This window comes from Colwellia demingiae, from assembly GCF_007954275.1.
Classification (GTDB): Bacteria; Pseudomonadota; Gammaproteobacteria; order Enterobacterales; family Alteromonadaceae; genus Colwellia; species Colwellia demingiae.
The window spans coordinates 461,371-519,041 of record NZ_VOLT01000004.1 but is presented as its reverse complement, the minus strand read 5'-3'; the positions used below and the strand labels follow the sequence as shown (position 1 = coordinate 519,041).

General features: G+C 37.3%; 55 protein-coding genes and 3 tRNA genes (1 of these 58 running past the window's edge). 23 read left to right on the top strand and 35 right to left on the bottom strand.

What is annotated here, in order from left to right; all coding sequences use genetic code 11:
- The first annotated feature begins 88 nt into the window (after nucleotides 1-88).
- Both srmB and ESZ36_RS10340 read left to right on the top strand, forming a co-directional pair.
- Nucleotides 89-1,342 carry an ATP-dependent RNA helicase SrmB gene (gene srmB, locus ESZ36_RS10345; protein WP_146787410.1) on the top strand — a complete coding sequence of 418 codons (1,254 nt, stop codon included), beginning with the start codon at nucleotides 89-91 and terminating at the stop codon, nucleotides 1,340-1,342.
- 310 nt (nucleotides 1,343-1,652) lie between these two features.
- Nucleotides 1,653-2,882, top strand: coding sequence for a porin (locus ESZ36_RS10340; RefSeq protein ID WP_146787243.1), 1,230 nt, complete (start codon nucleotides 1,653-1,655; stop codon nucleotides 2,880-2,882).
- 95 nt (nucleotides 2,883-2,977) lie between these two features.
- Here the strand turns inward: ESZ36_RS10340 and aqpZ are convergent, their stop codons facing one another.
- The 5 genes from aqpZ to yaaA form a co-directional block, all read right to left on the bottom strand.
- On the bottom strand, nucleotides 2,978-3,676 hold the full coding sequence (gene aqpZ / locus ESZ36_RS10335; protein ID WP_146787240.1) for an aquaporin Z: 699 nt from the start codon (nucleotides 3,674-3,676) through the stop codon (nucleotides 2,978-2,980).
- A gap of 109 nt (nucleotides 3,677-3,785) precedes the next feature.
- Complete coding sequence (locus ESZ36_RS22880; RefSeq protein WP_246129055.1) at nucleotides 3,786-4,421, bottom strand: hypothetical protein; 636 nt, start codon at nucleotides 4,419-4,421, stop codon at nucleotides 3,786-3,788.
- Between the two features lie 75 nt (nucleotides 4,422-4,496).
- Entirely contained in the window at nucleotides 4,497-5,585 is a 1,089-nt protein-coding gene (locus ESZ36_RS22875; protein WP_246129054.1) for a TIGR03545 family protein, read from the bottom strand.
- On the bottom strand, nucleotides 5,585-6,118 hold the full coding sequence (locus ESZ36_RS10325; protein WP_146787237.1) for a DUF2062 domain-containing protein: 534 nt from the start codon (nucleotides 6,116-6,118) through the stop codon (nucleotides 5,585-5,587). Before ESZ36_RS10325 ends, ESZ36_RS22875 begins: the two co-directional genes overlap by 1 nt.
- 78 nt (nucleotides 6,119-6,196) lie before the next feature.
- Nucleotides 6,197-6,970 (bottom strand): peroxide stress protein YaaA, encoded by a 774-nt coding sequence (gene yaaA, locus ESZ36_RS10320; protein WP_146787234.1) that lies wholly within the window; start codon nucleotides 6,968-6,970, stop codon nucleotides 6,197-6,199.
- A 267-nt stretch (nucleotides 6,971-7,237) separates the two neighbouring features.
- On the opposite strand from yaaA, the gene tal reads away from it, so the two are divergent.
- Both tal and ESZ36_RS10310 read left to right on the top strand, forming a co-directional pair.
- Nucleotides 7,238-8,200, top strand: coding sequence for a transaldolase (gene tal / locus ESZ36_RS10315; protein ID WP_146787231.1), 963 nt, complete (start codon nucleotides 7,238-7,240; stop codon nucleotides 8,198-8,200).
- 386 nt (nucleotides 8,201-8,586) lie between these two features.
- Complete coding sequence (locus ESZ36_RS10310; protein WP_146787228.1) at nucleotides 8,587-9,390, top strand: alpha/beta fold hydrolase; 804 nt, start codon at nucleotides 8,587-8,589, stop codon at nucleotides 9,388-9,390.
- Nucleotides 9,391-9,593: 203 nt separating this feature from the next.
- On the opposite strand, the gene eno is transcribed toward ESZ36_RS10310, so the two are convergent.
- Complete coding sequence (gene eno / locus ESZ36_RS10305) at nucleotides 9,594-10,892, bottom strand: phosphopyruvate hydratase (protein ID WP_146787225.1); 1,299 nt, start codon at nucleotides 10,890-10,892, stop codon at nucleotides 9,594-9,596.
- Between the two features lie 162 nt (nucleotides 10,893-11,054).
- On the bottom strand, nucleotides 11,055-12,683 hold the full coding sequence (locus ESZ36_RS10300) for a CTP synthase (protein ID WP_146787221.1): 1,629 nt from the start codon (nucleotides 12,681-12,683) through the stop codon (nucleotides 11,055-11,057).
- Nucleotides 12,684-13,036: 353 nt separating this feature from the next.
- Between ESZ36_RS10300 and ESZ36_RS10295 the strand changes: the two genes are divergently transcribed.
- Nucleotides 13,037-13,633, top strand: a complete 597-nt coding sequence (locus tag ESZ36_RS10295) for a DUF4202 domain-containing protein (RefSeq protein WP_146787218.1) — start codon at nucleotides 13,037-13,039, stop codon at nucleotides 13,631-13,633.
- A 116-nt stretch (nucleotides 13,634-13,749) separates the two neighbouring features.
- Here the strand turns inward: ESZ36_RS10295 and ESZ36_RS10290 are convergent, their stop codons facing one another.
- The 5 genes from ESZ36_RS10290 to rlmD form a co-directional block, all read right to left on the bottom strand.
- Nucleotides 13,750-14,154 carry a YbaN family protein gene (locus ESZ36_RS10290; protein ID WP_246129053.1) on the bottom strand — a complete coding sequence of 135 codons (405 nt, stop codon included), beginning with the start codon at nucleotides 14,152-14,154 and terminating at the stop codon, nucleotides 13,750-13,752.
- Between the two features lie 76 nt (nucleotides 14,155-14,230).
- A complete protein-coding gene (locus ESZ36_RS10285; protein ID WP_146787216.1) occupies nucleotides 14,231-14,827 on the bottom strand; it encodes an RNA methyltransferase in 597 nt (198 codons plus the stop codon).
- A gap of 44 nt (nucleotides 14,828-14,871) precedes the next feature.
- Nucleotides 14,872-15,708, bottom strand: a complete 837-nt coding sequence (gene mazG / locus ESZ36_RS10280; RefSeq protein WP_146787213.1) for a nucleoside triphosphate pyrophosphohydrolase — start codon at nucleotides 15,706-15,708, stop codon at nucleotides 14,872-14,874.
- An 85-nt stretch (nucleotides 15,709-15,793) separates the two neighbouring features.
- On the bottom strand, nucleotides 15,794-18,007 hold the full coding sequence (gene relA / locus ESZ36_RS10275) for a GTP diphosphokinase (RefSeq protein WP_146787210.1): 2,214 nt from the start codon (nucleotides 18,005-18,007) through the stop codon (nucleotides 15,794-15,796).
- A 66-nt stretch (nucleotides 18,008-18,073) separates the two neighbouring features.
- On the bottom strand, nucleotides 18,074-19,483 hold the full coding sequence (gene rlmD / locus ESZ36_RS10270; RefSeq protein WP_146787207.1) for a 23S rRNA (uracil(1939)-C(5))-methyltransferase RlmD: 1,410 nt from the start codon (nucleotides 19,481-19,483) through the stop codon (nucleotides 18,074-18,076).
- Nucleotides 19,484-19,670: 187 nt separating this feature from the next.
- Between rlmD and barA the strand changes: the two genes are divergently transcribed.
- Nucleotides 19,671-22,517, top strand: coding sequence for a two-component sensor histidine kinase BarA (barA, locus tag ESZ36_RS10265; RefSeq protein ID WP_146787205.1), 2,847 nt, complete (start codon nucleotides 19,671-19,673; stop codon nucleotides 22,515-22,517).
- A gap of 92 nt (nucleotides 22,518-22,609) precedes the next feature.
- Here barA and ESZ36_RS10260 read toward each other — a convergent pair whose 3' ends face one another.
- From ESZ36_RS10260 to rpoE, 11 genes are all read right to left on the bottom strand, one after another.
- Nucleotides 22,610-22,858: a hypothetical protein gene (locus ESZ36_RS10260; RefSeq protein WP_146787202.1), complete on the bottom strand. Its 249-nt coding sequence runs from the start codon at nucleotides 22,856-22,858 to the stop codon at nucleotides 22,610-22,612.
- Nucleotides 22,859-22,999: 141 nt separating this feature from the next.
- The gene (pdxJ, locus tag ESZ36_RS10255) at nucleotides 23,000-23,740 is read right to left on the bottom strand and encodes a pyridoxine 5'-phosphate synthase (protein ID WP_146787199.1); all 741 of its coding nucleotides are present in this window, start codon (nucleotides 23,738-23,740) and stop codon (nucleotides 23,000-23,002) included.
- 51 nt (nucleotides 23,741-23,791) lie between these two features.
- Nucleotides 23,792-24,547 (bottom strand): DNA repair protein RecO, encoded by a 756-nt coding sequence (gene recO / locus ESZ36_RS10250; RefSeq protein ID WP_146787196.1) that lies wholly within the window; start codon nucleotides 24,545-24,547, stop codon nucleotides 23,792-23,794.
- Nucleotides 24,548-24,561: 14 nt separating this feature from the next.
- Entirely contained in the window at nucleotides 24,562-25,479 is a 918-nt protein-coding gene (gene era / locus ESZ36_RS10245; protein ID WP_146787193.1) for a GTPase Era, read from the bottom strand.
- A 3-nt stretch (nucleotides 25,480-25,482) separates the two neighbouring features.
- Nucleotides 25,483-26,277, bottom strand: a complete 795-nt coding sequence (gene rnc / locus ESZ36_RS10240) for a ribonuclease III (protein ID WP_146787404.1) — start codon at nucleotides 26,275-26,277, stop codon at nucleotides 25,483-25,485.
- 44 nt (nucleotides 26,278-26,321) lie between these two features.
- Complete coding sequence (lepB, locus tag ESZ36_RS10235) at nucleotides 26,322-27,254, bottom strand: signal peptidase I (protein ID WP_146787190.1); 933 nt, start codon at nucleotides 27,252-27,254, stop codon at nucleotides 26,322-26,324.
- Nucleotides 27,255-27,346: 92 nt separating this feature from the next.
- Nucleotides 27,347-29,137: a translation elongation factor 4 gene (gene lepA / locus ESZ36_RS10230; RefSeq protein WP_146787187.1), complete on the bottom strand. Its 1,791-nt coding sequence runs from the start codon at nucleotides 29,135-29,137 to the stop codon at nucleotides 27,347-27,349.
- 123 nt (nucleotides 29,138-29,260) lie between these two features.
- Nucleotides 29,261-29,737, bottom strand: a complete 477-nt coding sequence (locus ESZ36_RS10225) for a SoxR reducing system RseC family protein (RefSeq protein ID WP_146787184.1) — start codon at nucleotides 29,735-29,737, stop codon at nucleotides 29,261-29,263.
- Nucleotides 29,730-30,743 carry a MucB/RseB C-terminal domain-containing protein gene (locus tag ESZ36_RS10220; protein WP_146787181.1) on the bottom strand — a complete coding sequence of 338 codons (1,014 nt, stop codon included), beginning with the start codon at nucleotides 30,741-30,743 and terminating at the stop codon, nucleotides 29,730-29,732. The genes ESZ36_RS10225 and ESZ36_RS10220 overlap by 8 nt, the downstream gene beginning before the upstream one ends.
- Nucleotides 30,744-30,800: 57 nt before the next feature.
- Nucleotides 30,801-31,502 (bottom strand): sigma-E factor negative regulatory protein, encoded by a 702-nt coding sequence (locus ESZ36_RS10215; RefSeq protein ID WP_146787178.1) that lies wholly within the window; start codon nucleotides 31,500-31,502, stop codon nucleotides 30,801-30,803.
- Nucleotides 31,503-31,548: 46 nt separating this feature from the next.
- A complete protein-coding gene (gene rpoE / locus ESZ36_RS10210) occupies nucleotides 31,549-32,175 on the bottom strand; it encodes an RNA polymerase sigma factor RpoE (protein ID WP_011044865.1) in 627 nt (208 codons plus the stop codon).
- A gap of 246 nt (nucleotides 32,176-32,421) precedes the next feature.
- On the opposite strand from rpoE, the gene nadB reads away from it, so the two are divergent.
- Nucleotides 32,422-34,023, top strand: coding sequence for an L-aspartate oxidase (gene nadB, locus ESZ36_RS10205; RefSeq protein ID WP_146787175.1), 1,602 nt, complete (start codon nucleotides 32,422-32,424; stop codon nucleotides 34,021-34,023).
- Between the two features lie 26 nt (nucleotides 34,024-34,049).
- Here nadB and ESZ36_RS23125 read toward each other — a convergent pair whose 3' ends face one another.
- Together ESZ36_RS23125 and ESZ36_RS10195 are read right to left on the bottom strand one after the other, a co-directional pair.
- Nucleotides 34,050-34,541, bottom strand: coding sequence for a protein YgfX (locus tag ESZ36_RS23125; RefSeq protein ID WP_342779726.1), 492 nt, complete (start codon nucleotides 34,539-34,541; stop codon nucleotides 34,050-34,052).
- On the bottom strand, nucleotides 34,474-34,779 hold the full coding sequence (locus tag ESZ36_RS10195; protein ID WP_146787401.1) for an FAD assembly factor SdhE: 306 nt from the start codon (nucleotides 34,777-34,779) through the stop codon (nucleotides 34,474-34,476). The genes ESZ36_RS23125 and ESZ36_RS10195 overlap by 68 nt, the downstream gene beginning before the upstream one ends.
- A gap of 240 nt (nucleotides 34,780-35,019) precedes the next feature.
- Between ESZ36_RS10195 and ygfZ the strand changes: the two genes are divergently transcribed.
- Complete coding sequence (ygfZ, locus tag ESZ36_RS10190) at nucleotides 35,020-35,994, top strand: tRNA-modifying protein YgfZ (RefSeq protein WP_146787169.1); 975 nt, start codon at nucleotides 35,020-35,022, stop codon at nucleotides 35,992-35,994.
- Between the two features lie 30 nt (nucleotides 35,995-36,024).
- Nucleotides 36,025-36,516, top strand: coding sequence for an FKBP-type peptidyl-prolyl cis-trans isomerase (locus tag ESZ36_RS10185; RefSeq protein WP_146787166.1), 492 nt, complete (start codon nucleotides 36,025-36,027; stop codon nucleotides 36,514-36,516).
- Nucleotides 36,517-36,649: 133 nt separating this feature from the next.
- Here ESZ36_RS10185 and recA read toward each other — a convergent pair whose 3' ends face one another.
- Nucleotides 36,650-37,687 carry a recombinase RecA gene (recA, locus tag ESZ36_RS10180; protein ID WP_146787163.1) on the bottom strand — a complete coding sequence of 346 codons (1,038 nt, stop codon included), beginning with the start codon at nucleotides 37,685-37,687 and terminating at the stop codon, nucleotides 36,650-36,652.
- A 273-nt stretch (nucleotides 37,688-37,960) separates the two neighbouring features.
- Nucleotides 37,961-38,857, bottom strand: a complete 897-nt coding sequence (locus tag ESZ36_RS10175; protein WP_146787160.1) for an ArgP/LysG family DNA-binding transcriptional regulator — start codon at nucleotides 38,855-38,857, stop codon at nucleotides 37,961-37,963.
- A 121-nt stretch (nucleotides 38,858-38,978) separates the two neighbouring features.
- Between ESZ36_RS10175 and ESZ36_RS10170 the strand changes: the two genes are divergently transcribed.
- A complete protein-coding gene (locus ESZ36_RS10170; protein WP_146787157.1) occupies nucleotides 38,979-39,599 on the top strand; it encodes a LysE/ArgO family amino acid transporter in 621 nt (206 codons plus the stop codon).
- 135 nt (nucleotides 39,600-39,734) lie between these two features.
- Nucleotides 39,735-42,368, top strand: a complete 2,634-nt coding sequence (gene mutS / locus ESZ36_RS10165) for a DNA mismatch repair protein MutS (RefSeq protein WP_146787154.1) — start codon at nucleotides 39,735-39,737, stop codon at nucleotides 42,366-42,368.
- 166 nt (nucleotides 42,369-42,534) lie between these two features.
- Here mutS and ESZ36_RS10160 read toward each other — a convergent pair.
- The 5 genes from ESZ36_RS10160 to ESZ36_RS10140 form a co-directional block, all read right to left on the bottom strand.
- Nucleotides 42,535-42,610, bottom strand: a tRNA-Phe gene (locus tag ESZ36_RS10160).
- Nucleotides 42,611-42,778: 168 nt separating this feature from the next.
- On the bottom strand, nucleotides 42,779-43,099 hold the full coding sequence (locus tag ESZ36_RS10155) for a DUF1289 domain-containing protein (RefSeq protein ID WP_146787152.1): 321 nt from the start codon (nucleotides 43,097-43,099) through the stop codon (nucleotides 42,779-42,781).
- 281 nt (nucleotides 43,100-43,380) lie between these two features.
- Nucleotides 43,381-44,910 carry a SulP family inorganic anion transporter gene (locus ESZ36_RS10150; protein ID WP_146787149.1) on the bottom strand — a complete coding sequence of 510 codons (1,530 nt, stop codon included), beginning with the start codon at nucleotides 44,908-44,910 and terminating at the stop codon, nucleotides 43,381-43,383.
- A gap of 243 nt (nucleotides 44,911-45,153) precedes the next feature.
- Nucleotides 45,154-45,822 (bottom strand): GntR family transcriptional regulator, encoded by a 669-nt coding sequence (locus ESZ36_RS10145; RefSeq protein WP_011044877.1) that lies wholly within the window; start codon nucleotides 45,820-45,822, stop codon nucleotides 45,154-45,156.
- A 161-nt stretch (nucleotides 45,823-45,983) separates the two neighbouring features.
- Nucleotides 45,984-47,033: a S1C family serine protease gene (locus ESZ36_RS10140; RefSeq protein WP_146787146.1), complete on the bottom strand. Its 1,050-nt coding sequence runs from the start codon at nucleotides 47,031-47,033 to the stop codon at nucleotides 45,984-45,986.
- A 403-nt stretch (nucleotides 47,034-47,436) separates the two neighbouring features.
- On the opposite strand from ESZ36_RS10140, the gene ESZ36_RS10130 reads away from it, so the two are divergent.
- Complete coding sequence (locus ESZ36_RS10130; protein WP_146787143.1) at nucleotides 47,437-47,799, top strand: hypothetical protein; 363 nt, start codon at nucleotides 47,437-47,439, stop codon at nucleotides 47,797-47,799.
- Between the two features lie 45 nt (nucleotides 47,800-47,844).
- Here ESZ36_RS10130 and trmB read toward each other — a convergent pair whose 3' ends face one another.
- A complete protein-coding gene (gene trmB, locus ESZ36_RS10125) occupies nucleotides 47,845-48,579 on the bottom strand; it encodes a tRNA (guanosine(46)-N7)-methyltransferase TrmB (RefSeq protein ID WP_146787140.1) in 735 nt (244 codons plus the stop codon).
- A gap of 155 nt (nucleotides 48,580-48,734) precedes the next feature.
- On the bottom strand, nucleotides 48,735-49,073 hold the full coding sequence (locus ESZ36_RS10120) for a YggL family protein (protein ID WP_011044882.1): 339 nt from the start codon (nucleotides 49,071-49,073) through the stop codon (nucleotides 48,735-48,737).
- Between the two features lie 138 nt (nucleotides 49,074-49,211).
- On the opposite strand from ESZ36_RS10120, the gene mutY reads away from it, so the two are divergent.
- From mutY to ESZ36_RS10065, 11 genes are all read left to right on the top strand, one after another.
- The gene (gene mutY, locus ESZ36_RS10115) at nucleotides 49,212-50,273 is read left to right on the top strand and encodes an A/G-specific adenine glycosylase (RefSeq protein WP_146787137.1); all 1,062 of its coding nucleotides are present in this window, start codon (nucleotides 49,212-49,214) and stop codon (nucleotides 50,271-50,273) included.
- 93 nt (nucleotides 50,274-50,366) lie between these two features.
- Nucleotides 50,367-50,639, top strand: a complete 273-nt coding sequence (locus ESZ36_RS10110; RefSeq protein WP_146787135.1) for an oxidative damage protection protein — start codon at nucleotides 50,367-50,369, stop codon at nucleotides 50,637-50,639.
- Nucleotides 50,640-50,853: 214 nt separating this feature from the next.
- Nucleotides 50,854-50,929 (top strand) — tRNA-Phe (locus ESZ36_RS10105).
- Nucleotides 50,930-51,030: 101 nt separating this feature from the next.
- A tRNA-Thr gene (locus tag ESZ36_RS10100) sits at nucleotides 51,031-51,106 on the top strand.
- 339 nt (nucleotides 51,107-51,445) lie between these two features.
- Nucleotides 51,446-51,997 carry a DUF4136 domain-containing protein gene (locus ESZ36_RS10095; protein ID WP_146787132.1) on the top strand — a complete coding sequence of 184 codons (552 nt, stop codon included), beginning with the start codon at nucleotides 51,446-51,448 and terminating at the stop codon, nucleotides 51,995-51,997.
- A gap of 477 nt (nucleotides 51,998-52,474) precedes the next feature.
- Nucleotides 52,475-53,296, top strand: coding sequence for an SDR family oxidoreductase (locus ESZ36_RS10090; protein ID WP_146787129.1), 822 nt, complete (start codon nucleotides 52,475-52,477; stop codon nucleotides 53,294-53,296).
- Nucleotides 53,247-54,215 carry a helix-turn-helix transcriptional regulator gene (locus ESZ36_RS10085; protein WP_246129052.1) on the top strand — a complete coding sequence of 323 codons (969 nt, stop codon included), beginning with the start codon at nucleotides 53,247-53,249 and terminating at the stop codon, nucleotides 54,213-54,215. The genes ESZ36_RS10090 and ESZ36_RS10085 overlap by 50 nt, the downstream gene beginning before the upstream one ends.
- 140 nt (nucleotides 54,216-54,355) lie before the next feature.
- A complete protein-coding gene (locus ESZ36_RS10080) occupies nucleotides 54,356-55,174 on the top strand; it encodes an SDR family oxidoreductase (RefSeq protein ID WP_246129051.1) in 819 nt (272 codons plus the stop codon).
- A 100-nt stretch (nucleotides 55,175-55,274) separates the two neighbouring features.
- Nucleotides 55,275-55,895: a cytochrome c oxidase subunit 3 family protein gene (locus ESZ36_RS10075; RefSeq protein WP_246129050.1), complete on the top strand. Its 621-nt coding sequence runs from the start codon at nucleotides 55,275-55,277 to the stop codon at nucleotides 55,893-55,895.
- 9 nt (nucleotides 55,896-55,904) lie between these two features.
- Complete coding sequence (locus tag ESZ36_RS10070) at nucleotides 55,905-56,159, top strand: cytochrome C oxidase subunit IV family protein (RefSeq protein ID WP_146787123.1); 255 nt, start codon at nucleotides 55,905-55,907, stop codon at nucleotides 56,157-56,159.
- Between the two features lie 238 nt (nucleotides 56,160-56,397).
- Nucleotides 56,398-56,874 (top strand): hypothetical protein, encoded by a 477-nt coding sequence (locus tag ESZ36_RS10065; protein WP_146787120.1) that lies wholly within the window; start codon nucleotides 56,398-56,400, stop codon nucleotides 56,872-56,874.
- Nucleotides 56,875-56,931: 57 nt separating this feature from the next.
- Here ESZ36_RS10065 and ESZ36_RS10060 read toward each other — a convergent pair whose 3' ends face one another.
- Nucleotides 56,932-57,671 carry the 3' portion of a DUF2955 domain-containing protein gene (locus tag ESZ36_RS10060; RefSeq protein ID WP_246129049.1) on the bottom strand. 337 nt of this gene lie beyond the right edge of the window, so the window shows 740 of its 1,077 coding nt (coding positions 338-1,077); its start codon lies beyond the right edge, outside the window; the stop codon is at nucleotides 56,932-56,934.

The following is a 57,671-nucleotide window of genomic DNA, read 5'->3' as shown; positions in this document are numbered from 1 at the left end:
GTCTTGTATTTGGCAATTTTCTCTACGTATAAAGTAGGTCAATTATTTAATGAAATGGGTATTATTAACTCTTAGTGAATTATCCCCTATGTTTGAGCAATTCGATTTAGACTCAGAATTATTAGCCAGTATCAATAAAATTGGTTACACCAAGCCTACCTCAATTCAAGAACTTGTCATCCCTCAAGCGATGGTTGGCAAAGACGTATTGGCATCAGCGCCTACTGGCACAGGTAAAACTGCCGCATTTTTATTACCCATTGCTCAGCATTTATTAGATTATCCACGTACCAAACCTGGTTTCCCTCGTGTGCTAATTTTAACGCCGACTCGTGAGTTAGCGATACAAATAGGTGAAGACAGTGAACAGCTTACCGAGTTAACAAAAATAAAAACCGGCGTTATTACTGGTGGTGTTAACTATGGTAGTCATGCTGACATTTTAACGAGCACAACCGATATTTTAGTCGCCACACCAGGTAGATTATTAGAATATATCGAAAATGAACAATTTGATGCCCGTGAAATTGAGATATTAGTGCTAGATGAAGCAGATCGCATGCTCGACCTTGGCTTTAGTGAAACCATTAATCGCATTGTTGCTGAAGCACGCTGGCGTAAGCAGACCATGTTATTTTCAGCGACTCTTGAAAGTCCAGGCGTACAACTTTTTGCCGAAGAAGTGCTTAATGAGCCAGTTTTCTTAGAATCAAAACCATCACGTAAAGAAAAAGCCGTAATTCATCAGTGGGTTCATTTAGCCGATGATGCTAACCATAAGTTAAACCTGCTGGTAAATACCTTAAAACAAGAAGGTGTAGAACGTACCGTTGTTTTTGCTAACAAGCGTGAAACCGTGCAATATCTTTCAGGTAAGCTTTATGCTGAAGAGTTACCTTGTGTTTGGTTAGAAGGAAAAATGCCACAGGATAAACGTAACAAGGAAATAGAACGTTTTAAAAAGGGCGAGGTTAAAGTGTTAGTGGCAACAGATGTTGCAGCCCGTGGTCTTGATATAGATGATATCAGCCATGTTATTAATTTTGATATGCCACGTAAAGTAGATATTTATATTCACCGTATTGGCCGTACTGGTCGTGCGGGTAAAAAGGGTACGGCTATTTCCTTAGTTGAAGCTCATGATATGGCTGTTATTGGTAAAATAGAACGCTATACCAAAGAACGCTTGTCACGCCGTTTTATTGCAGACTTACGACCGAAAAACAAAGAATCTCGCGTGGTCAATAAAAAGGCAAAAGTTAAGCTTACTACCTCTCAGAAAAAAGCCAAAACTAAAAAACAAGTGAAGAAAAAAGCTAAGCGAGCAAAGGCAGCTAAGTAACCCTTTACCGAGTTATACCCAAGCAATTTCATCTTGTTTGGGTATATCACTGCCATTCAAGAGTTACATTATTGTGACACTTTTATTGCACTTAAGTCTCGGTATGTAATATTTCTGTCATAAAGCAATGCTGTAATAGCGGCGCATTCACTTTATGGATGAAGTTATACCAAACGCATTAAATAACAGCCCTATATTAACTTGTGATTTAATCTGTTTAGTAATGAATAGTCCGACATTTATGGGGGTTTTGCTCAAACTACGAGCAAACCTTAATAATTGGGTCTTCAACTTTATGATAGTAATTAATATGAAAAACCAGCCATTAACTAATAAAAAATCCCCACGAGTTAAAACAATCATCGCACTTGCGGTGGCAACGTCACTTAGTATTTCATTTGCTCATGCAAAATCGAATATAGAAAGTGAAAGCCATGAAATAAACACCAAAGCAAACCAAGACACTGAAGTAAATAAACGTACTGAAAGCAGTTTTGAAGACGCTTGGGATTTTGCTGACTTATATGACAATGAACAAGGTGATTACCTTAAATTGTCTGGTCGTTTGCAATTAGACTCTACTTGGGTGGATAGCGACCAGGGCGATTTTAACGACACCTTATGGCGTCGTTTTCGCTTCGGCTTTAAAGGCAAGTACGGTGAGTTTAAAGTTGCTTTAGAAGCAGATATAAATTTAAACGATTCATTAGGTGATGCTTATAACCGATTAACGGATGCCAATGTTAGTTGGTCATTAGATAAAGACACCGAACTAAAATTTTTGAAACAATCGACAGGTTTTACTTTAGATGGTAAAACTTCGTCGAAAAAACTACTAACACCACAGCGTAACAACCTAACAAATAATTTATGGTTCACCTCAGAGTATTTTACCGGGGTAAGCGTTAAAACTAAGCTCACTGATGATTGGTCGTATAAAACAGGCATATTTTCTAGTGACGGCTCTGATGAAATATCGATTAGCGATGCTAGTTATTTCGCCATGTTTTCAACCAGTAAAAAGTTAGCAAAAAATAACCTTTGGGATAAAGCTGAAGTGAGCTTTGATTATGTCTATAACGACACCCATGAAGACGGTAACACCCGTGACTTCTCTCAAGTTATGAGTACTTCAAGTAAGTTTAAACAAAACGACTGGGGTTTACAGAGTGATATATCTTGGGGTAAAGGAGACTTAGGCCAGAGTGATCTCTTTGGTGTGGTCGTGATGCCAACCTATCAACAAAGTGAAAAAATTCAATGGGTTGCTCGTTACACTTACCTGAATAGTTCAGAAGATAATGGCGTTCGTTTAGGCCGTTATGATAGCAAAGTAGTTGATGAATATGGTCAAAGCAGCGTAGATGGTGAGCGCGGTGACAAATACCAAGAAGTATATGCTGGTGTTAACTGGTTTATAAACGACCATAAATTAAAACTTCAAGCTGGCTTACAGTATGCAAAAATGGATGATAATGCTAATGATGGCGGTGCATATGATGGCTGGAGTTTTACCGTTGCAATGCGTAGTTACTGGTAACATTATAAAAACATAAGAATATAAAAAAGACCGATTTGCTGATAGCAACCCGGTCTTTTTTTATGTTTATACTCAAGCTACTTTAAAGTGCTGGGCTAGCTATCATCTTGTTCTTCTTTAGCAACTAAGCGATATAACTTAGCACCAACAAAACCACCAACAATAGGCGCAACCCAGAACAACCATAATTGCGCTACAGCCCAATCACCAACAAACAATGCAACACCGGTACTACGTGCAGGGTTTACTGACGTATTGGTCACCGGAATACTGATCAAATGAATTAAAGTTAAACACAGACCAATCGCGATAGGTGCTAAACCTGCAGGGGCACGTTTGTCCGTTGCTCCCATAATGACAAAAATAAACATCATAGTTAATATAACTTCAGCGACAAGCGCTGCTGTCATAGAGTATCCACCGGGCGAATGTGCGCCATAACCATTTGACGCAAAACCCGCTGATAAATCAAAACTTGGTTGGCCACTCGCTATAAGGTATAAAGCGCCAGCACCAAGAATCGCGCCAATGACTTGGGCAATGATATAAGGCATCAATTCATTAGCAGGAAAGCGTCCTCCAGCCCAAAGACCTACCGATACTGACGGATTTAAATGACAACCCGAGATATGCCCTATCGCATAAGCCATCGTTAGCACCGTTAAACCAAAGGCGAATGATACACCCAATAAACCAATGCCAACATCAGGAAATCCAGCAGCTAGTACTGCACTGCCACACCCACCCAGAACCAACCAAAAGGTACCAATACATTCTGCTATATATTTATTCATTTTCATTCCCTTACCAGTTAATAAATTTATATTTTAAGACCTGTGATAATTAATAAATAAGCAGTAGCGTAGAATGCCCTTTCATTGATCGCTTTAGCGAATAGCTACTTTAACCAAATAGATCACCAAGTTTATCTTTTAATTTATCTTTAGCTTTATTTTTAACTTTGTCTTCTAGCTTTTTCTGTTGCTGTTTGACAATATCTGAGTTCTTTAAGTCAGCTAACGCTTTATCTGAATCAGTTAATAGTGCTTCAAGGTCAAGCAACTCTGCAGATTGACTATTACCTAGTTTCAAGGCATTGGTTAATTTTTCATTTAAGCCTTTATTAACTTTCTTTTTAAAGTCATCCAATTTAGCAGAAACCTGCTGTTTGAAAGCACCAGTTAGTGCATCATTTAATGACGAAGCAATAGTAAAGCTTGGCTTGCTAAGCTCGCCATTCACGCCAACATCAACAGTCAAACTATCTAATGATTTAATGGTATCAAGTAATAGCTTGGTAATTTTTGACTCTGCCTCACCTTGATAGCTCGCTTGTTTAAGTGAGAACTGATTAGTTGCCTCAACTTCCCCATTAATTACGTTAAAGCTACCTATGCCATCAAGTTTCCCTGCACTTAGTGATAAAGTTAACGCTTTGCTTTGTGTTAACTCAGTATTGGATAATGTTCTGTTATTAACAAGCCAGTCACCGTTCGCACTAAAATCACCTGATTGCGTTAACTTAAAATTACTACTCAATTTAAGCTCACCATTATCAATTGAATTAATATTGATAAGGCTATCTTTACCTCTAATCCAATGTTGATGCGTAAGCTAACTGCCAGTGATTTTGACTTCACCCTGTTCAAGTTTAATTGAGAACAATGCCTTTTTAATTAATATAGCGGGTAATGGAGAATCTTCTTTAAAAAAGATAAAACGTCCGTTAGCGTGAGATTTCACTTCACTGGTTGTGCCATCACCTTTCATATCAGTCATAAGGGGTGCTATTTGTTCATAGGCCCATTGTGCTTTTTGTACGTAGTCTCTAGCTTTTTCACCAAAGAGAATATGAGCAAAATCTTCCGTATCAATACTATCTAACTGGTATGTTTTTTCTATTTGTTGCCAATCCTTTGTCGGCGCATTTTTTAACTCATTAATTTGCTGAGCTAATAAATCTTTGCTATCTAACACTTGCTGTTTAGCTTTTTTAATCAGTGCTTGATCTGCCTTAAATTCAGCTTTAATTTTATCAAATTCAGTTTTTATTTTTTCAATATCAGCGAGTGAACTAACTTTCATTTTACCTAACGCTTCTACTTTATCTTGGTAAGACTTCAATTTAGCTTTGCTGGGTAATTGTGTTTTCAACGCTATAAGCTTAGCTTGCTCAACTTTATAGCTGTTTTTTAATTCATTACTGGCTTTAACCGTTAACAAGTTACTGTCATCAAGTAGGGCTTTAATATCAGGTAATTGCATATCCACTTCTGGCAGCATTGCTTTCGCTTGATCTGATAAACTTTCTTCTGCTTGATCACTTACTTCATCAACATAAACTTTACCCGCTTGAGATCTAACACCAGAAAATGCTAACTGGCTTACTTCGAGTTCATCAATAATAATTTTACCAAATAGGTATTGCCAAACATCAACACCCGCAGTAGCGCGCTCAAAGCTAAATAAGTTCTGTGTGGGGGAATCTTTATCGGTAACTTGCAAACCTAAAACACTTAATTGTAAAGGCGAATATCCAAGCTGTACTTCTGCCACATTCACTTCAGCACCAAAAGCACTTTCTGCAGAACTAACGATAGCGCTTTTGACTAAGCTTTCAGCAAATAGATACAACAAACCAGCAACTAATGCAGTTAATAGAACAAAGGCAACCATTCCTTGCCAACGAATAAACCGTGCCATTACAGGCCTCCTTTAGTTAAGCTAGATTCACCTGTAAAACTGGTATACAAACCATAAAACTTAGATGCTTTTAATGCCTTAACAATTCTAAATTTCTCAAAAAACGTCATAATATGCACTCGATACTTCTCAATAATAAACTTACTGATAAAGTATATAGGTGCGCATAAAACAGCGCCTAAAACAAACGCACCTAAAACATAGGTGTGATGCCAGTGAGCTAATTTAAACAAGCTGAGTTGGTATAATGAAGTAAAGAAACCAGTCAAACTTGGCTGTGTTAATAGGGATTCACCCACTTGAACAATGGCGGGAGATAATAAATAACTCAGACCAGAGAAGAAACCGGCCGCGAGGATGAAACTACCTAAATGCACTCGGATGATTAATACAAAAAATATTATAACAATATTATGCAAGGTTAATATTGGCGATAAACCAACGATAAAACCTAACGCTATTGCTAAGGCTATTTGCCTAATGGAACTATCACTGTTTAAGGCATGTAGTAGCTTTGCTAGTAAAGTTAACATGTCACCTCCTGTTAAAATGTTTAAAATTTATCATAATCAATACCAGTAAACTGAGTTGGTTACTGGCTAAGTTGATTATCAGCTTTCTTTACGAGTAAATACCCAATCATTGTCTTTAGACATAGCTTCGTTATATTGATAACCCGCTAAATCAAAGGTCTTAATTTGCTCTACGGATGTTAACTTATTCTGAATGATGTAACGCGCCATCAGTCCGCGTGCTTTTTTAGCAAAAAAACTGATTATCTTATACTGACCATTTTTCCAATCTTTAAATGTTGGTGTAATGATGGTAGCGTTTAACGATTTTTTCTTTACTGATTTAAAGTATTCGGTTGAGGCAAGGTTAATAAGCACATCATCACCTAACTCATTTAAGGCTTTATTCAGTTCATCGGTAATGATCTCGCCCCAAAACTGGTATAAATTATCACCTCGACTATTACCAAGCTTACACCCCATTTCTAAACGGTAGGCTTGCATTAAATCAAGCGGCTTTAATAAGCCATATAAACCTGACAGGATTCTGAAATTTGTCTGGGCAAAATCAAAGTCTTCATCACTAAAAGATTGCGCGTCAAGTCCAGTGTAAACATCACCATTAAAGCTCAATATAGCTTGTCTTGCGTTATCTTGAGTAAAAGGTGTTGACCATTGCCCAAAACGTGCAGCATTTAAGCCAGCAAGTTTATCACTCAATTTCATCAAGCTTGCGATTTCACTTGGTGAAAGTTTAATGCAGTCATCTATTAATAATTGGCTTTGTTCAAGCAAGCCAGGTTGACTAAATTTTTCTGTAGCCAGAGGAGATTCAAAATCTAATTTTTTCGCAGGTGAAACAACAAGTAACATAGTTTTAAGCCAATTTCAGGGAGTACTTAATTAAGCATAATATATCATAAGCTTTAACTATGTTAATAGCGTTTAATCAATGACACTATTTGCGTTATTTTTCATGTTTGGCGTAACTTACAAACATAAATGTAATATCTTGTTAAAAATAGCGCAATAAAGGGTGCTTTTTTATTTTTATGTTGTAATATTTCACCAGCTACATTCAATATCGAATTTAGAGATACTTAGCAATCAAATTTCCGGAACACTATTTAAGGTAACGCCATGACAAATTCTTCTTCACAGCTTGCACAATTAAAACAAATGACCACTGTTGTGGCTGACACGGGTGATATTGAGGCTATTGCAAAGTTTCAACCTCAAGATGCGACAACAAATCCATCGCTTTTATTAAAAGCCGCTTCTTTACCTAATTATCAAGGGCTAGTTAAAGACGCTGTTGTTTGGGCTAAAACACAATCTGACAGTGCAGAACAACAAGTTATAGATGCTGCAGATAAACTTTCAGTGTTAATTGGTCTGGAAATTTTAAAAATTGTCCCTGGCCGTATATCTACTGAAGTGGATGCTCGATTATCTTTTGATACATCTGCATCTATTACTAAAGCCCACAAACTGATTGCCATGTATAACGAAGCAGGCATTAGTAACGATAGAATTTTAATTAAACTTGCCTCTACTTGGGAAGGTATTAAAGCAGCAGAACAACTTGAGCAAGAAGGTATTAACTGTAACCTAACCTTGTTATTTAGCTTTGCACAAGCACGCGCATGTGCTGAAGCAGGCGCTTATTTAATCTCTCCCTTTGTTGGTCGTATTTTAGATTGGTATAAAAAAGATACCGGTAGAAATGACTATGCAAGTAATGAAGATCCTGGTGTTGTTTCTGTTACCAGTATTTTTAATTATTACAAACAACAAGGTTTTAACACCGTAGTAATGGGTGCAAGCTTTAGAAATATCGGCGAGATTCTTGAATTAGCCGGCTGTGATCGTTTAACAATCAGCCCACAGTTAATGGAAGAACTAGCAAACAGCACTGACACGGTAATCCAAAAATTAACGGCTTGTGAAGCTACGGCAGAAAAAGAAGCCGCTTTAAGCCAAGCAGAGTTCCGCTGGCAGATGAATGAAGACCCAATGGCAACAGAGAAACTTGCTGAAGGTATTCGTAACTTCACTATTGATCAGGTCAAGCTTGAAAAGCAATTAACAGATTTACTTTAAACGGTAGTTAATTACTTTACCGACATAAATTAGTTATTTTAAGGGCATATTTTATTATAAATATGCCCTTTTTAATTTCAAAATATAAAGTTCCTAGTGAGAAACTTGGTAAGTTACCTTGGTAATATCAATCATTAAAAGAAAGTATCGTTAGAAGATCTTGTTATAAGAAATTTAGCTAAAAAGATCTATCTACATTTGCATACTCGCTTGAGCAGTTGTAAGAAGCGTAAAAACCAAGTGAATAGATAAGCAAGACCAGCAAGATACAATCAGCTGAACTGATATATATCAATGAAGTTTTATAGCTGAAAAATAAGAACTTGTTGACAAAATTGAAACACCCGTTTAAATTTTGTGTTCACCTTTATCATCAAATAAACTCAATGCCAAAAAATGTTATAAATTTTGCCCACGCTAATGGGTTCCCTGCAGGTAGTTATCAAACATTATTTAATTACCTCCCTGAAAGTACACACGTTATCGCATTAGATAAGTATGGTCATGATCCTAAAATGCCCATTAACCATAACTGGCAGGCTCAAGTTGAAGAGTTAATAAATCATGTTGAATCGCAACAAGTTGATGGCAATAAAGTCATTTGTCTTGGCCACTCATTTGGCGGTGTGATTTCTTTTATTGCTTGCTGTCAAAGACCCGATTTATTTAAAGGGCTTATCATGTTAGATCCTCCTGCATTAAGCGGGGCTGGCGCACTTGCTGCTAGGTTGTTGAAGAAGACTAAATGGATAGATAAATTTAGCCCTGCAGGTCGTGCTAAAAACCGTCGTAGTCAATGGCCATTAGGGTCTGATATTGGTGCGTTATTTTCTGGAAGGAAACTATTTAAAGCATTCGATAGTCGCTGTTTAGCTGATTATATAACGCATGGTATTTGTGAACGTAATAATCAATTGGTATTGAGCTTTGATGCACAAGTTGAAGCAAATATTTTTAGGAATATCCCTTCGAATTTATCCAGTTATAAAAATAAATTAACCGTACCTGCAACCTTGGTATACGGTGACACTACCGATGTTTTCCCTCATCACATTTTTAGTCGCTTTGTGAAACTTAATAAGCACATAAAACTTAAAACGGTTACAGGCGGACATATGTTTCCTCTTGAAAGTCCTGAACAAACAGCTTTGTTAATCACTGAGATTATAAAAGATTTTCCTGATACTTAAATATTAAGGTTTAAAACTGTAAGCATAAAAAAACGCGACCTAAGTCGCGTTTTTAATATCTAATATTCATCTATTCAAATAGCATTCATAATGATTAATACTGAAGCTAGTAGTTAAAAGAACTAGGCGCTTGCACGGAGCTGACGATAGTCAGTGAGTACATGCTACGAAGTAATTTTATTCACTGGCAAAAGTATTGAGCATTATTGGCCTTTAACTTCTGACAAACCGTTAAATATAGCTTTATCACCTAAGTACTCTTCAATACGTAATAATTGATTGTACTTAGAAACACGGTCAGAACGACATAAAGAACCTGTCTTGATTTGACCTGCTGCTGTACCTACCGCTAAATCAGCAATAGTTGCATCTTCAGTTTCACCTGAACGATGAGAGATAACAGCAGTAAAGCCAGCATCTTTAGCCATTTTGATAGCAGCTAACGTTTCAGTTAATGTACCAATTTGGTTAAATTTGATTAAGATAGAGTTACCAATACCGTTTTCAATACCACGCGCTAAAATCTTAGTGTTTGTAACGAATAAATCATCACCAACGATTTGAACTTTATCACCTAATAAATCAGTTTGGTATTTGAAACCATCCCAATCTGACTCGTCTAAACCATCTTCAATTGAAACGATAGGGTATTCTTTACAAAGCTCGCCTAAGAAGTCAGAAAATTCGTTAGCCGTAAATTGCTTGCCTTCACCAGTAAGGTCGTAAATACCTTTGTCCGCATCGTAAAACTCAGAAGCAGCACAATCCATCGCTAACGTTACGTCTTTACCTAATTCGTAACCAGCAGCTTCAACAGCCACTTTGATTACTGCTAATGCATCGGCATTAGATTCTAAGTTAGGAGCAAAACCACCTTCATCACCAACAGAAGTACTCATACCTTTTGAAGATAATACTTTTTTAAGTGCGTGGAAAATTTCAGCACCCATACGTAAAGCTTCACGGAAACTTTTAGCGCCAACAGGTTGAACCATAAATTCTTGGATATCAACATTGTTATCAGCATGCTCACCACCATTGATGATATTCATCATTGGTAATGGTAATGAGTAAACACCTGGCGTGCCATTTAAGTCAGCGATGTGTTCGAATAATTGAACTTTCTTTTCGTTTGCAGCTGCTTTAGCCGTTGCTAAAGAAACAGCAAGAATTGCGTTAGCGCCAAATTGTTCTTTATTTTCTGTGCCATCTAAATCGATCATGATTTGATCAATGTTAGCTTGGTCTAAAGCACTTTGACCAATAAGAGCTGCTTGAATGTTAACGTTTATTGCTGCAACAGCTTTTAAAACACCTTTACCTAAATAACGTGCTTTATCACCATCACGTAATTCAAGAGCTTCACGTGAGCCTGTTGATGCACCAGAAGGAGCTGCGGCACGACCAAAAGCACCTGATTCAAGATATACATCGGCTTCAACGGTTGGGTTACCACGAGAATCCATGATTTCACGTGCTAAAATTTTGCTAATCTTTGACATTATCATTCCTACTAATTTTGATGACGCTCAAACAAACTGCTGAGCAATAAAGTTAATTTTTAATTTTGCTATGACTACACTTATAAACGTATAGGATAATGTTCTTCCTAAACTTAAAGCAAAAACCGCAGCAATAGCTACGGTTTTATATGGTGTCTTCGGTTAGCTTTTCTGCAGTTTAAAACTGGCTGCAACAAAGCTTTCGAATAACGGATGACCATCACGTGGAGTAGAATTAAACTCAGGATGGAATTGACCCGCTATAAACCATGGGTGATCCGCTATTTCAATCACCTCAACTAAACTTTTATCTGACGATAAACCCGAGAAAATCAAACCAGCTTTGCTTAATTGTTCTCGGTAGTTATTATTTACCTCAAAACGATGACGATGTCTCTCATTGATTGTTTCACTACCATATACGTCGCAAGCCTTGGTACCTTTCACCAAGTGGCACAATTGTGAACCTAAACGCATAGTGCCACCTAAATCTGATTGCTCATTTCGGTACTCAACTTGGCCTTCTTCGTCTAACCATTCACTGATTAAGCCAACCACTGGGTATGGAGTTTCACTATTAAATTCAGTACTGTGCGCATCGGTTAAACCGGCAACATTACGAGCAAATTCAATTAAGGCTACTTGCATACCTAAACAAATACCTAAATAAGGTACTTTGTTTTCACGCGCATATTGTGCGGTTAAAATTTTACCTTCAACACCACGTTCACCAAAACCACCAGGGACTAAAATAGCGTCCAAGTCAGCTAACATCTCAACACCTTTGACTTCTACATCTTGCGAGTCAATGTATTTGATATTTACAGTTACTTGGTTTTTAAGACCTGCATGTTTTAAGGCTTCGTTTACTGACTTGTAAGCATCAGGTAATTCAGTGTACTTACCAACCATACCTATAGTCACTTCACCGATAGGATTTGCCTCATGGTAAAGTACTTCTTCCCATTCAGTTAAGTCTGCTTCAGGTACGTCTAAACCAAAGCGCTTAACAACTATTTCATCGGTGCCTTGAGCTTTTAATAATGCTGGTATTTTATAAATACTGTCCACATCACGCATTGATACAACCGCTTTCTCTTCAACATTAGTGAAGAGTGATATTTTAGCGCGTTCGGCGTTAGGGATAGCACGGTCTGAACGACATACTAAAATGTCAGGAAAAATACCGATAGAGCGTAAATCTTTTACTGAATGCTGCGTTGGTTTAGTTTTGATTTCACCTGCCGCAGCCAAATATGGTACTAAGGTCAAATGCATAAACATAGCACGATCACGACCAACCTCTAATGCCAATTGACGAATAGCTTCTAAGAAAGGTTGTGATTCCATATCACCAACTGTACCGCCTATTTCTACCATAGCGATATCGTAACCTTCAGCACCTTCAATAACACGACGCTTAATATCGTTAGTGATATGAGGAATAACTTGGATGGTAGCGCCTAAAAACTCACCTTTACGCTCGCGGGCTAAAACATCTTGGTAAATTCGACCCGAAGTAAAGTTATTACGTTTAGTCATTTTGGTGCGGATAAAGCGCTCATAATGGCCTAAATCAAGATCGGTTTCTGCGCCATCTTCGGTAACAAAAACTTCGCCATGTTGTATAGGGCTCATGGTACCTGGATCAACGTTAATATACGGATCAAGTTTCAGCATGGTAACTTTTAAACCACGCGCTTCAAGAATTGCTGCCAATGAGGCTGCGGCAATGCCTTTACCAAGAGACGATACTACACCGCCAGTTACAAAAATATATCTAGTTGTCATGTCTACACCGATGTCAGAAAAACAGAATTTTGTGCTTAATTGGTTAATATTTATAACTTTATTTCAAGCTAACTTTTATAAATGACTCTATATACTTGTATTTAGTAAGACTAAAACACAGTAATAGTGTAAATATTAAGTTGTTGAAATAGGAGTTTTGCCAAACAAGCAGGACGGGAAAGTATTATACGTAAAAGCTAAAGGAACAACAATAACAACAAGCCATCACAGCTATAAATTTGTCTATTTTTTATTATTTTTGTCGTTAACTTAATTTGCTTTGATACTTTTTTTATAAGTAGTTGCGTATAATAACGCAACTTACCTGAATTAAGCCTTAGATTGACTTTAAAATGACTATAGAAAATTTAAACAACACCTTATCCGCCATTGACGAAATTAATCGCCAAGACCCAAATACAATTTTGGTTAATGGTGAGAACCAAGCAAAAGAGTTAGTTTACGGACAACAAATGACTGACTGTTTAAACTTATATTGGCCTGAAGCGAATGAGCTATTAAAAATTGCGGTTAGAGCACAGCATATAAAACGTTGGCAGTTAAAGCGTACTGAATTTTCCGAAGGGAAAGCAGGCTACTATCAGTGGCGAATTGCCCAAGGAAAGTTTCATGCAGAACTAACAGCAAGTATTATGATTGAACAAGGTTACACTGTAGAAGAATCAGAGCAATGCGCTGCAATTATTAGAAAAGAAAACTTAAGCACTAATAATGATAGCCAAACCTTAGAAGATGTCGCCTGTTTAGTTTTTCTTATGCATTACTTTGATGAGTTTGCAGCAAAATATACCGAGCAAGATAATGAAGCCAAGATTGTTCGTATTGTGCAATTAACATGGAAAAAAATGTCTGAACAAGGACATGATATTGCTTTAACTTTAACGCTGCCTGATCATTTGGCCGCCATAGTTACTAAAGCGCTTAGTTAGCCAATTTATTAGCCACCTTTTAATCTCTAAAATGACAATGCTGACTTATCTAGTTTAGTGCTTATAGCTTTTACAACTATTGAGCCAGCACCCTTTATTTATAACCAACTTATTCATTATTTACTCTCGGGTAAGCGCAATATAAAAATAAACGGACCAATAACCAAAGCGACTACAAGCGCTGTTAACATTGCACTTTGCAACATAAAAGCCGACCAACAGACTGAGAGAATCATAGTTAATAAAGCGATTCTTTTAGCTTTTCTAGGAATACTCCGATATTTTTGCCAATCATGAATTAATGGCCCAAATGTTTTATTGGCTAAAAGTTTTCGCTGCATTGCAGGGGAGGATTTAGCAAAGCAGGCAGCTGCTACTAGTAAAAATGGTGTCGTTGGTAAAATAGGTAATACCACACCTAGAATGGCTAAACCAACAAAGAATATTCCCGTGACTTTTAGAATTAACACTTTACCTTTATTTCCAGCTTGGGCTAATTGGTATTCCATTTCTGAATTCAAATAATAACTCCCTTTGCTCATAAATTATAAGTGAAAAATAGACTAAATAATAATAGCCATACATTTAATGTTAGCGCTACTTAACTTTTGAGGTGTTATTGGTATCACGACTTTTTCGAATCAACGCATTGTCCGCTAACATTGAGTCTTCTTGACTAGTCAAAGATTTTGCTAGTCTGTCATAAAGTAAAACATTAACCGTAGCCGCTAGATTCATACAGCCCACAGTTGGCACATAAACGACATCATCAGCTATATCAATGACCTCTTGTTTTATCGAACTATCTTCAGGGCCGAAAATATAAACAGCCTCAAGGGGATGAATAAAATGTGGTAACGGCGTTGCACCTTCAACTAAGTCTACACAGATAATTTTAGCAGACGATGGAATACTTTCCAGTGAGTCTTTTATGCTTATAAAACTTTCTACCTGCACTAACGGGATTTTATCTATCATGTTGAAGGTATCAGTTTGTAGAGTCTGTTTATGATACTTGGCAGCTTGGGCATACCTATTACCATTATAAATAATTTGATCCGCTTGATAACAACCTGCTGCACGCATTACGGCACCAACATTAGTTGGGGTTTTTGGATTAGTTAGCGCTATGGTAACGTGAGTTGTATTTTGTGCTTTATTTGGAGAGTTTTTTGCTGTCATATTTTCGGTCATATTAAATATCTTATTTCTGGGTATAAACGTATCGAGAAATGTTCTTATACTTTCTTTTCTTGGATTTTAACTTGCTGCCAATAATGTTCTAGTTCAGCTAAGTCATGTTCAGTAAAACTTTTGCCTGATTGGTTTACTTGTTCTTCAACACCAATGAAGCGTTTGCTAAACTTTTTATTCGCCTGGCGAAGCAATGTTTCTGGATCTTCTTTGGCATGACGACATAAGTTTACTACCGCAAACATTAAATCACCTAACTCTTCGGCTAATGCCTTTTTATCGAGAGAGTCAGCTTCTAGCTCGTCCTTAACCTCTTGTACTTCTTCTTCAATTTTAGCGAAGACATCAGGCATGTTATCCCAATCAAATCCCACATGAGAACAGCGTTTTTGAATTTTTGCTGCTTGTGATAATGCGGGTAAGTTTTTTGGAATATCTGCCAAAATACTTAATTTACCAAGAACCGCATCTTTACCCACATTTTGTTGATTTTTTTGCTCTCTTTCTAGCGCCTTTTCATTTTCCCAATTGGCTTTGATTTCTTCATCTGTTTGCAAACTTGCCTGAGCAAATACATGAGGATGACGTCGGATGAGTTTTTCACAGATTGCCGCTATCACAGTATCTAAGTCAAAATGTTGCTGTTCCTTACCTAATTCGCTATAAAAAATCACCTGAAAGAGTAAGTCTCCAAGCTCCTTCTCAAGCTCGACGAAATCACCTTGTTCGATTGCATCAACCACTTCATAAGCTTCTTCTAACGTGTGACTCGTTATAGAAGCGAAATCTTGTTTAATATCCCATGGGCATCCTGTTGTAGGATTCCGCAATTGAGTCATAATCCAACGTAGTTTTTCTATTGAGGCTTGTTCATTTAACATTTTATTTTACTTCTTCGCTTTATTATATTTATCATTATTTAAGACACCGGATTGAGTTACTCTCCAGAGCAACTCCCGAAAGTAACTAAAGTCGCCTTACTTGGGTAACATCATCCAGTTGGCGTAATTTATCCAAGACGCGCGTTAATAATTCACTGCTAGCGACTTCTAATTTTAGGTTCATACTCATCGTTTGTTTTACTTTATCAGTATTACTATCCATGCCAACAATACTTACTCTTTCATTAGCAATAATGGTCGAGATATCTCGTAATAAGCCTTGTCTATCGCTGCCGATAATTTGTGCTGTGGCTTGGTAACTTATTTTATTCTCACTTCCCCATTGTACTTCAACTAACCGCTCAGGTTGTAAATTAAGGGCATTAGCCAATTGTTCACAATCTTGTCGATGCACAGAAATACCCCGACCTTGAGTAATAAACCCCGAAATTGTATCACCGGGAACAGGCTGGCAACACTTAGCCATATGCGTGAGTAAATTACCAACCCCGGAAACAGTAATACCATTATCGTCTTGCGCTAAGGCTTTACTGGTTGTCGTTTGTTTAACTAAACTTTGCGGGTCTATTTCAGGTTTAGGCTTTAATTTACTATCAAGTTGGGTAAAGTGGTTGATAACTTGCTGTAATCTCGCGTTACCACTACCTATAGCAGCATAAAGATCATCGACAGTTTTCATATTAAAGCGTTTTGCTGCCGCTAATAAGTCCGTAGAGGCTAAGTCATACTTAGCTATTTCGGTATCAAATAACTCTTTACCCAAAGCAATGTATTTATCTCTATCGAGTAATTTAAAAAAGTGCTGAACTTTTGCACGAGCCCGTGAGGAGTGAATATAGTTTAAATTAGGGTTAAGCCAGTCTCGGCTCGGATTAGGTTGTTTACTGGTAAGTATCTCCACCTGATCACCTGTTTGCAACTGGTGGGTAAAAGGTACTATTTTTCCAAAGACTTTTGCACCAATACAGGTATGGCCAACATTAGAATGAATATAATAAGCAAAATCTAAAGGAGTTGAACCCATAGGCAAATCGATAACATCGCCACCAGGGGTGAATACATAAATTCGGTCCTCAAATACCTGACTTCGTAATTCATCAAGCAACTCACCACTTTCAGCAACATCATCTTGCCATTGCAAAATTTTTCTTAACCAGCCAACTTTATCATCAAAACTATTACTTTTACCGCTCGCATTCCCTTCTTTATAACGCCAATGCGCCGCGACACCGAGCTCAGCATCATCATCCATTTGCTTGGTTCTAATTTGTACTTCAACCGATTTTCCCTCTGGCCCTAGAACTACTGTATGTATTGATTGGTAGCCATTAGCTTTAGGGGTCGCTACATAATCATAAAACTCTTTTGCAATATGCTGCCATTCTGTATGAACAATACCCAATGCCGAATAACAATCTTGTACGCGCTCAACCACCACACGTACGGCTCTAACATCAAAAAGCTGCTCAAAATCAAGAGATTTTTGCTGCATCTTCTTCCAGATACTGTAGATGTGCTTAGGGCGTCCATAAACCTCGCCTTTAATGGCTAAAGCATTCAGTTCGCTATTTAAGTGACCAACAAAGCTGGCCATATATTGCTCGCGTTCTAGTCGAGTTTCATCTAAAAGTTTAGCAATTTTTTTATAAACTTGCGGGTGAAGATAACGAAAAGAAATATCCTCTAGCTCCCATTTTAATTGACCGATTCCTAAACGGTTCGCTAACGGTGCGTAGATATTCGCGCTCTCTTTTGCTACCAGTACACGCGTTTCTTCATCACTATTTTTCTTTTCGCGTAAATCACATAAACGCTCAGCTAACTTGATCACTACAGCACGAACATCATCCACCATAGCCAATAACATACGGCGAATATTGTCTATATTTTGTGGAGCCTGATCACTTAACTGATTACTTTGTTGGCGTAATGCTTTAATAGCTGCCATTTGCTCAACACCTTGACAGAGCATTAGGATATCTTTAGAAAAGTGTTCTTTAACAAATTCTATTTCAATAATATCATTCGCTAATAATGGTGAGATAAAAGCCGCGACTAACGAGTCAGCATCTAGGTTAAGGCCACTTAAAATCTCAACCATTTCCATGCTTTTATGAAGCAATTGCTGTTTCTCAGCACTTTCAGGCTGATAACAGTTTGATACTTGTAACCATAAAGCAGACAAAGCATTTTTTTTGATATCGGTTAACGCTAAATCGATTAGCCAATGCTCAAAGCTTTGCACTGTTATTTGATGTGATTTACGCACGGAAACCATGGGTGTTCCTTTCTCTTTGATTGGTTAGCTTAACATTGAAATTTAAGGGTTTTCTGATATTTAATGCTAACTAGTATGAGTAAATAATACCATAGTCTCAACATGCTTTGTTTGTGAAAACATATCCATGAGTGATATTTTCTCAAGCTTGTAGCCCTGAGAAACAAGTATTGCACTATCTATTGCTAATGTTGCTGGATCGCAGCTGACATACAACACGCTGGCTATTTTTAGTTCCGCAATTTGACTCACCGCTTGTTCTGCGCCAGCTCTTGCGGGATCAAGTAATACTTTATCAAAAACCTGTCCTTTTACCCAAGACTCTAATAGCCAATGACTATTCAAATCAGCTTGGTAAAACTGACAATTATCAAGTCCATTAATAAGCGAGTTCTGCCTGGCTTTATCAACCATGACTTGCAATCCCTCAACGCCCACAACACGTTTTGCGTGTTTTGCTAGCGCTAAGCTAAAATTTCCGAGACCACAAAACAAGTCCAATACATTATCGGTAGCTGAAATATTTAACCAAGTTAAGGCTTGGCTTATCATTGCATTATTAACCTGATGATTAATTTGTATAAAGTCACTACTCGAAAAATAAATTTTATTTTCATCAGCTAATTCATATGATAGTTCAGAAGAACTTTCTCCTTTGATACCAACTAGCGGCAGTTGTTTGTTACCATCATCAATAATGACATGCCAACAATATTGCTGAGCATATGATTGCCAAAGCCCGATATCAGTTTCGTTCATAGACTTTAGCTGTCGAACAACAAGTACAACTTGATTATCTTTTTGTATTTTCTCTTCCGAGTTTGTATCAATAATATCCGCTTGGATCACTTCTATATGCCCAATGGCAGACTTTACGGTAAGTTGTGCCAATAACTTCTTTAACAAAGGAAAAATAGCATTAAGCGGTTCAACTAAAACAGGACATGACTTAATTGCTGCTAGTTGATTGGTTGATTTTTGCCTAAAACCAATCGTCGCTTGAGCGTTCTTATCGAATTGCACTCCTATGCGAGCTTTACGACGGTAATGCCAAGGAGAGCTTTTTATTGCGGCCTGCCAAGGTAGCTGTGCTGTATTAATTGCAGCAGGAAAATTTTGAGTGCTAAAACTTCGGGAAAATAAGTCAGTAATTTTTTGTTGTTTAAAAAGTAACTGTTCTTCTAAATCAAGCATTTGCAAATCACAGCCACCACAAAGACCAAAATGCTGACACTGAGGTATAACTCTACTATCACTTTGTTTATCAATTGAGATAAGTTTAGCGCGGGCATACTTACTTTTCTGCTCAATAACCTTTACATCAACAATTTCATTGGGTAAAACACCTGCTATAAAAATTGGCTTATTCTGCCAGCGGGCAACACCTACACCATTCATGTCAAGTTTATCAACGGTGACGGTCAATCGTTGATTAGCCGTTTTTGGTTTTACTGCTGCTTTATAATAATTTGCCATTTTCACCCTAGAACTTACGCTAATATAATTAACTAATTAATGCTTATTTTGAAGTAGCTTAGCCATCTACACTATAAATTTATCGCAGCTTATGAGATTATTTATGTTAAGTTGGATAATCATTTAGATAGCTAATTATTTCAGTGGGTATTTTACCCTAAATTTATCACAAAAGTTCAACAAAAAAATGCATAAAATAAGCCTGAAAGACTGGGTTATCATACTCACTATTATACCAACCACCTTAATCGGTTTTGGTTTAGCTAGTTATTTTTCTTATAGCCGCTCTGTTGAACTTAATGACTTTCTCGAACAACGCGCTAAAAGCATAATTGAACCGATCGCAATTGCCAGTAAAGATCCTTTATTGAGCAAGAACAGAGATAAACTTCGTCAACTGATCGGCTTTACTCACCGTAATCAATCAAGCATTGTAAAAAGCATTGTTATTTTTACCGAAGATAATCAGGTTTTTGTTACCAGTGCTTATCATGGTGATACCAATTTAATGCGACTAAAAGCTGGGGTAGAGTTACCAAACCACACTAATATTGAAACATTATCTGATTATATAATTTTTAGAACCCCCATTATAGATGAGAACTATAACAATCAGACCAACGCAAAAATTACAGCAATTGCCAGTTCTCAATATAATTATGCTACCAATAACTCAAAACCAGTAATTATTGGCTATATAGCCATGCAAATTGATAAAAGCCACCTTAATTTTCAACAACAAAGTCAGTTTATAGTCGCATTTGCTTTTGCCCTACTTGGCTCATTACTTAGCGCTATTTTTGCAATTAGGCTCATTAAGAAAGTAACGAAGCCTATTAATTCTATGGTGCAAGCAATTGAGCGAATAAGAGAAGGGAAATTAGAGAGCAGAGTAAGTGGTCAACTCATTGGGGAGCTGAATTTTTTAAAGAATGGTATTAATGCCATGGCACAGTCGCTCGACGGTTACCAAAATGAAATGCAAGCGAGTATCGATCAAGCCACAATAGATTTACGAGAAAGTTTAGAGCAATTTGAAATTCAAAATGTCGAACTTAGTATTTCCAAGCGAAAAGCGCAAGAAGCCAACAGAGTAAAGTCTGAGTTTTTAGCTAATATGAGTCATGAGTTACGAACGCCACTCAATGGAGTAATAGGCTTTACTCGACAAGTACTAAAAACACCACTCACTGAAAATCAACGTGATTATTTACAGACAATTGACCGTTCAGCAAACAATTTATTGACCATAATTAATGATATTCTCGATTTTTCAAAACTTGATGCCGGTAAAATGGTTACTGAAAACATTCCTTTTTCTTTAAGAGAATCGATTGATGAAACCCTTACATTGTTGGCTCCATCAGCCCATAAAAAGAATATTGAATTATCTATAAACCTTCCACAAGAATTACCTGACTCTCTTGTTGGTGACACCATGAGAATAAAACAAATTATCACCAACTTGGTCAGTAATGCGATAAAATTCACGCCACAAGGTTCTGTTGCTGTAGATATAACCAGTGAAGAAGTAAGCCAGAATAATATAAAATTAAAGGTCATTGTTACCGACACTGGGATTGGTATGACTACCAACCAGCAAAGAACCATTTTTGATGCTTTTACGCAAGCAGATCAAAGTATCACCCGCTTATATGGTGGTACTGGGTTAGGTTTGGTGATTTGTCAGCGACTTGCCCAAGAGATGAACGGCGATATAGGTTTTAGCAGTGAGAAAAATCAAGGGTCAGTTTTTTGGTTTACTTTCCAATGTGAAATTAATGCAATGCCGTTAATGTTAGAGTTAGATAATCAGCATCTGGCAAATAAAACGGTACTTTACTTTGAAGAAAACAATCATAGTCGGGAAGCCACAAAAAACGTATTAAAGCACTGGAAAATGCGTGTTACCAGTGTAATAAATCGCCATGAGTTATCACAAGTACTTTCTCATAGTAGTCAGACCCAACGAGGCTTTGACTATGCACTTATAGGCCACAATCAAACAGCCACAGCGCTAAGCGAATTGAAAAAAACGATTGCACAAGTACAGCCAATTTCCAGCAATATACACCTAGCTTTAAATAATACTTCACCAAGCTTACAAGAGGCATTGATTGCCAGTGGTGCAATAAGTTGTATGAGCAAACCTTTATCGCCAACGACCTTAAGCCGAGTATTACAGCCAGTTATCAAAACTCAGGCCGAAAAGCTCACTCTGAATGCACCTATGGATAAAGTATTACCTATAAAAGTGTTGGCTGTTGATGATAATGAGGCCAACTTAAAGTTAATTAAAGCATTGTTGTTAGAGCAAGTAGCTGAGGTAGTTGAAGCCGACAATGGCATGTCAGCCGTAGAACTCTGTAAAGTCGAAACTTTTTCTTTAATTTTCATGGATATTCAAATGCCTATTATGGACGGCATTAGTGCTCTAAAAGAAATAAAGCAGTTAACTAACAATAATAACACTCCCATCATAGCCGTTACTGCACATGCACTTAGTGGTGAAAGGGAAAAAATGCATCAACAAGGTTTTAATGCCTACATGACAAAACCAATTGATGAAACGATGTTACGTCATATTATTTATGAGTATTGCGACTTCGACCACCTAGTAAGCTCAACGGCTCCGGTAATTTCACCTGAAGTTATTAACCAGGATGACTCACTTTCAAAGGTAATTGATTGGCCTTTAGCTCTAAAGCGTAGCGCCAATAAAGCTGATTTAGCAAAAGAAATGTTATTAGGTTTAGTTGAAAGTTTACCCGAAACTCAACTAAGTATTCGTGAAGCAATTGACGTTCAAGATATCGCACAAATAAAACGTCTTGTTCATAAACTTAATGGCGCTTGTTGTTATACTGGAACCCCAAATTTAGCCAAAATTACCGTTCAATTAGAAACCCAATTAAAAATGGGCTTGAGTACTGAAGAGCTTGAACCGGAGTTTTTAGAGTTTTTCGAACATATAGATCAGGTATTATTTGCAGTACCTGAAGCGCTTAAAGAAATGAGTGAAAATAGTCATTAACTAAGTAAAAGTGAGTAAAACAACTATAGAGTTTGTTTACTTGGGAGGTAATAGGAGTCTTATTTATTTGTTAAATAATAGCTTCTTACTAGTTAGCGAATGGTGATATTTGGTGATGTATCTATATCACCATCCTCAGTAATCACGGCGATACCACCACTACATTGAAGTACAGCTAAACTATGTCCATTGTCATTACGAACGAAGCTAAGCTCATAACCAAATTTCCCTAGGCTACTAGCAGAAAATTTTTGCGCCAATGATAATTTATTCCACCAAACCGACTGCTCTGGAGTCTCCTTTCTACGCTCGAGCATTGGTTTCATCTGTGTCTGCATCATTAATCCCACCTATTTGTATGCTGAATCCCTTATACAGCGTATTCCTTAAAGTGTAGACCATAATTTGTAAAGTGTAGACTATAATTTTAACAAATATAAAATAAGTGAGTTTATTAAATCATGCCTTACGTTAACTATTTATTAAGTATTATAATTTCTTGCTTCTAACATCAGTTGCTTCATATCTCTAACAGCTTTATCTAAGCCATCAATTGCCGCACGCGCGATTATGGCATGGCCAATATTCAACTCGATAATTTCTTTAATAGCAGCAATAGGCTTCACATTAAAATAATTTAAACCATGACCAGCATTAACTTTTAATCCTAAGCTATGCGCATACTTAATACCGACAGTTAGGCGATCAAGTTCTATCAACTGCTCTTCTTCTGAGCTTAGGTCTGCATAATGTCCCGTATGAATTTCTATATAAGGAGCTTTACTGGCAACCGCAGCATCAATTTGTGCTTTATCAGCATCAATAAATAAACTTACGGCTATACCCGCAGCCGTTAACTGCTCTGTTGCTTTAGTTATTTTATCTAATTGCCCTACAACATCTAAACCACCTTCAGTGGTAAGCTCTTCACGTTTCTCAGGAACTAAACAACAAAATACTGGTTTCACATCACAGGCTATGGCTACCATTTCATCTGTGACTGCCATTTCAAAGTTCATACGAGTATGTAATGTTTGTTTTAAAACATGAATATCTCTATCTTGGATATGACGCCTATCTTCGCGCAGGTGAACAGTAATACCATCTGCTCCGGCATGTTCTGCAACGCTTGCGGCATAAACAGGGTCAGGGTAATTAGTACCTCGCGCCTGTCTTAGTGTGGCAATATGGTCAACGTTTACACCTAATAATAATTCAGACATTTTCATTCTCTTTTTTGATTTTTTATAATGTTTTTCTACTATGTAAATTGCTCAACTGTATGCTTTGTTTGCAAAAAGTTTACGGCTATTTAATGGCTTATTCCCTAACAGCTGGTTAATAACCTGTCTCATTAGCAACTTAAAAGTATAACTAACTTCTGCTGTCACCTTACTTTCGGATAACGAGCTTTCAGTTAACGAGTTTCCGGATAATGAACTTTGGTCTAGAGATCCCCGCTGGGCAATTACTTGTAAATGGGTTTTATCGAAGCATTGAGTACTATTCTTTGGAAAAGAACCATATACAGGCACAAAGCCTTGCTCAGCGATATAATGAAAGTAATTAGCATCGTGCTCAAATACAGGGCTAAAGTCAAATGACAATCCTAATTCTTCAAGCAGCGCTAATTCAAATAAACGTAATTGTGGGGCTATTTCTTCGCCTTGAGCTAAGGCTGTCAAAGTTGTTTGATATTGAGAAAATAAGTGCTGACAAGCAATTTGCTCTGTTAATAAACGAATCAATAATTCATTAATATAAAAAGAGCTAAATAGGCTATGTTTTATCAGCGAATATGATTTGGCAATTGAGTTTATTTGAGTAATATACTTAATATTTCCATTACCTTTTAATGTTAATCTTAGCGGTAAAAAAGGCTGAATTAAGCCTTTTTTTATAGAACGCTTAGATTGTCCAACATATACTAAGGCCGTCACCTTACCATCTTGCTCTGTTAATAAATCAACTAACTGCTGATTTTCCCGGTACGGGCGACTATGTAAAACAAATGCTTTTTGTTCAATCATTTACCTCATTCCAACTAGCCTGAGTAATCATCACCATAACCTAAACTGCGTAATGCTCGTTCATCATCTGCCCAGCCTGATTTCACTTTTACCCAAGTTTCAAGGAAGACTTTACTCTCAAATAAATTTTCCATATCTCGTCTGGCTTCTTGACCAATGGTTTTCAAGCGCTCACCTTTATTGCCAATCACCATACGTTTTTGACTGTCTCGCTCAACTAATATAAGGGCATTTATATGAATAATCCCCTTATCATCCATCTTAAATTGCTCTATCTCTACAGTGATAGAGTAAGGTAACTCATCACCAGTAAAGCGAATCAACTTCTCTCGAATAATTTCAGAAGCCATAAAGCGACTAGAACGATCAGTAATATGATCTTCAGGGAACCAGAATACTCCTTCAGGAAGAGATGTTAAACATAACTGGCGAATGGTATCAACGCCGTGCCCCTTAGTCGCACAGATAGGCACAATATCTCTAAAGTCATGCATAGCACCTAATTTTTGTAGGTGAGGTAATAGCTCATCTTTATCTGGTATATTATCCGTTTTATTAACGACCAATATACACGGTGTGCCACTTTGTCTAACTTTAGATAAAACCAACTCGTCATCTTGTGTCCAATGAGTTCCTTCAACTAAAAACATTATTAGCTCAACTTCCGCAATTGAGCTACTTGCAGCACGGTTCATTAGTCTGTTTATGGCACGTTTTTCTTCTGTGTGTAAACCAGGAGTGTCTACCAATACAGCTTGTCTATTTTCTTCAGTCAAAATTCCTAAAATACGGTGACGAGTAGTTTGCGGTTTTTTAGAAGTAATACTAATTTTTTGCCCTAATAAGGCATTTAGTAACGTTGATTTACCAACATTTGGGCGACCGACAATAGCAATTAAGCCTGCATAGGTATTCGAGGTATCGTTGTGCATAATTTATTTTCTCGTGCTGCTATTTTTGCTTGAGCTGCTTGGGTTACTTTTAGTATGTCGGGGATTTGCTAATTTAGCTTGTTTTGTTGGTTTTATTTTTACTTCTTTTTCTTTTTCTCTTTCTTTTTCAATTAAAGCAAGTATCTGCTGAGCAGCTTCTTGCTCTGCTTTTCGACGACTTGTTCCTTTAGCGATGACGACTTCACTGATCACTGACGTTTGGCAACGAACGGTAAATTCTTGGTTATGAGATTGCCCAGTTGTATCAATTACTTCATAAGTAGGAAGAGGGATCTTTCTTCCTTGTAAAAATTCTTGTAGGCGAGTTTTAGGATCTTTTTGTTCATTACCCGGTTTAATCACCGTTAATCGTCTTTCGAACCAACTTAAGATAAGTGCTTTACAACATTCGATATTTGAATCTAAATATACAGCACCAATAATGGCTTCAATCGCATCTTCTAATATAGATTCACGATGATGACCGCCACTTTTTAATTCACCAGGCCCTAATATTAAGCATTCACCCAAGTTAAAGTCTCGTGCAACTTCAGCTAACGTTACTCCTTTAACTAGGCTAGAGCGCATGCGAGTAAGATCGCCTTCGTCATGTTTTGGGAACTTATCATAAAGCGCTTCAGCAATAACAAAACCTAAAATAGAATCCCCTAGGAACTCAAGTCTTTCATTATGAGCGCCCTTGGCACTTCGATGTGTAAGTGCTTGCACCAATAATAATGGTTCATTAAATTCATAACCAAGCTTTTTGGTTAATCTAGCAAGATTGTGAGGATTAATTTTCACGATATAACTCTTTATGCCATGTAAAAAAAGTAGCCATGTTAAATAATTTCGCCGATGCGATCAAAGCGTACACCTGATGGTAACCACTGAGGTAAAATACTGTCTTCGCTTCTATCGAAGTCGAAACTCATCCAAATCGCAACAGCCTCACCGACAAGATTTTGTTCAGGAACAAAGCCCCAAAAACGACCGTCTAAAGAGTTATCGCGATTATCGCCCATAACAAAGTAATGCTTAGCTGGGACCAAAAATTCATCTGCGGCAGTACCTGCTTGCGGGAAGTAGTGAGCTACCCGAGGTAAGGTTTGACGATCATTTAATACTTGATGGCTTTTATTTAGCATCTTAGATTCAAATTCATTCATACCAAGCTCAGCATCTGGGCCTACGTACTTACCAACAAGGTTTTGTTGTATTTGTTCAAAATCAGGACATTTAGTATCAGACTCTTGGCAAGCTCGCTTGATATAAAGTGATTTATTTCGGTAAATAATTCGGTCACCTGGCAAGCCAATTACGCGCTTAATAAAATCAACTTTAGGGTCTTGTGGATACTTGAATACAACAACGTCACCGTGTTCAGGTAAACCGTTTTCAATAAACTTGTGTCTTAGCACTGGATCTTTTAACCCATAATTGAATTTATTCACTAGAATAAAATCACCATCAAGTAATGTTGGCATCATCGAGCCTGATGGTATTTGAAATGGTTCGTACAAAAAAGAGCGTAGAATTAAAACAAAAGCGATCACTGGAAAAATTTGTACCGCGGTATCTACTAATGGCGATGGTTCTGTTAGCGTTGCTAGCGCTTGTGGTGTTAATTCAGCTGCACACGATTCTTTCGCTGATAGTTGCGCGGCACTAGCTTTCAATTTTCGCTGTGGTGCCAAATAGAACTTATCAGTAAACCAAACGATTCCTGTTAATACGGTAATTATCACTAAGATAATGGAAAAATAAACGGCCATACACTTCCTATTTTAAAATTCTATCAAGTAAAGTTTTAGCGACAAGCATTTATTTACTGTCGCTACTTTAGAAATTAACTTAACAGCTTAAACTAACTATCAAGTTTAAGAACGGCTAAAAATGCTTCTTGTGGCACTTCAACATTGCCCACTTGTTTCATGCGTTTTTTACCATCTTTTTGCTTTTGTAGAAGCTTCTTCTTACGACTAATATCACCACCGTAACATTTAGCGGTCACATTTTTACGTAGTTGCTTCACGGTAGTTCGCGCTATAACATTGTTACCAATAGCGGCTTGTATTGCGATATCAAACATTTGACGATGTATCAGCTCTTTAAGCTTATCTACCAGTAATCGTCCACGCGCGACCGAGTTTGCTCTGTGAGTAATCATAGCGAGGGCGTCAACACGGTCTCCATTAATCATGACATCAACTCTAACCATGTCTGCAGCTTCAAAGCGGATAAAATGATAGTCTAATGAGGCATAACCTCGACTGGTTGACTTAAGCTTATCAAAAAAGTCCATGACCACTTCAGCCATAGGAAGTTCATAAGTAACTGCAACTTGGTTTCCGTGATAAATTAAATCTTTTTGCACGCCGCGTTTTTCAATACACAAGGTAATGACATTGCCTAAATATTCTTGTGGTACTAAAATATTCGCTTGAACGATTGGCTCTCGAATCTCCTCAATATTATTAATTGCAGGAAGATCTGCCGGGTTATCTATAGAAACAACTTCGCCGTTAGTAGAAGCAATCTCATAGTTTACTGTTGGCGCTGTAGTAATTAAATCTAAATCATATTCACGGGCTAGGCGTTCTTGAATTATTTCCATGTGCAACATGCCAAGGAAACCGATACGGAAACCAAAACCTAATGCTGAAGAGTTTTCTGGTTCAAAAAATAATGATGCATCATTTAAGCTTAATTTGTTAAGCGCATCTCTGAAGTTTTCATAATCATCTGAGCTTATAGGGAAAATACCAGCATAGACTTGTGGTTGCGCTTTTTTAAAGCCAGGTAACGCTTTTGCTGTTTCTTTCTTACTGATAGTGACGGTATCACCTACTGGCGCACCATGAATTTCTTTAATACCAGCAATGATAAAACCTACTTCGCCAGCTCTTAATACACCAGTGTCTGTTTGTTTTGGTGTAAATATGCCGACTTTATCGATTTGGTGAACTTGTCCGGTAGACATCACCAACATTTTATCGCCTTTTTTAACTTCACCATTGATAACACGAACAAGTGAAACAACACCTTGGTAATTATCAAACCATGAATCAACAATTAACGCTTGCAGCGGTTCATCTATACTGCCTTTAGGAGAAGGAATATTTTTGACAATAGTTTCTAAAACATCTTCAATACCAATGCCTGTTTTAGCTGAACAAGTTACAGCGTCAGTAGCGTCGATACCTATGATGTGTTCAATTTCTTCACATACACGTTCAGGATCTGCTTGGGGTAAATCAATTTTATTTAAAATTGGTAAAACCTCTAAATCCATGTCAAGCGCGGTATAACAGTTAGCAACCGTTTGCGCTTCAACTCCTTGTCCGGCATCAACAACGAGTAATGCGCCTTCACAAGAGGCTAATGAACGTGATACTTCATAAGAAAAGTCAACATGTCCGGGCGTGTCGATAAAGTTTAACTGGTAAACTTCACCATCTTTCGCTTTATAATCTAAAGTAACACTCTGCGCTTTAATTGTTATGCCACGCTCTCGTTCAATGTCCATTGAATCTAGCACTTGTGCTTCCATTTCACGCTCTTGTAAACCGCCACAATGCTGAATTAGACGGTCAGAAAGTGTTGATTTACCATGATCGATGTGGGCAATAATTGAGAAGTTTCGAATATTTTTCATAAAAGGCAGTCAAATAAAAGGCGTTAAAATAATATAATGGCGTGATTTTAACGAATTTACTGCCTTGGGGCTATCTTTTGTTCAGATATCTTTTGTTTCAAGCAGTAACAGGCTAATACTCTTTTAATCGAGGTTTGGAGAAGGAAGAACTTCAATAATTTTAGGTTGTAAATTTTCGCTTTGTTTACCTTGTTTTTGCTGATATTTAGCGAATCGATATCCTAAATATCCTCCAATAAGACCAAATCCTAACGCAAATAATTCATGAGGTAATATTTGTTGTTTTAACAACCATTGCCCTATAGCGGAAAAAGTAATTAAGCCAAAGAGAGGAAATAAGTAAACCTGACCAGCACTCGATAAAATATGCTTTTCAGGTAAAGCTAAAATGACACAATCACCCTCCTTCAAAGGGACTCCAGTAACGCTGATATCATAGGGTAAAGTTAAAGTAAGTTTAGCTTGTGGCAATGCTTTAGCTATTTGTCCGCTGCCGCAAGTATCAACTTGTGCACAACCACTGCACGTTGACTTTATTTGACTTGTAACCGTAACTTGCCCTGCTTGGATAGCGACAACATTAGCTAACTCTTTAATCATCTTGCTGTTCTCCTTTCGAGTGCAGAGCATTGTCTTTTACATTATCAATTACAGCTGGGGCGATTGATTCGGCGATTTTTTTGGCCGTTGCTAAAGGGATGTCACCAACAATGCCAACTTCTATCCCTTGCAGAATATGATTATAAACCATTGTAGCCCCATCACTCGCATATTCAGGCGCTCTAAATTTTTCTTGGCTAAGGTTAACATAAACAGATACTTCAACTAGACCATCGGAGAACAGCATAAATTCAACCGCTTTTTCATCATCTTGGTTATGACTATTTAATTTATGTTGATTAGATTTTACCACAGTAAAACCTTGTGGCAGCCAGTCAACTTGCCAGGAAAGCGCTTTATTATATTGTTGTGTTACTTCAACAACCTCAGGTAATTCAGTTAACTGAAACTGTTCTAGATTATCTGTTAACTGCTCATTTACTTCAATATGAGTAAATTGAATTTGCTCTAGTAATTGTCCTTGACGTGTCAATACCGCCATTTTTAACAACAACCCTGTTTTCTGATCAAGCCAAAGCCAATAACTAAAACGATATTTATCTTTTGATACTATGCGAACAAGTTGAGCCACACGGCCAAGAATTCGGCTGCGCCCAACAGAAATAAAACGATAACTTTCTTCTAGCTCACTAATATTACCACGAAAAATCGTTGGAATTGGACTTCTAACATCACTAGAAATTATGGAATAAGGTTCTTGCTCAGGTTCGATATAACTAACAATATCGCCTTGGCGCAAAACATCACGGCGAGGACCGTTGAGTCGAGTGAAAATTTCTAATTCTTGCTCATTTTCACCAATACCATGCAACCAATGATAAGGCTCTGCTTGGTTATTTTTAACCACAACAAATGACGTTGAGAAATTGAGTTGACGAAGTGAATTGGTGAGTCGCTCTAGGGAAAGCTTCGCGGATTCGGTATCAGCAGTTATTGCTGATACATTAAAGCTTAACAGCAATAATAAAAATGCCGATAGTTTCATAAATTCTCAAAAAATGATGGCTGAAAGTGTAATTATCAACTAATTCAGCCAATCAAGCTATTTTATATTACTACCTAATTTAACTTGTTGATTATGATCTTTCAACAGTGCTTGTAAGCGGCGCTGTTGCGCAATTCTATCAGAAGCTAATTGTTCATTCATTGCTTGCTGAGTTTGTTGCCTACTTTGTTGGCTTTGCTGAGTTGGAGTAGATTGAACATTGAAGCTAACAGGATTTGCATAACCAGATAAAGGCACTGTTTGTACGACTTGACTTGGCGTAACTGTGGAATTGTCTATCACATTGTTTTGGACACCTACAATCATTAAAGCAGCAGCAGAAGCAGCTATGGCAACCTGCCCCATAGGCTTAATCAAATTAGCAATTTTTGCTTTAAAACGATTGCTAGCATCAACAACATTGTTAGTCTGTTGAGCTGCTGAATTATTACTGATAGAAACATTTTCATCAGTAGATAAATGACTATTTTTTCCAGAGGTTTTCATAGAGGAGTTGGGCGATAAAATAGTGGCTTCTTGCGCAATAGCTGCAGAAATTGTTTCACTTAAATCTAGTTGCAACGATTGTGGCACTTCATCGCGTAATACATCACCTATTAAATGATAGTTTTGCCACGTACTTGATAAGTGTTCATCCTTGAGCATGTTATCAACTAAATGCGCACTGATACTATCATCTGTTGATGGAGAGTAATTATCGACTAATGAAGATATTGACTCTGTTTTAATTTCACTCATATTTTACCTTAAAAACACTTAGTTAAATTTTGCTTTGACAAATGACTTAATTATTTTTTTGCAACAAGGGTCTAATCTTCTTGTCTATGGCATCACGTGCTCTAAAAATACGTGAGCGCACGGTGCCTACAGGACACTCCATTATCGTCGCAATTTCTTCGTAGCTTAAACCTTCAATTTCTCGAAAATTAATTGCTAAGCGCAGATCATCAGGGAGTGACTCCATAGTACTAAAAATTACTTTTTTAATTTCAGCTGTCAGTAATATCTTTTCTGGTGAAGCATTCTCTCTTAGCGCATCACCGGTATCATAAAGTTCAGCATCACTAATTTCGACATCATTACTTGGTGGTTTACGACCTAATGCGACACTATGATTTTTTGCACAATTAACAGCAATACGATATAGCCAAGTATAAAAAGCACTATCACCTCTAAAGTTAGGTAATGCTCGATATGCCTTAATAAAGGCTTCTTGGACAATATCAGGTACATCGCTATGATTTTTAACATAACGACTGACTAAATTAGCAACTTTATGCTGATATTTAGTTACCAGCAGATTAAACGCATTTTTATCGCCACGCTGAACCCGCTCAACTAACTGTTGATCTATATTTGGTTCGCTCTTTTGAGCCGTATCCTTTAACACTGACAATTGATTTGTACTCATATTTTCCATTGGCTCATAACAAACGCATAAAATAAGACTAACGTTTTTCAAAAAAGTTCTATTTATTTCGATCTTTTTTTAATAATTAGAATTATTGGCTTGTCAGCAATGACATTATTAATTACCAGAGTGTTATCAAACGTTAATTAAACGCTATTATCTGGCGACTTATTCCTATGTATTATAGAATACCTGAAAATCCCTTACTTATATATTCGCTTTTATAGCTGAACTTAATCAAAAAGTATGACTCAACAAAACAATTGTGATGTTTTAATCATTGGCAGTGGCGCCTCTGGTTTAACTTTGGCACTTCATTTAGCTCAAAATGCCGATGTCGTCATTTTAAGTAAAGGCCCATTAAACGAAGGTTCTACCTTTTATGCTCAAGGGGGGATTGCCGCGGTATTTGATGAAAATGATAGTGTTGCTTCTCACGTTGAAGACACCATCGTTGCTGGTGCGGGTCTATGTGATGAAGATACGGTTCGATTTACCACTGAAAATGCTAAGTCTTGTTTAGAATGGTTAATAAACCAAGGCGTTGAATTTGATAAAGAAGAAAGTAGTAAGGGTGAATCTCGTTATCATTTAACTCGTGAAGGCGGACATAGTCATCGCAGAATTTTGCATTCAGCGGATGCAACTGGCCAAGCAATTCAGACCACTTTAGCCGATCAAGTAAGACAACATTCGCGTATTAGAATCTTTGAACGTTTTAATGCAATTGACCTTATTTGCCAGCCTAGCAATACCGGTAACCAACCCAAACAATGTATTGGTGCCTATATTTGGAATAGAAATACCGAGAAAGTTGAAAGTATTTACGCACAAAAAACTATTTTAGCCACAGGCGGTGCGAGTAAAGTTTATCAATATACTTCAAATCCCGATGTGGCCAGTGGCGATGGCATTGCGATGGCATGGCGAGCAGGTTGTCGCGTTGCGAATATGGAGTTCAATCAGTTTCATCCTACCTGCTTATTTCACCCTTCTGCCGGAACCTTTTTACTTACCGAGGCACTTCGCGGTGAAGGCGCTAAATTAAGACGCCCTGATGGCAGCCGTTTTATGCCAGCTTTTGATGAGCGCGCAGAATTAGCACCCCGTGATATTGTTGCACGAGCGATTGATTATGAAATGAAACGTTTAGGTGCAGATTGTATGTATCTCGATATCAGTCATAAGCCCAGTGAGTTTATCAAACAGCATTTTCCAACTATTTATGAAAAAACTATGTCCCTTGGCATAGATATCACTAAGCAACCTATTCCTATTGTTCCGGCCGCACATTATACCTGTGGTGGAGTAATGGTTGATCATCAAGGTAAAACAGATATTAGCCAGCTTTACGCTATTGGTGAGATGTCATATACCGGCTTGCACGGTGCAAATCGTTTAGCTAGCAACTCACTACTTGAATGTCTTGTTTTTGCCCGCGCTGCTGCCATAGAGATCGGTGAAACCTTAGTCCAAAGTGACCACTATTTAACCCTTCCTCATTGGGATGATAGTCGCGTTACAGACTCCGATGAAGAAGTTGTCATTCAGCACAACTGGCACGAGCTTAGATTATTTATGTGGGATTATGTGGGTATTGTACGAACAACTAAACGTTTAGAGCGCGCATTACATCGTGTTGAATTGCTTCAACAGGAAATTGAAGATTATTATCAAAATTTTAAAGTCAGCAATAATTTACTTGAGTTGAGAAATTTGGTGCAAGTGGCAGAGCTTATTATAAGGTGTGCTATGGAACGTAAAGAAAGCAGAGGTCTGCATTACACATTAGATTATCCTGACTTGTTAACAACAGCTAAACCAACAATACTTTCGCCAGAACAATAAAAACGATTTAACTCAAAGCCACAGAGTTATTTTAATTGATTGATCACTCTGGCTAAGCGAGAAAAATCTTGCTCATGTAAGCTATCCCTGAATATAAAAATCTGTTTAGGGTATCTGTTCTTCGAACTGCTTTGTTGGGTAGCGGTACTGTTATTTGGCATAATAACTAACCAACAACCAATAAAGCTGAGTCTACTTTCAGCTAACAGTTGATAATTTATGTTGTCATTATTAAGCCCAATTACACCCGTGTTAGTCAAGGTGAGTGAGCTGGTGATAGGATTGTTATCGCTAATTGATAAGAATAAGCTAATTGATACAAGGCTGACGACTGCAAACACCAGTGCCAAACCATAATGGAAGGTAAAGCTAACAAGAATAACTAAGCAAGTTAATATTGCTATAAAGCTATAAACTGCTAGCTTGTAACGGGAATCTCTTACATTGATATTATACTTTGACGCGTTTGAGTATAAGTTGAACCATTGCGTTGAGCTCTGTATCTTCACAAACTTCATGCCCCATAAACCATGCAAATAATTCAGGATCTTGACCGGTAAGTAAACGTTCAAAGGTAAACTGATCTTTCGTTGATAAATCATCATATGCTTCATCAACAAATGGCATAAACAACACATCTAACTCTAACATACCGCGACGACATGCCCACTTTAAGCGAGCCTTATTGACTTTTAAAAGATTAGTCGAGTTTTCATTATTTGTCACTGTATTGCTTGAAGCTTCGTTACCTGACATAAGTATCCCTTGTTGATTAACACTGGTGATTAACGCAATTGATTTACACGGCGACATTGTAACAATAACTCTCAAGACACAGCTATTAAAAACGCCAAATATCATTAATAAAAACGGTCTTCTAGTTGTTTTTGCCATTTTCGCCCCTATTCTATAGTTAACCTTATACCAAACAGATTAGTTTATTGATTAGTCCGATTGGTATTAATATTCAATCATAGCTTTTTCATAGAGTTCATTATGACAATTACCACCAGTACAGAATTACCATATCTAACACAGCTGCCAGAGACTTACCTTATTGAACTTAATGATTTTGGGGCTATTTCTTTATCTGGTGAAGAGCAAAGCAAGTATTTACAAGGACAAGTAACGTGTGATGTTAACAGCAGCACGGAGTCTAACTTGCTTGTAGGAGCTCACTGCGATGCAAAAGGAAAAGTTTTTTCTGTTTTTCGATTAATTAATCGCTCTTCTGCTCACTTATTATTACAACCAACAGCTAGTATTGAGGGTTCACTCAAAGAACTCAAAAAGTTTGGCGTTTTCGCTAAAGTAACTATCGATGTGACTGATGATTTACGTTTTATTGCTTTAGTTGGCAAACAGGCCAGTACCCTATTACAGCAAGAATTCTCTCAAGTTCCCGATAGCTTAACTCCTGTAATACAAGTTGGCTCGACTAATTTAGTTTACCTTTGTGGTGAGCAACCTCGTTATATTATTATTGATGAAGAAGCTGGCATTACCTCCCTCAGTGAAAAATTAGCACTACCTATGTATTCGCAGTCGGTATGGAACTTATTAGAAATAACCCAAGGTTTTCCTATTTTAACAGCCAGCACTAGTGGTCATTACGTGCCTCAAATGCTTAATTTACAAGCGATTAATGGTATAAGTTTCACGAAAGGCTGCTACCTAGGACAAGAAACTGTCGCTAGAATGCAGTATTTAGGAAAAAACAAACGTGCCCTATTTTGCTTGAGTTCTCAACTTGAGCAACCTTTTCAATCGGATGATGTCATTGAAAAGCAATTAGGCGAAAACTGGCGAAAAGCTGGCGATATACTTGCTCATTACCAAGCAGATGATGGCAGTTGTATCATTCAAGCCATATTAGCGAATGATGGTGACCTGCCTTCAATGCGTATTGCTTCTCAAGCTGATTCCGTAGTGACAAATCAGACATTACCTTATACCCTTGCAGCTAAATAAGCTCAAATTTTAAAATCATTAGGATAAAACATGAAAATAGCTAAAAATAATGTCGTTGTTATGCACTATGCAGTCTCTGACAGCGAAGGCACTTTAATTGATAGCTCGTACGAAGATAAACCAATGGCTATTATCCAAGGTTCTGGATATTTAATTCCTGGTTTAGACGTTGCCCTGATCGATCACGAAGCTGGAGATAAATTCGAAGTTGCTGTCTCTTGTGAGCAAGCTTACGGTGAGCGTCATGATGATTATGTTCAAACAGTTCCTAGAGAAGCACTTGCTGGTGTTGAAGATCTATCTCTTGGTACACAGCTACGTGCAACAACTGATGATGGCGAACAAACAGTTATTGTTATTGACGTACAAGATGATGTTATTACCGTTGACGGTAACCACCCACTTTCAGGTTTAGACTTAAGTTTTGACGTGGAAGTTATCGAAGTACGAGAAGCCACAGCTGATGAACTTGAACATGGACATGTTCATAGTGAAGGCGGTTGTGGTCACGACCACGAGTAAGTTTTTCTGATTAGTTTGTATCATTCTACAAACTATCGGACATAAAAAAACGTAACCTTACGTCTAAGGTTACGTTTTTTTTCGCTGAATTTTAGCTAAATGTTATTAACAAAAACTCGTGCTAATTATTCAGTTATGCCTTTTCTTTTTCTTTTACTTCTGATTTATCTTCTGCCACAACAGCTTTTGATAAAAACATATCGCGTAATTTAGTATCAACATCTTTAGCCATTTCAGGATGTTCATCTAAATATTTAGCAGCATTAGCTTTACCTTGACCAATTCTTTCACCATTACAGCTATACCAAGCACCTGCTTTCTCTACAAACTCATGCTTAACGCCTAATTCAATTAACTCACCTAAGTTGTTAATGCCTTCGCCGTATAAAATTTGGAATTCAGCTTGCTTAAATGGTGGAGCAATTTTATTTTTAACCACTTTCACACGTGTTTCATTACCAACGATTTCATCACCGTTTTTAACCGCGCCAATACGACGGATATCTAAACGTACTGAAGCGTAGAATTTTAATGCATTACCACCTGTAGTGGTTTCTGGGCTACCGAACATAACACCAATTTTCATACGAATTTGGTTAATGAAAATAAGCATGGTATTAGATTTTTTCAAATTACCGGTAAGCTTACGCATCGCTTGAGACAACATACGTGCTTGCAAGCCCATATGTGAATCACCCATATCACCTTCAATCTCAGCTTTAGGTGTAAGCGCGGCAACAGAATCGACCACAATAACGTCGATAGCACCAGAGCGCGTTAACATATCAACAATTTCCAGTGCTTGTTCACCAGTATCAGGCTGAGAAATTAATAACTCATTAATATTAACACCTAATTTTTCAGCATAAACAGGGTCAAGAGCATGCTCTGCATCGATAAATGCACAAACTTTACCGTTGCGTTGTGCTTCGGCGATAACTTCTAAAGTTAGCGTTGTTTTACCGCTCGATTCAGGACCATAAATTTCAACAACTCGACCCATTGGTAAGCCGCCAGCACCTAAGGCGATATCTAAGCCTAATGAACCTGTAGAAATAGTTTCTACATCCATGGTGGTATTATCACCAAGTTTCATTATTGAACCTTTACCGAATTGACGTTCAATTTGGGCTAAGGCTGCTGATAGTGCTTTTTCTTTATCGTCTTTCATAAATTACTCCGCGAGCAGTTGTGTTAATTCGTTTTGATGAGACAAGTATACTGTAAGTTCGTACAGTATCAAGTTTTATTATAACTTTTTTTATTTTAAATAAAAAAACAACAAACTGTTACTTTTAGTCAATTGAAAAATAAAGAATAAAAATCAAAAAGTAACTTTTAGAATATCAATCATAAAAAGTTACTTTTCCATTTACATGTCGATAAATTACTTCGTTTACACAGTACTGTTTCAACCATGAATATTGCAACTTAATAGAAAATGCTAATGTGCTAATTTTTCACGACCAATACGAACTATTTGTTCTGATATTTTTTTGTTAACACCTTTTACCAACACCCAACTATGCCAATACAAGGTCTCTACTAATTCCATACCAGGGCATAAACTTATTAATTGACCCGCGATTAACTCTTGCTCTATTTGTAATTTAGGTATCAAGCAATAAGCAACGCCCTGCTTGGCTAACGGGATAAATGCTTCTGATGAACGAACACTATGACAATAATATTCGCTGGCTGCCAAACTAAAGTGTTTTGCAATATAACGTACATGCATATCATCTTTATGATCATAACTTATCGCGGGCGCCATCTTTAATGAGTTTTGGTTCACCCCTTCTGGAAAGTATTTTTTCGCAAAACCTTTACTGGCAACCAAGCAATATTCCATCTCACCAAGCTTGAAAGAGCGATATCCTTTTAAGGGTTTTTCAATAGTGCTTACTGCGCCAATAGCTTGTCCGCTTCGTAACTTATCTAAGGTTCTTTCTTCATGTTCAATAATTAAATTCAACTCGACTAAATGGTTTTTAAGTACCGGTGTAATTGCATCAATAAACCAGGTAGCAATACTATCTGCGTTAACCGCTAGCGAGATTTTCATCGGCTTAATCGGTTTATCTGGAGATAAAAGTGGTACTAGCTCATGCTCAAGTTGTTTCACTTTTTTAAAATGACTCAGTAATTGTTCACCTGCTGGTGTCGCGACGATAGGTTGATTACGAATAAGAACGGGTTGTCCAACATGCTCTTCTAGCGCTTTAATGCGTTGAGAGATTGCTGATTGTGAAATGAATAATTTTTGTGCCGCCAACTCAAAGCTTTGTAGTTCGATAACTTCAGCCAGCGCAGCAAGAAGTTTATAGTCAAAATTTGCCATAACCCCACATAATCCTCATAAGTTTTACTAATGATAGTTAATTATTATTAATTATATTTAAATGGAGGATTAATGCAAACTAGCGCTTATCAAATTTACAGACTATTTATCGAGTACCATTATGAGCTTATTAGTTTTAGCAAAAGGTTTTACCCTAACATTAAGTATGATCATACCTATTGGTACGCAAAACTCTATGCTAATCAATCAGGGCATTCATCAAAATCATCATAAAATGACCGCCGCTCTTTTTGTTCTTTACGATGCTTTGTTGATAAGTATAGGTGTACTTGGTGGTAGTATTTTACTGTCACATAATACTACTTTATTCAATATACTCACTTGGGGTGGTATCTTGTTTTTAAGTGTTTATGGCCTACTATCAATGAAGTCTGCATTTGTGCAGAGCAAAAATACAGCTGATACACTTTTGAAAAAGAAATCGGCAAAGATTATTTTCCTGACAACCTTGGCCGTTACTTTTTTAAACCCACATGCCTACATTGATACCGTGATGGTTATTGGCAGTGTTGGCGGGCAATACTCTGATGAGGTGAAAGTATATTTCCTTATTGGCTGCATTTTTGGTTCATTAACTTGGTTTAGCTGTTTAGCATTTGGCGCAGCCAAACTTTCAAAACAATTAAGCAAACCAAAAGTAAAAATGACTATAGATATAATTATTGCTTTAGTTATGTGGTTAATTGCTTGGTCACTGTTTACTACATGGATGGCTAGGTAATTACAGCAGCTCGGAATAATTATTAAAAAGTGAAGAAATGCTAATACTGCTTATGGCATAATCTAGGAATAATACCTGCCGGTATAATTACCCCCTAGTATATAGCTAGTAATAACATAAGAGTTTTAGCATTTCATGACCACTGCCACAAAAGATCTTTCTTCACATACCCCTATGATGCGCCAGTACTTAACCATTAAGGCTGAGTTTCCACATACTTTGATCTTTTATCGCATGGGCGATTTCTATGAGCTATTTTTTGACGATGCCAAAAAAGCCTCTGACTTATTAGATATTTCACTTACCGCTCGAGGTAAAACCGGTGGTAATGCTATTCCAATGGCTGGTGTGCCATATCATGCGGCTGATAACTACTTAGCGAAGCTAGTCGCTTTAGGTGAATCGGTCGCTATTTGCGAACAAATAGGCGATCCTGCCACCAGTAAAGGTCCGGTTGAGCGTAAAGTGGTTCGAGTTATCACACCCGGTACGGTTAGTGATGAAGCACTGCTAGCCGATAGACAAGATAACCTCATCGTTGCTATCGTCGATAATCAATCACCGCAAGCAAAGCTAAAAACAAGCTCAGCTCCTGCATTTGGTCTTGCTTATTTAGATATGGCCAGTGGCCGATTTGTACTGACTGAGCCACAAACCAATGAACAACTTCAAGCTGAGTTACAGCGTTTATCTCCTGCTGAACTACTTTATAGTGAATCTCTACAAGATTTTAGTTTAATAGAGAACAGAAAAGGTTTACGTCGCCGTCCAGAATGGGAATTTGATCTTGATACGGCCATTAACTTATTGAACAAACAGTTTGATACTAAAGAGTTAACTGGTTTTGGTGTTGATGATAAACCTTTAGGTTTGGCTGCTGCCGGTTGTTTATTTCAATACGTTAAAGATACCCAACGCACTGCCCTACCTCATATTCGTGCCATTATCTGTGAATCGGCCAATAAAGGCGTGGTACTTGATGCCGCCACTAGGCGTAATTTAGAGCTAACCCAAAACTTACATGGCGGTTTAGACAATACCCTTGCTGCTATTTTAGATAAATCATCGACGACAATGGGCTCGCGTTTACTTAAACGTTGGTTACACTTCCCCTTACGGGATTTAACCGTTCTTAATAACCGCCAAAATACGGTAAGTGATATCATAGCGTTAGATCTGATCACGTCGATTCAACCATTATTAAAAGGCTTAGGCGACATTGAACGTATTGTTTCTAGAATCGCTTTAGGCTCTGCAAGGCCCCGAGATTTTGCTCGTTTACGTCATGCGTTACAGCAGATGCCAGAATTACAGAATGAATTAAAAAGTGAATTAACAGAGCTCCACACTAGCGAATCAACCACCAATTACTTAGCCACTATTGCTCAACAAAGTCAGCCAATGCCTCAACTACAAGGTTTGTTAGAACAGGCCATTGTTGAAAACCCACCCGTATTAATACGTGATGGTGGTGTGATCGCTCCGGGTTATAATAGCGAGCTCGATGTACTACGAGATTTAAGTGATGGTGCAACAGAATTTTTAGCACAACTTGAACAACGTGAAAAAGAACGTACCGGCATTCATTCTTTGAAAGTTGGCTATAACAGAGTTCATGGTTTTTTCATTGAAATGAGTCGCACCGCGGCAGTCGACGCACCTGATGATTACATTCGCCGCCAAACATTAAAAAATAATGAACGTTTTATTACCGAAGAATTAAAGCAACATGAAGAGAAAGTACTTAGCGCTCAAAGTAAATTTTTAGCCTTAGAAAAGTCACTCTATCAAGAGTTATTCGATAAAGTATTACCCGATTTAGCGCAACTGCAGCAATTAAGCCAAGCCATTGCTGAGCTCGATGTATTAACCACCTTCGCAGAGCGTGCATTAGCGTTAAACTATGTAAAACCTAACTTAGTTGAAAAACCAGTCATTAGTATTGATGCTGGTCGCCATGTTGTCGTTGAGCAAATGACTAGTGATGCTTTTATCGCTAATCCTGTGTTATTAACAGAGCAACGTAAAATGTTGATTATTACGGGTCCAAATATGGGCGGTAAATCAACGTATATGCGCCAAACAGCCTTAATAGTTTTGCTTGCTCATATTGGTTGTTATGTACCTGCTGATAACGCGACCATAGGTTTAGTTGATAGAATATTTACCCGAATTGGTGCTTCCGATGATTTAGCCAGTGGCCGCTCAACCTTTATGGTCGAAATGACTGAAACGGCAAACATTTTACATAACGCTACAGATAAAAGTTTAGTACTACTTGATGAGATTGGTCGTGGTACCAGTACCTATGATGGCTTATCACTGGCTTGGGCTTGTGCAGAAATGTTAGCACTTAAAACTAAGGCTTTTACCTTATTCGCCACTCATTATTTTGAGCTTACTATGCTTGCAGAGCAAATTCCAAGCTTAGCCAATGTTCACTTAGATGCCATGGAACATGACGATAACATTGTCTTTATGCATGCAGTACAAGAAGGCGCTGCGAGCAAAAGTTTTGGTTTGCAAGTTGCACAGTTGGCCGGTGTACCAAAAACAGTAATCAAACGTGCTAAGCAAAGATTAAGCGAATTAGAGCAACAGCAAACTCCAAGCGTACTACCAGCACCTATACAAAATGATGCCTTTGAGCAGCTCAGTTTCGCCCCTGAAGAACACTCAGTGGTAACAACTCTTATTGATACCGATATTAATGAGTTAAGCCCGAGACAAGCACTAGATTTATTATTTACCTTAAAAGAACAAATCTAGAGATTCACCCCTGCATAACGTTTGTCAGTTGAGTCTACAAACTCAGCTGACTAAAATTACAATCATTAAAGCTCTATCGAGTTTAATAAACTACACTCTTAAAAAATTTAGCCTTTAGAAACGAAAAAAGCCTCAGCAGTATTAATGCTGAGGCTTTATCTTTTTATGGTGCCCCGACCCGGATTTGAACCAGGGACACGAGGATTTTCAATCCTCTGCTCTACCAACTGAGCTATCGGGGCATTCTTTATGGAGTAGAACTCTCTAAAGAGCGCGTATAATATAGTTAAACATTATCAGTGGCAACCGTTTTGTAAAAAATATTGTATTAAAAGTGAATTTTTTTGATAATGGTTAATTAACAAACCGTTAAACGAATTAAAACGGTTTAAATAGCAACACTAGCGGAGTTAAAGCTCAAACTCACTAAAATCTAAATCAGTATCTGGTGTTGTCTGAGTTTTACTTGGGGGATCAAGTAAAGATGGCTGCATATCAACTTCACTTTCTAGTGCCGTGGCGGTTTGTACCTGCTTAGGCTTATGCAGATTTTTCTTACGCTTTTTACGTTGAATACAACGTTTTATGACTTTTTGTTTTTCATCATTATTAAAGGCTTTCCAGTCTAATCGTTCATCGCGCGAGCGCATGCAACCTAGGCAGTGACCTTTCTCATCGGACTGACAAATGCCAACACAGGGACTAGGAACGTCAAAAAATTCTAATTGCATTTAACCCCTCCTAATACCTATTTTAGTAAATTATTGCTCGGTTTTGCTGATTAAAATACGCCAAGACTGCATTATTCCCAATCGTAATAACTAGCTACTTTACAAGTTTTTCTTACCTTGCTTAACTTTCCCTACGCTCAACAAGGGCACAAACTTAATAATAATGTTTTGGGTATCACTAAAAATCAAATAAAAAAAATGCGCTGTAAGTTAAGTATAACTTATCAACGCATTTTTATAATAGCCAGCGAATCTGGCTCTTAAATTATTTAAAGATGAATTTACGCTAACTTATCACTAACAATATGATAATCAGGGTCTTCAATTATATTAAGTTCAACTAATTTATCTGCTTTGTGTAACAGTTCTTTACACTCTTTGTTTAAGTGTTTCAAATGCATGGCCTTGTTACGCGATAAATAGCGCTCAGCCAAAGTATCAATTGCTTCAATGGCAGAGTGATCAACAACACGCGCATTTTTGAACTCAACAATAACATCGTCACTGTCATCTTCTGGCGTAAATTGCTCAAGGAAATTAGCGATTGAACCGAAGAATATTGGTCCACTCACTTCATATACTGTTGAGCCTTCTTCATTAACACTTCGGTGAACAATAATATGTTTAGCGTGCTCCCAAGCAAAAACTAACGCTGATACAATAACACCAACAATAACGGCAACAGCTAAATCTGAATAAACAGTAACCCCTGAAACCAATACAATAACAAAAGCATCGGCTTTAGGTACTTTGCCTAAAATTCGAAGACTTGACCATTCAAACGTACCAATAACCACAATGAACATTACGCCAACTAGTGCAGCTAGCGGTATCGCTTCAATTAAGCCAGAAGCAAACAAGATAAAACCTAACAAGGCTAACGCTGCAGTTATACCAGATGCTCTACCACGACCACCTGAGTTTACGTTGATCATCGACTGACCGATCATCGCACAACCACCCATACCGCCAAAGAAGCCCGTAACTGTGTTAGCTGCACCTTGAGCAATACACTCTTTATTACTGCGACCGCGTGTACCTGTTAATTCATCAATTAAAGTGAGTGTTAATAAAGATTCAATAAGACCAATTGCGGCAAGAACAAGCGCAAAAGGAAGAATAATTTTAAAGGTTTCGAATGAGAACGGAACTTGAGGAATAGCGAAAGTTGGTAAACCGCCAGCAATTGAAGCAACATCACCAACAAGTTTAGTATCAAGACCGATAGCAAAGACTAATAATGACACGCCCACAATAGCCACTAGAGTTGAAGGTACTGCTTTAGTCAGTTTAGGGAAAAAGTGTATGATTGCCATCGTTAGAAGTATCAAACCTGCCATGGTAAATAATGGCGTACCTTGCATCCATTCAAGTTCACCAGCAGCGTTAGTTACTTTAAATTGCCCTAATTGAGCTAAAAAGATAACAATCGCTAAACCATTAACAAAACCTAGCATTACAGGGTGCGGTACTAGGCGAATAAACTTACCTAATTTAAATATTCCCGCCATAATTTGTATTATGCCCGTGAGCACCACAGTGGCAAATAGGTATTCAACACCATGAATGGCAACTAAACTTACCATTACAACAGCCATGGCACCCGTGGCACCAGAAATCATTCCAGGTCGGCCACCAAAAATAGCAGTAATTAAACCAACTATAAAAGCAGCATATAAACCAACTAAAGGCTCTACGCCGGCAACAAAAGCAAAAGCTACCGCTTCAGGTACAAGTGCTAACGCAACTGTTAGACCTGATAACACATCATTTTTCAAGTTAGACACTTTACTAGCGTGTAATTCAAACATTTTTATCTCATTGGGTTTATCGCTAACAGTTAACTTTTCCGGTTAAATCATTGGCGAATACGAATTGGCGAACATGATTCATTTATGCTTAATTAACGCTAAACATAGACAAAAACAAACAAGTTTTACGTGATTTTGAGGGGCGGGAATACTATAGAAATAAAGAGGAAAAGTCAATATTTGCTTACTTTTACAACATAAGTAAGTATAAGTAAGCAAATAAATATTACACTACCAATAAAATTAATTATTAGCAGCTTCACGTTGCTCTAAAAAAGCTTTTATTTCATCTCTAGAGCTTAAAATATGGTGCTTTAATACCGCAACAGCTTCGTCAACATCACCCGTTTTACAAAAAGCTAATAGCTGATTGTGTTCAGGACCTGCTTTAGAAATGCCGCCTGCCCACAATAAATGCATACGAATATATCTATCAGCATTTTTATTTAACGTATTAACTAAATCTTGCGTTTGTGGACGGTTTGCCGCCGAGTATAAACAATTATGATAGCGAGAGTTCAGCTCGCTCCAAGTATTTGCGGCATTTTCCTTACCAAGGGCTTTATCTAATTGCCCTAGAATCTCACTTGCCTCAGCTAGTTTCTCACTGGTTAATAGTGGTAACGATGCAGCTAACAAGTGCCCTTCAAGCATTGCTCGTAATTCAAAAAGCTCAACAACATGCTTAGCGTTAAGCTCAGTTACTGTAGCGCCTTTATGTGGTTCAAAGACAACTAATCCTTCACCTTCAAGCTGTAATAAGGCTTCTCTTACCGGAATACGACTTACATTTAATTCGGTCGCTAACGCCGCTTGACGAAGTGATTCGCCCGCCTTCAACTCACCGCTAAGAATTTTTTCTCTCAGCGTTTCAACCACTAACTGCGTTCTTGTTTTATATACTATAGTCATAAAGTTTTTCCGAACAATATTAGCAACTATTAAGGAGTCAGTAGTATAACACCATTAAAAATGTACTTTTACCGTTTAAATTATCTAAAAAAGGCAGAAATGTATCCGCCTCTTTACCTTGGTTAACTTGAATAAATATTATAGCTAGCGATTAACGTTAACTACTCAACTATCCAGTAAGTTTCTTTCTTTTGACCATTGCGTAAATACTTAAAAGTAACTCTATCGCCTTTTTCAAAGGTAGCTAGATGCTTCTTAATTTGAACCGCTGAGGCTAAATCAATAATAGCACGTCCGCCTACTTCCAGCAGTATGTCACCACCAAGTAAAATAGGACTGCGGCCAATGACTACACTAAGATTACCACCTTTAAAGCCTAATTTATCTGCTAAAGTACCCGGTATAACATGCTGAATTAACATGCCATGCCCTGCTGTATTGTTAATAGCATAAGACTGTTTTTTATTAAGTAGCAATGGAATAAAACCAGAGAATGTACCAGGGTCGCTATCAATTATATGGCGAACAGTATCAACCGAAACAACGAAACCTAAGCCATTGCTGCCACCACTTTTAGATAATATATGGCTAACAATACCAACAATTTCACCATTAAGGTTAAACATTGGACCGCCAGAATTACCTTGGTTAATTGAGGCATCCGTTTGCAGTAAACGTGGTACTAGGGTTCGACCAGGTATTGCGTTACCGTCACGAATACCACTTAGATAGCCGACAGATAAACTGTGGCTAACACCAAAAGGTGCACCAATAATAATAACTTGTTCACCAATTTGATAATCGTTAGTTTTAGCTAATTTTAATGGTTTGGCTGAGCTAGGAACTTCCCCTGCTTGAATCATAGCCAAATCGATAAGTGGCTCTACCCAAACAACATGACCGGTAGTTTTTGTGCCATCAGCAAACTCTACTTCAATTGCGGTTGCCTTATCAACAACATGCGCTGCTGTTAAAATACGACCTTCACTACTTACTAATGCACCTGAGCCTAATGAATTTGCGGTTTTTGCTTTATATGCTACTTGACCAATTTTTGGATCAGCTAGTGATTGTACATGTAATTCAACAACTGAAGGATTGACCTTCTTATATAATGTTTGAATTGAATTTTCTTTTACTTGAAATGCTTGGATTGGTGTTCCACAGCCACTTAAGAAGAAAATACTAAGAAATAGAAAAGCTCTGCTCATTGAAAAATCCGCCTATGATGAAATTGATAACAGTGTAACTAAGTGTGATCTTATTATCATTCTTTTTATGTACTTGAATAGATAAATAGTCGAGTTAAGATGATATAGTAAAGGTGATTATATATACCCAAGCCACTTGAAGCTGCGTGTTTCAGGACGCCTGAGTGATTGATGATCAAGGCGCCTCATTTTATTAAGGATTATTCCCTTAAAAAATGAGGCAACGAAGAGTATAAATTACTCAGGTGTCCCCGTAGGGCTGGTTTAGAAACGCTTTATGCTACGTTATTGATTTCGACAAGAGAACACCCCTTATCTTCAATCAATGCCTTGCCTAAAGGCGTTTATAATTCCAGCTGAAACCTGCATCTTCATGTGGTTTGGGTATGAATAGGAACAGAACATGGAAATTATCGCCATACTGGCGTTACTGTCATTGGTTTGGTTGCTCTGGCAATTAGTTAAAGCAAAACGCTTTACTCGCTTTAAACAACAAATTGATTCAGAATTAAAAGATAAAGTCATTGCTAATATTATTGAAGAATTAGCATTAACTCGATGTGAACAGTTTCCTAATAATGATTGCCATCAAACAGCAACATTAGCTTATTGGACTCAATATAAAAGCCGCATATTGCATGCGGCCTTAGCGCGTGAAATTATTGATCAACAATGGTTAATAGACAGCGGAAATTTACGTAACGCTCAACATTTGTTTTTCATTGAACGTCAATATTTACCCTTACCAAGTCAAAGCGAAGCCTGATCTGGCAAAGCAAACTAAAACCATGCAAAAGGTTTAACGGAATAGTTAAGCCTTTTTAGCAAATTGTAAATCCCATACACCATGACCTAGACGTTGACCACGGTTTTCAAACTTCGTTAACGGACGAGAATCTGGGCGTGGCACATAGTCGTTGGTTTCAGACAAGTTGTTATAACCTGGTGCACTTTGCATATCTTCTAGCATACATTCTGCATAGTTTTCCCAATCTGTTGCCATATGGAATACACCATCAACTTTCAACTTTTGTCTGATAGTTTCGACAAACTCAGCTGAAACAATTCGGCGCTTATGATGCTTTTTCTTGTGCCAAGGATCTGGAAAGAATAACTGAACTGTTGTTAGGGTATCGTCAGGTATACAGTCTGCTAAAATCTCGATAGCATCATGTTCATAAACTTTCAAATTACTAACGTTTTCTTCAACTGCTGATGAAATACAAGCACCAACACCAGGTTTGTGAACTTCAATACCTATAAAGTTTAGCTCTGGTGCTGCTTTAGCCATTTCGACTAAAGATTTACCCATTCCAAAACCAATCTCTAAAACCACAGGATTTTCATTGGCGAATAATACTTGGGTATCAATAACGCCATTACTATGGTTTAAGCCCATATTTTGCCAATGATCGTTAATCGCACGTTCTTGATTTTTTGTTAACCGGCCTTCGCGTTTGACAAAGCTACGTACTTTACGAATGTACTTACCTTCTTGCTCAGCTTGTTCTATGGTTTTATGTGTTTTTTCGTTTTTTTCAGTCATAAGTTTTCTTTATTAAAAAAGTTAGTTCGTTATTCTAAATAAATGGCTTTTAGACAAAGCCGTCAAGTTATTCAGTGCCTGCGCTTATGGAACATAAGTAATGGTAATGAATAGCGCCGACAATGCCGTTTAAAAATCATTTATGACGAATAAAACTATTCAGCCCACCAAACATCGTATAAATCGCTAACTGCTACTGAAGTTGCGCCATTATCAGTCAACCATTTTTCAACAGTGCTGCGATTCTCATCAGTACAAGAACCTAGTTTCTGAGTGCAAATAAGACCATGCCATAAAGTATCGCCTTCACCGCCAAAACCTAAGCCATTTGGCTGAATAGCTTCTGCAAAAAACTTATTGATAAAAGCATCAAGTTCTTCACCATTTATACCATCTTTTAATTTCCAAGCAACATCGAAGCCTAATTCCTGAAACTCATCAACACGTAATTTTTTACGAATACGAGTACTACGGTTTTTTGCGTTCATTTTCATTATAAAGCCTTATATTTTCTTAATGCTAAGTTGGAACTAAGCTGAGCGAATTTTAAAGGCGACATTATATACTCGTTAACATCAAGATGCGAATTTGCCTATTTGAGCTCAACACATTATTTAGTTACACTGCGCGCTATGAATAATCCTATAGTAATATCAGCCAAATCGGCTGAACAATTTGGCCAGCAAGTCGTAAGCTGGTATCACCTACAAGGTAGAAAGCACTTACCTTGGCAGCAAGATAAAACCCCATATCGTGTGTGGATTTCTGAGATAATGTTACAACAAACACAAGTTGCGACAGTTATTCCTTACTATCAGCGTTTTATGGCAAGTTTTCCGACAATTACCGACTTAGCTAATGCTGATGAAGATGTGGTTTTACATCATTGGACAGGTTTAGGCTATTATGCTCGAGCTCGTAATTTACATAAATCGGCTAAAATCATGCTCAATGACTATGATGGCCACTTTCCCACTGAGATTGAGCAAGTTATCGCTTTGCCTGGCATAGGTCGCTCAACCGCTGGCGCTATTTTAAGTTTATCCTTAAAACAATATCATCCTATTTTAGATGGTAATGTAAAACGGGTGCTGGCACGAAGTTATCTTGTTGAAGGTTATAATGGCTTAAGTAAATTCGACAAAGCATTATGGCATTTAAGTGAAGAATTAACTCCTGCCATTGAAACTGATAGCTTTAATCAAGCCATGATGGATCTTGGGGCAACAGTGTGTACACGTAGTAAACCAAGTTGTGATTTATGTCCCGTTGAGCAAAGCTGCCTAGCTAAAGCTGGTGACCAGCAAATGAACTTTCCTGAGAAGAAAACCATCATGGTGATCCCAAGACTGAAAAATGAACGCTGTGATAAAGTTTTGATGGAAAAACGCCCACCTGTTGGTATTTGGGGTGGCTTATGGTGTTTTCATGAAGTTGATGAGCTAACCGAAATTAATGACTTAATGACTAGTTTGTCACTTAAGGAAGTTTCATCACAAACCTTAACCGAATTTAGGCACACTTTCAGTCATTTTCATTTAGATATTACCCCCGTGGTAGTAGACTGCCAGCAACTTGATTGTGCAAAAATAAACGAACCTAATCAGCAAAAGTGGTATGATTTACACCAAGGATTGAGTGTCGGCTTAGCGGCTTCCACACAAAAACTACTTACTTTGCTTAGAGACTGTTAATCTTTCATGTTTATATAAGAACAAATAATCAGTAAAGCTCTACAGTTGTACTAATTAACTACTACCTACCTAATAAAGAGAAGAGAATCCATTATGAGTCGCACAGTATTTTGTCAAAACCTAAACAAAGAAGCCGAAGGTTTAGGTTTCCAACTTTATCCCGGCGAAATAGGTAAACGCATTTTTGATAACATTTCTAAAGAAGCTTGGACTATCTGGCAAAAAAAACAAACCATGCTAATAAATGAAAAAAAAATGAATATGATGAATGTTGATGACCGTGCTTTTTTAGAAGCGGCTATGGTTGCTTACCTATTTGAAGGTACAGAACCAGAAATTGAAGGTTATGTACCGCCAAGTAAATAATCACAATTTACAGTTATGCAGATTTAGACTGTTTACTTTATAGCTCGTTAACGCTCACAAAAGGTGCACGCAAATAAAATTTGCTGTAAAAAACAGCAAACAAACACTTTTTATAAAAAACTTAGTAAAAAAGAGTTGACGGGGTAAAGGAAAAACAGTTTAATACGCCCCGTCTTAACGAGGTAGCGAAATTAAGCCAAGTTAAACATGTTGTGCCCCGATAGCTCAGTTGGTAGAGCAGAGGATTGAAAATCCTCGTGTCCCTGGTTCAAATCCGGGTCGGGGCACCATTTACAGAAGTGGTGCTCAATAGAAATATTAAGTAATACTTCGGTGCCAAAAGTATTTAGGTTGTATAGATTAAACTTAAATATTGCACACAGCTTTGTGTGCCGACTTAGCTCAGTTGGTAGAGCAACTGACTTGTAATCAGTAGGTCGCCAGTTCGATTCCGGCAGTCGGCACCATTCATAACGAAGCCTCAGCATTTATGTTGAGGCTTTTTTATTGCCTAAAATTTAGCAGCTGAATTACTAATTGAATCAGTAACACATTAACGTGCAACAGCTCAACTCAGGCAGTCAGCACCATTTATTCTCTACGGAGAAGAAACGAAATCTTAACAACAATGTTAAGATTTTTTTTCGTCTGGAATTTACCAAGTACAAAAGTACCTCTTCTTTAATTCAACTAACGCATTAACAATAACCAGCATAACCAGAACTCTTTCGTTATACTCAATACCAAACGGATTGGTATTAATTATAATTATTCAAATTTTTCTTCTACTTTCTTAAGGTGAATTAATGAAAAGTCTTATCGCTGTTTTATTTACATTACTATTAACTGCCTGTAGTAGCGAGCCAACCACTAAGTTTGATTATAACGAAAAGACTAATTTTTCATTATTTAAAAGCTTTCAATTTATTGAAAAAATATCCCCTGATCTTGATGCAAATCCAGTGATGGATAATCGTATTAAGCAAGCGATTGAGAGTGCTTTAATTCGTCAGCTTTTTACTCATCAAGCAGAGCTTGCCGATTTACAAGTAGAGTTCCATTTCTCTCAACAGGAAAAAGCTAATAACTCATCATTTAGCATAGGGTTAGGTGGGGCTAAAATTGGCGGTAGTGGCGCTGCTAGTGTTGGTGTAAGTACCAGCATCCCTATTGACAGTGACGCAACCATAATTACTAAAATTTTTATAGATATCAGCCATAATAATGAAGCTATTTGGCATGGCACTGATGTTTATGAAGGTAAAGGTGATATGTCTTTCCAAGAAAAAGAGCTGGCGATTGCAGAAACAGTTAATCGTTTGTTGTCCAACTTTCCGCCTAAGAAAGTACAGGAATAACATCACTCCCTGAAAATCATGGTTATAGTTTTTAAACATTTATCTTTGCAGATAAATATAACGCCTTATTTTCATCAACTGTTTAACATAAGAAGTTCAAATTTGTGATCTAGCTTCTTAACCACTTATACAGGTCAGGCAAATAATACACGGTGTTTGACTTATATAAGACCGCCTGATTATTGATATTTAGACGTATTAACAAGACAGTTTACTTTCTATATCCATCATTTATTCCTAACATCTATTGCTAGCAACTAACAAAAGTGCAGTTAATGAATAGGTAAACCATCTCACTATTATTAAATAGTGTTAGTCGGTAACAATAAAACACTCTGTTTGTTACAAATCGCACTTAAATCACATAAAGACTTAATAATATTTTTATATTTACTTAAGCAGAAGATGATCTCACACATGCCAAAGGTCCTAGCTGAGTAACATAATGCTTTTAATAAGAGAAAGTAAGGGTCTCACATGGCAAAAGTAGTACTCATCACTGGCGCGAGTTCAGGTATAGGTAGGATAACAGCGATTTTATTGGCTCAACATGGCTACATTGTTTATGCCGGCACTAGAGATCCATCAAAATTTACTATTAAACTTGATAACTTACATGTGATAGCTCTTGATATCACTGACCATCAAAGCATCAAACACACAATTGACGCTATACAAGCAGAACAAGGCCGAATTGACGTACTTATAAATAATGCAGGTTATGCTTTAGTGTCAACGGTTGAACAAGCCAGCGAAGAAGAAATGTACAATCAATTTAATATTAATGTTTTTAGCATCCTTCGTTTATGCAAAGCCGTTACACCGTTAATGAGAATAAACAATAGTGGTGTCATCATAAATATTAGCTCCTTTTTGGGGAAAATAGGTTTACCGCTATTCACTTTTTATAACGCGAGTAAATATGCTGTTGAAGGCATTACCGACTCTCTTAGATATGAACTTAAACCTTTCAATATCCGAGTACACTCCATCATGCCCGGTTTTTTTAATACCAACTTTGCTAAAGGTAACTTAGTCCTTAATGACGCGACAGTAGATGAAAATAGTCCTTATAGCGAACTAGCTAGCAATCTACTACCTGATATATTAGCGCAAATAAACGGTGGCAATGAAGCTAAAGAAGCTGCAGCGCTTATCGTTAAAACAATTGAAGATGATGCTTCACCAGCACGTTCAACTGTGGGAGATAAAGCCAGTAAATTCATTGCTATGCGCCGCGAACTTAGCGATGAAGATTTTGAACGAAGAGTTAGGGAGTACTACAACCTTAATGGATAGCTTCTTTTTTAATATTACCGATAGACGTTATAAAATAACCGAGCTTTTTAAACATCAAGAGCAACATGTTATTCGCGTTGATATATCTAATGGTTTAGTCTTTTTTGATATCGCACTCATGCTTAGTGAGGACAAAACACTTAATCTTAAAAATATCGACCGAATGAACTTTATTGTTTCAGTAGGTCAAGGTAGCTGCCTGATAAAAGACAACTTAACTAAAAACAGTTTTTCGTTAGCTGAGCATAGTACCTATTTATTTGCTACATCAAGACAAGATATGGAAATAACCATTCATGGGGAGAATAAATCAGAAATATTCATCCTATTTGTCAGCGACTTTTTTATTAAACGTTACTTGAGTAATAATGCTTATGAGCCAATCAACTTTTTATATGAAAAGTTGCAGCAAGAAGTCAGTCTTGAACTCATTCATGAAACACCAACGGATGCTTTAAGCCTGTACCTGATTGATAAAATAGTTAGTGCTAAACATAGTGAAAAGATGAGCAGCATGATCAGTGAACATAGAGCCATTGAATATATGATACACAGATTCTCACTGCTTGATTTACGTGTACCTGCAGAGCATACCGTTGAAGAAATAAACATTGCAGCTCAAGCAAAAAATATCATCTTACAAGACTTTCGATCGCCCCCATCTATTAAAGAGTTAGCTAGACTGTGTGGCACCAATGATTTTAAGCTCAAAAAATACTTTAAAAAAATATATCAAACGACTATTTATGTTTATATTCAAAAAATCCGTTTAGAAAAAGCGAATTTACTACTGCGTGAACATCTGCTTAGTGTCTCTGAAATAGCGAATGAGGTTGGCTACAAACACCAAGGTCACTTTAGCGCCATCTTTTTTAAAACATATGGTGTTTATCCAAAAGACTTAAAAAATTCCCTATAGTGATACGCAAAAATCCCGCTAGTGATAAAAGCATATAATAATTACTGATCAGGCAAGGTAAAATTCAGTCAATGAGTATTACTTAATAAGATTACTACTTAATAACCTATTTACTTAATTAAATAACTACCGAGGATACTATGATGACTAAAGTTGTTTTAATCACAGGTGCAAGCTCTGGAATGGGTGAAATGACTGCCCGTTTTTTACATGAAAATGGTTATACCGTTTATGCGGGGACACGAGATAAAAACTTGGCTACGCCAGCGATCTCTGGTGTGAACAATATTTATCTTGATGTGACAGATACCAATTCAATGGAGGCTGCTGTAAGCACTATTATTGCTAAAGAAAGCAAAATTGATGTATTAGTCAATAATGCTGGTTATGGTCTTGTTTCTAGCGCTGAGGAAGCGACAGATGAAGAAATTTTCAAACAGTTTGACGTCAATGTTTTTGGCTTAATGAAAATGACAAGAACAGTACTTCCTTATATGCGTGAGGCTAAGTCTGGAGTCATTATTAATATCAGCTCCTTTCTTGGAAAAATGGGCTTGCCATTACTTTCCCATTATAATGCCAGTAAATATGCGGTAGAAGGATTTGTTGACTCCATTCGCTTTGAAATGACTCCCTATAATGTCCGAGTTCACTCCATTCAATCTGGCCTGTTTGGCACTAACTTTGTTAAAAAGGGTTTAGTCGCAAATACCAGTACAACCAGTGAAAGTTCACCTTATAAAGATCTCGTTGCCCATTTTGTCCCTATTGTTGCAAAAGCGATTAACGAAGGCCCCAGCCCACAACCTATTGCTGATGCAGTCAAAGCCATCATTGAAGATGAAGACTCACTTATTGCCATACCTGTTGGCAGTGAAGCGACTTCTTTCGTGCCACTAAGAAAAGAACTATCAGATGAAGATTTTGAAGCTAAAATTAAAGCAACATTTGGTCTTTAAGTTGAAAAATAGAAAATAGAAAATAGAACCCGAGTATAGAGCCACTTAATTTAAGTTGTTAAGTGGCTACTCACTAACAGATAATTGCACTGCAGGAAAAATGATGAAGAGTCACCCAATAAAAAATTCACTTGGTATTTTTCCAAAGTCATGGAGTGAAGAACATGCAGGAAGAATTCCCGGTAATATTCCTATATGGGTAGGAATACTTTCAGAGCTTACTGAGTTTGGTATTTTTTTTGCTGCGTACTTTATTGCTAAATTTTATTATCCAGACACATTTGCCCAAGGACCTCAAAGCTTACACACTTCATTGGGCGTTACTAATACCATTGTATTATTGTCTTCTAGCTATTTTATGGCCAAAGCCATGGCCTTTATAAGAGTAGATAATAAAATTAAATGCGAGCGATATTTATGGTTTGCACTAAGTTGTGGTGTTTTGTATTTGATCATAAAAACCTGGGAGTTTCACTGGAATACATTGCAGGGTTTTAGTGCCAATACGAATGAGTTTTTTACTGTTTATTACTATATGACCTTTAACCATTTTATTCATGTTGGCTGGGCTTCATGTGCCATATTGTGGGTAATATTTCGTTTGAGACGCGGCGCTTATTCATCAACAGAGCATTCAGGCTTAGAAGCGTTGGCCGTGTATTGGCATATGATAGATTTAATGTGGATACTTATTTTCCCATTATTATATGTACTTAGGTAGGAGATGATAATGAAGAATCCAATAAAATTAGAATACTATTTAGCTGCCTTAATTGTAATAACATTACTGAATACCTTCTTAGGTGAGAAGTTTTCATCAACAACGTTAGTAAGTGTATTAATCGCAATAACAGTAACTTATAAAGGTTTTATCGTCATAGATCACTTTATGGAGCTAAAAGGTGCAAATAAGAACTTACGCTTTTTAATGCGACTGTACTTTGTTATCTTCCCCTCATTGATCATTGTGAGTGCTTTTTATTAATCGGTGAACTCTTTGAAAAGGCGCTAAATAATTACCGATTTAAGATTAAAATTAACGGGTTGAAGTTAACACTACTTGAATTAAATCTGCAAACAACTAGCTCATCTCCATGACAATTCAAAATGCGAATTTCAGGACGCCGAGCGATTCTTGATCAGGGCGCATCTAATTTCAGTAGAACCATTCATTTTGAGGTAACATGGGTATAAACACTTATTATTTGTCATAAAGAAGTCATATGAATATATCTAAATTAATCTCTACGTGTCTATTTTTACTCGTGGCTACGGTAACTAACTCGGCTATAGCTACCGAACATGAGCATAGTCATGGGCACGCATCCACTCAACAAGGTCTGCAATTAGATCAAGGAAAAAAATGGCCAATTGATGCAAGCTTACATACTGGCATGAGTAAGATAAAAATCTCAATCGAAGAAAATATTTCAGAGATCCATCATAAGCAATTTACCGACGCACAGTATAAATCACTCGCTGGTAAGATAGATACACAGCTCGCTTACTTGTTTGAAAACTGTAAGTTGCCGGAAGATGCTGATGCACAATTACATATTTTACTGTTTGATATTATGCAAGCTAGCAAACAAATGCAATCGTCAGATAATCCTCGTGCGGGCGCTATTACAACAATAAAAGCCTTACAGAAATACCCTCACTATTTTGATGATAAAGGTTGGCAAGCATTGCAACACTAAAGATAATATTTAAAGAAAAAAGGAGCTATTAAGCTCCTTTTTTTTTACGTGGTTTTATCATGTTGAAACTACTGGTTTGTTGGGTTTAAACCAATAACGTTCAAGTACTTTTAAAGCAGACATAATATAAAAAACGGCAGAGCAAATAAGTAATACGCGTTGAATTAAAATCTCACTAAAGTTACTGTCCGCTGCCATAGCACTATTTACAATCACCAGTAGTGCGATAAAACCTGAGCTGTAATACTTAGCCATTGGCGAGCCAGAAAAAATATGTCTACCAAAAAATAATGCAGTGGCAAGCAGCAATAATAAGTAAAAGTTAAATTGAGGCACAGCAACAATCAGCCAATAAAAAACACAAGCAAATGCCCCGCCTAACAAGGTCGACAATAATGAATTTTGTCCAGCTTGCTTACCTTCAGCTAAATCAGGTTTAAGAATAAAAAGCGCGGAAAAAACCATCACTAATAAGTAATCACTCAAGCCATAACTGATGAAAATAGCCGCAATGGGGAAAACTACCAAGGTACTTTTTAAAGCGGTTTTCGCTGCAACCTTTGAATAAACATTACTGTATTTAGGCTTTATAGGAAATTGGGTGAAGTTAGGATCCGGAAAAACAAAGTGTGCCAACCAAAGCATCGCAATAGTTAACCAACTGGAATAGACAAAACCTGCCGAAAAACCTATCGCTAAACCTTCGTTGCTATTGGCAATCATAGGTAAGACTAAAATGGCGATCATCGACATTAAGGTAAACCAAAATGAGCCACCACGATTTAAATAGTAATAGA

What these genes read in the sequence shown, in the direction of transcription:
- srmB (WP_146787410.1), top strand. Translation starts at nt 89, where the DNA reads ATGTTTGAGCAATTCGATTTAGACTCAGAATTATTAGCCAGTATCAAT.
- ESZ36_RS10340 (WP_146787243.1), top strand. Translation starts at nt 1,653, where the DNA reads ATGAAAAACCAGCCATTAACTAATAAAAAATCCCCACGAGTTAAAACA.
- aqpZ (WP_146787240.1), bottom strand. Translation starts at nt 3,676, where the DNA reads ATGAATAAATATATAGCAGAATGTATTGGTACCTTTTGGTTGGTTCTG.
- ESZ36_RS22875 (WP_246129054.1), bottom strand. Translation starts at nt 5,585, where the DNA reads ATGGCACGGTTTATTCGTTGGCAAGGAATGGTTGCCTTTGTTCTATTA.
- ESZ36_RS10325 (WP_146787237.1), bottom strand. Translation starts at nt 6,118, where the DNA reads ATGTTAACTTTACTAGCAAAGCTACTACATGCCTTAAACAGTGATAGT.
- yaaA (WP_146787234.1), bottom strand. Translation starts at nt 6,970, where the DNA reads ATGTTACTTGTTGTTTCACCTGCGAAAAAATTAGATTTTGAATCTCCT.
- tal (WP_146787231.1), top strand. Translation starts at nt 7,238, where the DNA reads ATGACAAATTCTTCTTCACAGCTTGCACAATTAAAACAAATGACCACT.
- ESZ36_RS10310 (WP_146787228.1), top strand. Translation starts at nt 8,587, where the DNA reads ATGCCAAAAAATGTTATAAATTTTGCCCACGCTAATGGGTTCCCTGCA.
- eno (WP_146787225.1), bottom strand. Translation starts at nt 10,892, where the DNA reads ATGTCAAAGATTAGCAAAATTTTAGCACGTGAAATCATGGATTCTCGT.
- ESZ36_RS10300 (WP_146787221.1), bottom strand. Translation starts at nt 12,683, where the DNA reads ATGACAACTAGATATATTTTTGTAACTGGCGGTGTAGTATCGTCTCTT.
- ESZ36_RS10295 (WP_146787218.1), top strand. Translation starts at nt 13,037, where the DNA reads ATGACTATAGAAAATTTAAACAACACCTTATCCGCCATTGACGAAATT.
- ESZ36_RS10285 (WP_146787216.1), bottom strand. Translation starts at nt 14,827, where the DNA reads ATGACCGAAAATATGACAGCAAAAAACTCTCCAAATAAAGCACAAAAT.
- mazG (WP_146787213.1), bottom strand. Translation starts at nt 15,708, where the DNA reads ATGTTAAATGAACAAGCCTCAATAGAAAAACTACGTTGGATTATGACT.
- relA (WP_146787210.1), bottom strand. Translation starts at nt 18,007, where the DNA reads ATGGTTTCCGTGCGTAAATCACATCAAATAACAGTGCAAAGCTTTGAG.
- rlmD (WP_146787207.1), bottom strand. Translation starts at nt 19,483, where the DNA reads ATGGCAAATTATTATAAAGCAGCAGTAAAACCAAAAACGGCTAATCAA.
- barA (WP_146787205.1), top strand. Translation starts at nt 19,671, where the DNA reads ATGCATAAAATAAGCCTGAAAGACTGGGTTATCATACTCACTATTATA.
- ESZ36_RS10260 (WP_146787202.1), bottom strand. Translation starts at nt 22,858, where the DNA reads ATGATGCAGACACAGATGAAACCAATGCTCGAGCGTAGAAAGGAGACT.
- pdxJ (WP_146787199.1), bottom strand. Translation starts at nt 23,740, where the DNA reads ATGTCTGAATTATTATTAGGTGTAAACGTTGACCATATTGCCACACTA.
- recO (WP_146787196.1), bottom strand. Translation starts at nt 24,547, where the DNA reads ATGATTGAACAAAAAGCATTTGTTTTACATAGTCGCCCGTACCGGGAA.
- era (WP_146787193.1), bottom strand. Translation starts at nt 25,479, where the DNA reads ATGCACAACGATACCTCGAATACCTATGCAGGCTTAATTGCTATTGTC.
- lepB (WP_146787190.1), bottom strand. Translation starts at nt 27,254, where the DNA reads ATGGCCGTTTATTTTTCCATTATCTTAGTGATAATTACCGTATTAACA.
- lepA (WP_146787187.1), bottom strand. Translation starts at nt 29,137, where the DNA reads ATGAAAAATATTCGAAACTTCTCAATTATTGCCCACATCGATCATGGT.
- ESZ36_RS10225 (WP_146787184.1), bottom strand. Translation starts at nt 29,737, where the DNA reads ATGATTAAAGAGTTAGCTAATGTTGTCGCTATCCAAGCAGGGCAAGTT.
- ESZ36_RS10220 (WP_146787181.1), bottom strand. Translation starts at nt 30,743, where the DNA reads ATGAAACTATCGGCATTTTTATTATTGCTGTTAAGCTTTAATGTATCA.
- ESZ36_RS10215 (WP_146787178.1), bottom strand. Translation starts at nt 31,502, where the DNA reads ATGAGTGAAATTAAAACAGAGTCAATATCTTCATTAGTCGATAATTAC.
- rpoE (WP_011044865.1), bottom strand. Translation starts at nt 32,175, where the DNA reads ATGAGTACAAATCAATTGTCAGTGTTAAAGGATACGGCTCAAAAGAGC.
- nadB (WP_146787175.1), top strand. Translation starts at nt 32,422, where the DNA reads ATGACTCAACAAAACAATTGTGATGTTTTAATCATTGGCAGTGGCGCC.
- ESZ36_RS23125 (WP_342779726.1), bottom strand. Translation starts at nt 34,541, where the DNA reads ATGAAGTTTGTGAAGATACAGAGCTCAACGCAATGGTTCAACTTATAC.
- ESZ36_RS10195 (WP_146787401.1), bottom strand. Translation starts at nt 34,779, where the DNA reads ATGTCAGGTAACGAAGCTTCAAGCAATACAGTGACAAATAATGAAAAC.
- ygfZ (WP_146787169.1), top strand. Translation starts at nt 35,020, where the DNA reads ATGACAATTACCACCAGTACAGAATTACCATATCTAACACAGCTGCCA.
- ESZ36_RS10185 (WP_146787166.1), top strand. Translation starts at nt 36,025, where the DNA reads ATGAAAATAGCTAAAAATAATGTCGTTGTTATGCACTATGCAGTCTCT.
- recA (WP_146787163.1), bottom strand. Translation starts at nt 37,687, where the DNA reads ATGAAAGACGATAAAGAAAAAGCACTATCAGCAGCCTTAGCCCAAATT.
- ESZ36_RS10175 (WP_146787160.1), bottom strand. Translation starts at nt 38,857, where the DNA reads ATGGCAAATTTTGACTATAAACTTCTTGCTGCGCTGGCTGAAGTTATC.
- ESZ36_RS10170 (WP_146787157.1), top strand. Translation starts at nt 38,979, where the DNA reads ATGAGCTTATTAGTTTTAGCAAAAGGTTTTACCCTAACATTAAGTATG.
- mutS (WP_146787154.1), top strand. Translation starts at nt 39,735, where the DNA reads ATGACCACTGCCACAAAAGATCTTTCTTCACATACCCCTATGATGCGC.
- ESZ36_RS10155 (WP_146787152.1), bottom strand. Translation starts at nt 43,099, where the DNA reads ATGCAATTAGAATTTTTTGACGTTCCTAGTCCCTGTGTTGGCATTTGT.
- ESZ36_RS10150 (WP_146787149.1), bottom strand. Translation starts at nt 44,910, where the DNA reads ATGTTTGAATTACACGCTAGTAAAGTGTCTAACTTGAAAAATGATGTG.
- ESZ36_RS10145 (WP_011044877.1), bottom strand. Translation starts at nt 45,822, where the DNA reads ATGACTATAGTATATAAAACAAGAACGCAGTTAGTGGTTGAAACGCTG.
- ESZ36_RS10140 (WP_146787146.1), bottom strand. Translation starts at nt 47,033, where the DNA reads ATGAGCAGAGCTTTTCTATTTCTTAGTATTTTCTTCTTAAGTGGCTGT.
- ESZ36_RS10130 (WP_146787143.1), top strand. Translation starts at nt 47,437, where the DNA reads ATGGAAATTATCGCCATACTGGCGTTACTGTCATTGGTTTGGTTGCTC.
- trmB (WP_146787140.1), bottom strand. Translation starts at nt 48,579, where the DNA reads ATGACTGAAAAAAACGAAAAAACACATAAAACCATAGAACAAGCTGAG.
- ESZ36_RS10120 (WP_011044882.1), bottom strand. Translation starts at nt 49,073, where the DNA reads ATGAAAATGAACGCAAAAAACCGTAGTACTCGTATTCGTAAAAAATTA.
- mutY (WP_146787137.1), top strand. Translation starts at nt 49,212, where the DNA reads ATGAATAATCCTATAGTAATATCAGCCAAATCGGCTGAACAATTTGGC.
- ESZ36_RS10110 (WP_146787135.1), top strand. Translation starts at nt 50,367, where the DNA reads ATGAGTCGCACAGTATTTTGTCAAAACCTAAACAAAGAAGCCGAAGGT.
- ESZ36_RS10095 (WP_146787132.1), top strand. Translation starts at nt 51,446, where the DNA reads ATGAAAAGTCTTATCGCTGTTTTATTTACATTACTATTAACTGCCTGT.
- ESZ36_RS10090 (WP_146787129.1), top strand. Translation starts at nt 52,475, where the DNA reads ATGGCAAAAGTAGTACTCATCACTGGCGCGAGTTCAGGTATAGGTAGG.
- ESZ36_RS10085 (WP_246129052.1), top strand. Translation starts at nt 53,247, where the DNA reads ATGAAGATTTTGAACGAAGAGTTAGGGAGTACTACAACCTTAATGGAT.
- ESZ36_RS10080 (WP_246129051.1), top strand. Translation starts at nt 54,356, where the DNA reads ATGATGACTAAAGTTGTTTTAATCACAGGTGCAAGCTCTGGAATGGGT.
- ESZ36_RS10075 (WP_246129050.1), top strand. Translation starts at nt 55,275, where the DNA reads ATGATGAAGAGTCACCCAATAAAAAATTCACTTGGTATTTTTCCAAAG.
- ESZ36_RS10070 (WP_146787123.1), top strand. Translation starts at nt 55,905, where the DNA reads ATGAAGAATCCAATAAAATTAGAATACTATTTAGCTGCCTTAATTGTA.
- ESZ36_RS10065 (WP_146787120.1), top strand. Translation starts at nt 56,398, where the DNA reads ATGAATATATCTAAATTAATCTCTACGTGTCTATTTTTACTCGTGGCT.